The organism is Corynebacterium sp. MSK012 (assembly GCF_030232435.1).
In the GTDB taxonomy this organism is placed as follows: Bacteria; Actinomycetota; Actinomycetes; order Mycobacteriales; family Mycobacteriaceae; genus Corynebacterium; species Corynebacterium jeikeium_D.
This window is the reverse complement of the sequence record NZ_JASPJU010000008.1, coordinates 114,403-166,912: the sequence shown is the minus strand read 5'-3', so window position 1 is coordinate 166,912 and position 52,510 is coordinate 114,403. Positions and strand designations below refer to the sequence as shown.

Genomic DNA, 52,510 nt, shown 5'->3' with positions numbered 1-52,510 from the left:
AACCTCGGCATCCAAAAAGGCTGGATCAAATAACCGCAACACGCCCGGAAAAGACACACTTTTCTTTACTTAACCCCCGACTAGCGCCTAATCGCAGCAATAAAAAATAAAAATAACGCGACCTGCTCGCTGTCCATTCCACGGGGACGGCGCACAGGTCGCGTCATTTTTTCGAGTGCAATTGGAGGTTGCTATGACTGCAGTGGAAGAAGCTCGGATAATCAAGGGAACCGGTCTCCACCTGATGCTCATACTAACTACCACCAGCACTAATGGGAATAAGAAAACGAGAATGTTTCGTTAATCACCCCCATGATGACCATCCAAAACGCCTACCCTATCCACCCCAAAGCCCCAGGGTCCCGTCTGTCAGATATGACAAAAATAGCCATTCACCTGGCTTTGTAGGTTAGCATTACCTAACATTGCCGACTGTCGAGGATAGTCTGGATTCAATAGCAACCTCCAACCGCAACGGGGGTAGTTTTCCGGGAAGGTTGGGCACAATATCCGTCGTCAAGCGATTTCACGTCATCAATCGGGAAAAAACTTTTAAAAAAACAAGTGTCTCTCATCACACTCATGCATAATGGGGTACAACAGTCATAGTCACTATGACGATGAACCGAGGCCATCGCGTTTATCTGCAGCGTTTATCTGCGACGTACGAAAAGGCCTTAAGACAAAAATTCCACGACAATATTTCTAGGAGCATGTCATGAAGGACTTTCTGCCCCGTACTCACTTCGAAGAAGAGCACAACATGTTCCGCGACATGGTTCGCGGCTTCGTCGAGAAGGAAATCACCCCGAACGTAGAGCGCTGGCACAAGGAAGGTCAGCCGGACCGCGAGATTTTCAAGAAGGCCGGCGAGCTGGGCCTGATTGGTATGTCCACCCCGGAGGCATACGGCGGCGGCGGAGAGATGGACTTCCGCTACAACCAGGTCCTGAACGAGGAGCTCTCCAACGCTGACTGTGGCTCCATCGTCGTTTCCTTCGGCGTTCTCAACGACCTGGTCGCTCCGTACCTGGCCAAGTTCGGTAACGAAGAGCAGAAGCAGAAGTACCTGGCTTCCATGAACGCCGGCGACACCATCGGCTGCCTCGCTATGACCGAGCCGGGCGCCGGTTCTGACCTGGCAGGTATGCGCACCTTCGCCAAGAAGGACGGCGACCACTACGTCCTCAACGGCACCAAGATCTTCATCTCCAACGGCATGATGGCCGACTTCGCTCTCGTCGCAGCTATCACCGACCCATCCAAGGGCCGCGCTGGCGTCTCCATGTTCATCGTCGACGCTGATCTCGAGGGCTTCACCAAGGCTGGCCCGCTGCAGAAGGTCGGCCTGAAGGCTCAGGACACCGCTGAGCTCAACTTCGACAACGTCCGCGTTCCGGCCGAGAACCTGCTCGGCGAAGAGGGCGCTGCCTTCGGCTACCTGCGCACCAACCTCGCTCACGAGCGCCTGACCCTGGCTTGCGGCTCTGTCGCAACTTCCCGCCGCGCCTGGACCCTGGCTTACAAGTACGCTCAGGAGCGCGAGGCATTCGGTCGCCCGATTATCCAGCACCAGGTCCACGGCCACTACCTGGCTGACATCGCCACCCGCGTCACCGCCCTGCAGGCTTTCGTTGACCAGGCCGTTATGGCCCACAACGCTGGCCAGCTGGACGAGACCGGTGCTTCCATGGCCAAGTACTGGACCACCGAGGAGCAGCAGGACATCGTTACCCGCTGCCTGCAGATGTTCGGCGGCTACGGCTTCATGCTCGAGTACCCAATCTCCACTCACTACCTCGACTCCAAGGTCCAGACCATTTACGGTGGCACCAACGAGATCATGAAGGAGATCATCTTCCGTCGTATCGCCAAGGGCGGCGCAGAGTAAACAGCGCACGTCGGTCTAGCCGATTCGCCCCAAACCTCGTCAGGTCTTCCTGGCGGGGTTTTTGCATACCTCAAAGTAGGTGGCTGGCGATTATTTACGAGGCTGGATTAGAGCTCCCTTCCCCTGTGCCATACCCCTCACCAAAAACATTACCCCCTACAAAACCGAAACTATACAATGAGATGCCCATCTCATATACTAAGATTCTGTTAGGTAATGGTGATGCACTTCACCAAATTCCCTCCTAGGCCGCGCGAGCGCGTGACCGGAGATGAAGGATTGGAGTTCCAGAGGTATGAGCACAACCAACTCGACCGCTACCCCTCAGCGAAGGGAGGTGTTTTCCACCCGAGCAGCCTTCATTTTCGCCGCTATCGGCTCGGCAGTCGGGCTTGGAAACATCTGGCGTTTCCCCTATGTCGCGTATGACTCCGGCGGTGGCGCTTTCCTTATCCCCTACCTGGTCGCACTTCTGACCGCGGGTATCCCACTGCTCTTCCTCGACTTCGCCATCGGCCACCGCTTCCGAGGGTCCGCACCGAAGTCGATGCGTCGCATCAAGCCCTGGGCTGAGCCAATCGGCTGGATCCAGGTCGGTATCGCCTTCTTCATTACCGTCTACTACGCCGTTATTATCGCGTGGTCCTTCATCTACGCCTGGAAGTCCATCCGCAAGAGCTGGGGCCCAGATGCCGAGACCCACTTCATGAAGGACTTCCTCCAAGTAGACACCGAGAGCGTCTTCTCTCTGGACTTCGTCCCCTCGATTTCCATCGTCCTGCTCATTGTCTGGGTACTCGTCATCGGCATTCTGGCCGCTGGTGTGGACAAGGGCATCGGTAAGGTCTCGATTGTCTTCATCCCACTGTTGACCATCCTCTTCGTCGCAGTGGTCATCTACTCCCTGACGCTCGACGGCGCCGCAAAGGGCCTGGACGCATTCTTCACCCCAGACTGGTCCGCACTCACTGACTCCAGCGTATGGATTGCCGCCTACGGCCAAATCTTCTTCTCCCTGTCCGTGGCCTTCGGCATTATGCTGACCTACGCCTCCTACCTGAAGCCACGCACGAACCTCACCGGTTCCGGCCTGGTCACCGCGTTCGCAAACTCCTCCTTCGAGGTTCTCGCCGGTATCGGCGTCTTCGCCACCCTGGGCTTCATGGCAGCGCAGTCGGGTCAGGCCGTTGACGAGGTCGCAACCTCCGGTATTGGTCTTGCCTTCATCGCATTCCCGACGGTCATCTCTGAGATGCCAAAGGTCATCGGTTCGGTCTTCGGGCTACTGTTCTTCCTCTCCCTGGCAATCGCCGGTGTGACCTCCCTGATGTCGCTGCTCGAGGTCGTCGTCTCCGCAGTAAAGGACAAGCTGAACCTCGGCCGCGTCCAGGCCACCCTCACCGTCGGTGGCGCCATGGCCGTCATCTCGCTGCTGGCCTTCCCGACCACCTCAGGTCTGGTAACCCTCGACATCGTAGATAAGTTCACCAACAACGTCGGTATCGTCCTGGTTGCACTGCTGACCATCATCGCAATCGACTGGATCCTGCGCCGCACCAACGAGTTCGCCATGCACCTCAACGCCGTGTCCTCGTTCAAGGTCGGCACCATGTGGCAGATCTTCGTCGGAAACATCACGCCGGTCATTCTCGCCGTCATCCTGTTCCAGGAGCTCATTGGACTTTTCCAGGAAAACTACGAAGGCTACTCCGACACCCAAATCGACATCTTTGGCTGGGGTGTCATCGGCGTGATTCTCATCGGCGCTCTGATTATGGCCATCCTGCCTTGGCGCGGCCAACACCGTCTCGATGGCCCTCCGGGCTCGGACTTCGGTGTGACGCCAGATTTCAAGCGGTCCTCACACCTGCCACGCAAGCACACTCCGGAAACCGAGGAGGTTTAAGCCAAATGTCCGGTATCGCAATTGTCATGATGGCACTGTTCATCATCGTCATCTGGGGCGGTCTGGCGGTCTCGCTGGTCAGCCTATCCAAGCACCCTGACGAGGTTTCCGGTGAGCTGGGAGATCACCCAGAACTCACCAGTGAAGTACTAGGAGCACAGGAAGAGCAGTAGTTCTTCACTACTACCTCTCCCCTGCCACTCCAGGTATCTGCCTTACTCACCTACGAAATGCGGTGGTCGCTTCTCCAAGAACGCGGCCACCGCTTCCTTATGGTCGGCCGAGACCGCCAAACGAGCCTGCGCGTCCGCCTCCGCCGCAGCGGCAGACAAGGTATCCCGGCGCAGCAGAGCCTTAATCTCCTTCAGCGCGGCCGTCGGCCCCGCCGCAAACTGGACAGCCAACTCACGTGCCCGAGTCGCTGGATTATCCACCACTTCAGTGACCAGGCCGAGGCTCAGGGCTTCGTCGGCAAGCACCTTCTTATCGAAGAACAACAGCTCACGCGCCTTCGCGTCGCTGACCATGCGCGGCAGCAGCGCCGACATGCCACAGTCCGTGGCCAGGCCAATCGACGGGAACGCCGCCTTGAACGACGCCTTCGGGCCCGCGATACGGAAATCACAGTGCAGCGCCAACGACCAGCCGGCACCCGCCGCAGCACCTTCGATAGCGGCAATAACCGGAACGTTAATCGCGGTCAGCTCCGCGACCATCGGGTTGTACTCCTCGACAACCTTGCCCATGCCGGCGCCGGACTGCAGGTCAGAAATGTGCTCCTTCAAATCCTGGCCCGTACAAAACGCCTTCGGCCCGCCGAGCAGGATAACAGCGCGCACATCCGGCTCCTGTGCACGCTCAAAAGCGGCCTTTAGCTCCAAGCGGAGATTCTTATCCAGGGAGTTATAGGCATCCGGGCGGTCGATGGTGATGGCTAGAATGCCGTCGGAAAAGTCTTGAGTAACGTTGCTCATAACCTCGCAGGTTATCGCAATCTCCCCCGCCTCGGACGCACTTTTGCACCAAATCACTCGCCGCGAGTAACAAGGGACACATGACACTTCCACGCCCCGCCACGCCTGACGACGTCCACGAGATCGTCGACCTCATCAAAGACCTGGCGGCCTACGAAAAAGAACCCGATGCCGTCCGACTGACCCCCGAGCGCCTGCGCGAACAGCTCTTCGGGGACAACCCTGCAATCTTCTGCCACGTCGTCGACTCCACATCCGGAAATTTGGACGACGGCGCCGGTGGCGGTGATGGCGGTGTTGGTGGTGTTGCTGGCGGTGTTGGCGGTGTTGGAGGCAGCCCGCGCCTCGACGGCATTGCACTGTGGTTCCTCAACTACTCCACCTGGGAAGGCACCCACGGCATCTACCTCGAAGACCTCTACGTCCGCCCCGAGGCACGCGGCACCGGCAAGGGCAAAGCACTGCTGCAGAACCTCGCGCGAATTGCCGTGGAGCGAGGCTACTCACGTGTCGAGTGGTGCGTCCTGAAGTGGAATCAACCCTCCATCGATTTCTACCGCTCCCTCGGCGCCTTCCCCATGGACGAATGGGACACCTTCCGCCTCACCGGCAGCGCCCTGCGCGACTTCGGGGCGTAACAGACGGCAGCGCGTGGTGCGGCGGTACGGCGGTGCAGCTGCGCTGCGTTTTGCGCCGTGAAAAGTCCGGATGTGGATAACTGCTAAACCGGCTGACTTATCCACAGCCTGCCCCCATAGGCGTTGTCCCCCTACATCCGGACTTTTACCTTCAAAGGCATGACAGTTCTTGGGACGCTCGCCGCACTGGCCTCGCGTGGAATGGACACGCTAGCGGAACTCCACGCCGCGCGTCCCGACGGCCACGACGCCACCTCCCACCTGGCGGCAACCCTCGGCCTTGACCCGGCGCGCCTCCGGCTTTTGCTACGCGTCGCCGCCCACTATCTCCAACCCGCTGACACCGAGGAAAACACCAAAGCCCGCGAAGACGCCACCGCCCTTGCGCGCCAGCTCGGCCTCAGCCTGGACACCTGCGTGCTTATCGACAAGCGCAGCCGCCAAGTCAACAACGCCGAACTCCACGACAACCTGCGGCTCACATTCGTCGCTGCCGCCGAACGCCTCGGCTTCGAAGAACTCGATCTCTACATGCGGGAAACTCTCACCGAGCTCAACACCGAAGACGAGCCACCCCAGCATCTGCGCGCCCGATTTTCCCGGAAGGTAGACATCCGGGGAATGAAGCACTTCCACATCTCCGGCCCCTCGGATATGCTCGACAATCTCCTGTCGCCACTTACCATCCGTGCCGCAGAAATCCGGAAGTCCCATCCGGAGTTTTCCCACGACCGCTGCGTCGGCCAAGCGCTTGCCGAGCGCCTCGAGCATGCCGATGCCGCAACGCCCGTCGACAAGCTCGATGAAATGCGCTACCAACCCGCCATCATCATCACCGCACAAGACCTCATCGACTACAGCCCGCGATTCGCCGCCACCACCAACGGCTCCGCGCTCGCCCCCGACGTCTTCCTTAACGCCCTACTCGCCGACACCGGGTGGGCCGTGCTTTACGACGAGCACAGCGCCATTACGGACTTATTTCCCATCGGCAACCCACGTCTGGCGACTGAAGAGCAGCGCATCGCGATGCTCATCGACAACCCCATCTGCGCCTGGCCCGGCTGTGAACGCCCCGCCTATAGCGGACAAGCGCACCACCTAGTCGCCCACAAAAACGGCGGCACAACCACGCTGGACAACCTCACCATGGTCTGCCGAGAACACAACGGGCTTAACGACGACGACCGGGAAGGACGCAACGGCCACCTCGAACGCATCCCCACATCCGGACATATTCGATGGCGCCCGCCGGATAAAACTCGGCCGCCGCTGTTTAGCAACTCATTCGTGACATCAATGTCCGGGAGGTCCTACGCCGGATACCGGGCAGGCACGACGAAACAGCTCGGGCCGGAGCCACCACCTCCGGACCAAAACCCGGATGTACGGGAAAACCCGTCCTAGCGCACTGCTAGAACGGGTACTTGCGCTGCAAAAACGCAGAATTAGATGAGGTTCCAGTCCTCGATGCCGTCGTAAAGCGGGAATTCCTGAGCAATCTTCGAAACACGAGCACGCAGGGAGTCAACATCCGCATTCTTGCCGGCGGCGAGAGCAGTACCGATGACATCGGCGACCTCGGTGAAGGCCTTCTCGTCGAGACCACGGGTGGCCAGCGCCGGAGTACCGATACGAAGTCCGGATGTAACCATCGGAGGACGCGGGTCAAACGGAACAGCATTGCGGTTGACGGTAATGCCAACAGCGTGGAGCAGATCCTCGGCCTCCTGGCCGTTCATCTCAGAATTGCGCAGATCCGCCAGAACCAGGTGGACATCGGTGCCGCCAGTGAGAACATCGACGCCAGCCTCGGCGCAGTCGGAAGCGGTGAGACGCTCAGCCAGAATGCGGGCACCAGCGAGAGTGCGCTCCTGGCGCTCCTTGAACTCCTCGGTACCAGCAATCTTCAGCGCCACGGCCTTGCCGGCGATGGCGTGCATCAGCGGGCCACCCTGCTGCCCCGGGAAAACAGCGGAGTTCAGCTTCTTGGCGTACTCCTGCTTAGCCAAAATCATGCCCGAACGTGGACCACCGAGGGTTTTGTGAACGGTGGTCGACACAACGTCAGAATGCGGAACCGGCGACGGGTGCAGACCGGCGGCAACCAGGCCTGCGAAGTGCGCCATGTCCGTCCACAGCTTCGCACCGACCTCATCGGCGATGGAACGGAAAGCTTCGAAGTCGAGGTGGCGCGGGTACGCCGACCAACCTGCGATGAGAACATCCGGCTTTTCTGCGAGCGCCTGCTCACGCACCTTGTCCATATCGATCCGCATAGTGTCCTTGTCCACACCGTATGCGGCGACGTGGTAGAGCTTGCCGGAGAAGTTCAGCTTCATGCCGTGGGTCAGGTGACCGCCGTGTGCCAGGTCGAGGCCCATAATCTTGTCACCGGCGTTGATTAGCGCATGCAGAACGGCAGCGTTGGCCTGCGCACCTGCGTGTGGCTGAACGTTGGCGAACTCAGCGCCGAAGAGCTCCTTGGCGCGGTTGCGTGCCATGTCCTCGACGACGTCGACGTATTCGCAGCCACCGTAGTAACGACGGCCCGGGTAGCCTTCGGCGTACTTGTTGGTCAGAACCGAGCCCTGAGCTTGCAGCACTGCACGTGGAACAAAGTTCTCACTGGCAATCATTTCGAGCATGTCACGCTGACGAGAGAGCTCCCCTGCCATTGCCTCTGCGAGGTCGGGATCGAGTTCACGCAGCGATTGGTAGCGGACATCGTTATTGTTAGACCCGGTCATGAGTAGGTTTTCGACCTTTCAATGAAACTTCAATGCCACAGGCCATGCTAGCCCTTTATGGGGCAAACCACGAAAGCAGCACCATTCAGGTATGCCCCCTTTATTGACTCGTTTTCCGGTTTTCGGCACCCCCTTGGCACAATTGGAAGTATGACGCGCGCAACATCCCCCAGCCCGTACGTCGAGTTCAAACGCGAGCAGTGGCGCGAAATGCGCAAGAATATGCCTCTGGTGCTGACGGAAGAGGAAGCTGAACGACTTTCCGGTATCGGTGAAAACATCGACCTGGACGAAGTCGCCGAGGTCTATCTTCCGCTTTCTCGTCTGATTCACATGCGTGTGGCGGCGCATCGGGAGCTGAACGCCGTAACGTCGAACTTTCTTGGGGAAAATCCTTCGAAGGGGGCGTCGGTGCCGTTTATTATCGGCGTCGCGGGTTCGGTGGCGGTCGGCAAGTCAACGACGGCGCGTTTGCTGCAGGTCCTGCTCGAGCGCTGGGAGACTAATCCGCGGGTGGACTTGGTTACTACTGATGGCTTCCTCTATCCTTCTGAGGAATTGAATCGCCGTGGGATTATGCAGCGCAAGGGGTATCCGGAGTCGTATGATCAGCGTGCGTTGATGCGGTTTGTCACGGCGGTGAAGTCGGGGGCGCGGCATGTGAAGGCGCCGGTGTATTCGCACACGCTCTATGACCGGGTGCCGGATGAGTTCGTCGATGTCGATCGTCCGGACATTCTCATTCTCGAGGGGCTCAACGTTTTGCAGACGGGCCCGACGCTGATGATTTCCGATCTTTTCGATTTCAGTGTCTACGTCGATGCCCCGCGCGCGGACATCGAACGCTGGTACATTAATCGTTTCCTCAGTCTCCGCCAGACGGCGTTTCGCGCTCCGGGCGCGCACTTCGCGGATTACGCCACGCTTGACGACGAAGCTGCGGCCGAGGTGGCCCGACGCATTTGGCAGCAGGTGAACTTGCCGAACCTGACGGAAAATATTTTGCCCACTCGAGTGCGGGCGTCATTAGTTCTTACGAAGTCTCGGGACCACAAGGTTTCGAGGGTCCGGATGCGCAAACTCTAACATCCGGAAATTTTTCCGGATGTAGGGAGGTTATTTGCCGAAGCGGCGTGAGCGCTGCGAAAAGTCTCGAAGTGCGCGGAGGAAGTCGATGCGGCGGAATTCGGGCCAGTAGGTATCGGTGAACCAAATCTCGGAGTAGGCGGTTTGCCAGAGGAGGAAGCCGCTGAGCCGCTGTTCTCCGGAAGTGCGGATGACCAGATCGGGGTCCGGTTGTCCGGATGTGTAGAGGCGGCGAGAAATGGCATCGGTGGTGATGCGCTCCTCAAGCTCGGAAGCATCGATTCCCTCGGCGACTGATTCCCGGATGATTCTGCGTACTGCGTCGACGATTTCCTGCCGGCCGCCGTAGCCAACGGCGATGTTGACCTGGATGCCGGTGTTGTTCGCGGTGACTTCTTCGTCGTGACGCAGCCGGGCGGTCATTCTTTCCGGAAGGAGCTCGAGGTGGCCGACCATGCGCAGGCGCACGTCGTTAGGCGATTGCGCCAATTCGTCGACGACGTCGGCGATGATGTCGAACAGTAATTCCAGCTCTTCGGGGTCTCGCCCGAGGTTTTCGGTGGAGAGCAGGTAGATGGTGACCAGCTCGATTTCCTGCTCGGCGCACCAGCCGACGAATTCTGCGATTTTGCGGGAGCCGACGCGGTGGCCGTGGCTGACGTCGGTGAATCCAGCCTCCCTCGCCCAGCGGCGGTTGCCATCGGCCATGATGGCAACGTGCTTGGGGCGAGGTTTTCCTTCTAGCTCTTGGGCTAGTTTGCGCTCGTAGAGCGGATAGGCGATCCGCCGGAGTGAGGACGGCTGGTTTTCTTTCACATATGTAACCCTACCCAATGGGCACGGCCACTTTGTGCTTAGTCGCGTGCCTGCCGACGCTTCCGAACTTCTGCCGCAAGCGTACGCAGCAGCCGGTCGGTGGTTTCCCAATCCATGCACGCATCGGTGACGGACTTGCCGTATACGAGGCCCTTACGACCATCGGTAATTTTTTGCGCGCCGGCTTCGAGGAAGGACTCCATCATGATGCCGGTGATGCGCTCGTCGCCGCCCCCGATGAGCTTGCCGAGCTCCTCAACGACCTCGGCCTGGCGCACCTCGGATTTTCCGGAATTGGCGTGGGAGGCATCCACCATGATGCTGACGGTTTGCTCGGCCTTGTTCAGGCGCGCTTCGGCGTCGTTAAGCGATTCTTCGTCCCAGTTCGGGCCGGAGGTGCCACCGCGGAGGATGATGTGGCAGTTGTGGTTGCCGGCGGTTTCGACAACGGCGGCGCGGCCTTGGTCGTTCATGCCGAAGAAGAAGTGCGGGTTTGCTGCGGAGACCAGCGAGTCCACGGCGACCTGGACGTTGCCGTCGGTGCCGTTCTTGAAGCCGATGGGCACGGAAAGTCCGGAAGCGAGCTGACGATGGACCTGCGACTCCGTGGTGCGCGCACCAATTGCACCCCAGGAGACGGCGTCGGAAATGTACTGCGGGCTGTTGGGCTCGAGGAATTCGGCGCCGGCGGGCAGGCCGGTGCGCAGGACCTCGATGAGTACCTCGCGGGCCATGTGCAGGCCCTTGTTGATTTTGAAGGAGCTATCCAGGTCGGGGTCGTTGATGAGTCCCTTCCAGCCGACGGTGGTGCGCGGCTTTTCGAAGTAGACGCGCATGACGACCAGCAGGTCCTCGTCGAGCTCATCGGCGGTGGCCTTCAGGCGGCGGGCGTAGTCGATGGCGGCCTCAGGGTCGTGAATGGAGCACGGGCCGACAACGACCAGCAGACGATCGTCTTCACGGGCGATGACGCGGGCGACGTCGAGTCGCGACTGCTCTACCTCGTTAACCAGGTTTGGGGTCAGTGGCTGTTTGGCCATGACCTCTTCTGGGGAGGGCAGGTCGTGGAAGGCTACGACGCGGCGGTTCGCGGTCGAGGCGGGGGCTTCGAGGGAAGTTGGAGGGGTCATCTGAGGTCTCTTTTCTCTGGGTGATTAGTTGCGCATTTTGGCTGTAGATACGACAAAAGGCAGCGCCCCGATTGGTTGGGGCTGCTGCCTTTGGCTCCGGTTGGTGGCGACGTGACGATTAGCCGCCGGCTGTGACTATGTCGTCACTGCCTCCGGAGCCTTCGAAAAATAAAATCGCCACATACGCATGTGCTTGACTGTAGCGCACTGCCTAGAATCCCGCAATTCGAACTCCAAATCCCGCCACATGGGAAACAATCAGGGGTGCACACATTGCCCGTCGTCAAGCGGCGCGCACATGCCTTGACGCTAACTACTCCGCTTCACGACGCTGCTCTGCTGCAGCCATCGCTTTATCCACGGCCTCGGAATCAAAGGGATCCATACCGTGCGCCTCGGCAAACTTCCGGCGGGCGGCCATGCGCTTCGCGCGCCGCGAGAGATCCCAGCCGAGAGCCAGGATGACGATGAGCAAAACGACAATGATGAGCAGGCCAATAGGAGAGGCCTTACCGAAGTCAGCACCCCGCGGACCAGTGGGGTTCTGCGCCAGGAAAACTGTCGTGCGAGCCGCCAAGGCATCGAAGCTTTCAATCATGAGTTCCAGCTTAGCGTTAATTCCGGACTATTCCGCGTCGGGGTCGATACCGGCGAAGAGATCGGTCTCTGGCAGCTCAGTCTGCACGCGAGTGCGGGCGAGCTCAAACTCTTCGGTCGGCCAAACGCGCTGCTGAATGTCTACTGGCACGGCGAAGAATGGCCCGTTCGGATCGATCTGCGTGGCGTGCGCCAGCAGCGCCTGATCCCGCTGCTGGAAGTAATCGCCGCACTCGACCTGTGTGGTCACGCGGGTCATGATGTCGCCGGGAGTCTTAGTCCAACGGCGGAAGGACTCGGCCAGCGGACTTTCCAAGCCGTTGTCACGGTAGTAGTTATCCAGCGCGATGAGGCGCGCCTTGATGAAACCGTGGGTGTAGTAGAGCTTGAAAATCTCCCATGGTTCACCGAGCTCGGGGTACTTATCCGTTCCAGACTCCAGCCAAGCGCGCATGGACACGATGTGGGTCATGATGTGGTCCGGGTGCGGGTAACCACCGTTTTCGTCGTAGGTAATGACAACGTGCGGGCGGAATTCCCGGATGGCCCGAATGAGAGGCTTGGTCGCATCCTCGACCGATTGGCGAGCAAACACACCATGCGACAGCACCGGCACCGGGTTGCCCGCAGGCAGACCGGAGTCGGTAAAGCCGAGCCACTCATGTTCAACACCGAGAATCTCAGCGGCTGCAGCCATTTCGTGAACGCGCACCGCGGCGATATTCTCCCGCACCTCCGGCCGATCCATCGCCGGGTTGAGAATGCTACCGGCCTCACCGCCGGTGCAGGTCACCACTTTGACGCGATGCCCTTCCGCCGCATATCGGGCCATTGTTGCGGCGCCCTTGCTCGATTCGTCATCAGGATGAGCGTGAATTGCCATCAGACGAAGTGCCAATTGAAGTCACTCCCGCTACTATCTCAGTCCATGTTTTCTGGCCGAGGCCGGGGCCCTTCGACCGCAACGATGCTACTACAGCACCGTTTCAATACCGCCCCACTATAGCGCTGCACCATCATATGACCACGCAGCATCGCTACTCGGTGGAACAACATAGCAGCAGGACACTGCGCCACACCAGAAAGATTGTTTAACTGTCAACATTTTACCACGTCGACCAAGAACTCCGATAGGCTAAAAAGCATGGCTGAAAGTTCGGAGCGAAACACCCGAAATACCGCAGCGCCTAACGGGCAGCGCGAGCGCTATGGGGACAACAGTCGCACTCTCCCCGCAAAATTGGTTGTCATCGCTATTGTTGGCATGCTCGTCATCGCCGGCGCATACATCTTCGTTCAGATGAACCGCGTCTCCGCCCCGGATGTCTCTGCAACGCAAGCGGGCTGGAGCCGCACTCCAGGTAAGGAAGATGAGCAGTTCATCTTCACCCTGGACGTCACCCGCGAAAAGCCGGAGCTGGATAGCTACTGCATTATCTACGCGCTGAACTATGACGTGGCAGAGGTCGGCCGTCGCGACGTATTCATTCCGGGCGGCGGCCCCGCTACGGTGCGTATGGACGTCCCCATTGCCACCCGCGAGTTGGCCGTCGCAGGCGATGTCTACGGCTGCTCCACCGACATTCCGGAGTTCCTCGCACCTGCTAAGTAACCGCCTTTCGCAACTGAGGATTATGCGCTTTCACGGCACGTCGTAAAGCGTGCGCAACAACACTCCGACGCGCCTGTTATTGCCATGTGGCGTGACAGTGCTATCCTGTGACGCAGCCGACGGCCCCAAGCGGGGCCGCTTTTGTATTAAATAGCCAAAACACAGGAGGAACCATGACTGAGGCAAAGAACAATAGCCCATGGCTCACCCAGGAGTCCTACGACAAGCTCAAGGGCGAGCTTGAGGCGCTATATGAAAACCGCCCGGTCATCGCCGCCGAGATTAACGAGCGCCGCGAAGAGGGCGACTTGAAGGAAAACGCCGGCTACGATGCCGCCCGCGAGCAGCAGGGACAGGAAGAGGCACGCATCCGCTACCTCGAAGACCTGCTCCAGCGCGCCACCGTCGGCGAGATTCCGCAGGAGTCCGGTGTGGCTCTGGTCGGCACCGTGGTCCACGTCTACTACGACGGCGACGAAGACGACACCGAGACCTTCCTCATCGGTACCCGTGGCGCTGACTCCTCCAACCCGAACCTGGAGACCTACTCCACCGATTCCCCGCTGGGCAAGGCTCTGGTCGGCGCTAAGGAGGGCGAGACCCGCACTTACGCTTCCCCGAGCGGCGACGAAGTGTCTGTCACTGTGGTCAAGGCTGAGCCGTACGACCCGGAGATGGACGCCTAAGCGCTCCCGGCGTTAGACCGCCTCAACCCAGGCGGCAACTTCGGACCACAGTGCCCGATTCTTGGACCGATAGAAGCCCATATGGCCTATCGGTCCATTTTTTGTGCCCTCTCCCGCTTCGATATCGCGCTTTACGACGTCACACTGCACAACCCTATCGGTCAATACGTCGACTGCCAACAACAAAGCGCCGGCCAACCCGTAATAACGGGCTAACCGGCGCTTGTGCGTTAGTTAGTTTTCTAGCGTTTAGTCCCTGAAGTAGGACAGCAGACGCAGAATCTCGGTGTAGAGCCAGACCAGGGTCACAGCCAGGCCGAGGGCGACACCCCAGGCGTACTGAGCCGGAGCGCCAGCGCGGACCAGGCGGTCAGCCTGATCGAAGTCAATCAGGAAGCTGAAGGCTGCCAGGCCGATGCAGACCAGCGAGAAGATGATCGACAGCATGCCGCCGTCACGCAGCGGGAAGCCCAGGCCGAACAGGGAGAGCACCAGGTTGCCCAGCATGAGGACCAGCACACCGATCAGAGCCGCGCTCATAAAACGGGTGAACTTCGGGGTCACGCGGATAGCGCCCGACTTGTAGACGAAGAGCATACCGATGAAGACACCCAGGGTGGCCAGCACTGCCTGCATAATCAGCGCACCTGCGGCAACGCCCTGAATTGGAGCGGTGAACATGAAGCTGATGCCACCGACGAAGAGGCCCTCGAAGGCCGCGTAGGTGAGGGTAACCGGCGCGGAGCCGTACTTCTTGCCGAAGGTGGAAACCAAAACAGTAATCAGACCACCGATGGCGCCGACAATGGTCAGAATCATGGCCAGGCTGGTGGAGACACTGACGGCAATGAAGAAATTGACCGCAGCCAAAACGATGATGGTTGCCAGCGTGATGCCGGTCTTGGAAACGACATCGTCGACCGTCATCGGACGGTAGTCGGCGGCAACCTGCGACTGGTACGGGTTATCCCCGTAGCCAGCGCCCATCTGGCCTTGGCCGTAGTGATGTGCGCCCGCCTGTCCGCGGGCGACGGTCTTAGTAAGTGAACTGAATGCAGGATTGCTGCTTTCGCGCACGTCGTCCTTCTTTCTTTTCTCAGTTTTTCTTACGTTTTGTATTCAGGCACACGCGCTTACGTTTGCCTACACTTTCTACAACGGGCGATGTAAAGGTATTGTTCCCAACCCTGAAAAACAGTTAGTATCAAGGTAATTCCTCGCCTGCTGGCGGTGATTTTGTAATCGCGGAAAAACTCACAGTCGCCAGGCGTGGGCACCACATGAGTGATTATGAAACAGGAGGTTGGTCAAGATGTCTGATGGCCTTGACTACGATCCGGATACCACTGGTGATTTCGACGAGACCACGCTCGATGGCTCAGAGGGACTCGATGGCGACTTCCTCACCGGTGATGGCGAGAATTATGTAATGGATCCGCCGGACCGCTGGCGGGGCGCTTCTCCGCATGACACCCTCGGCAAGCGGTTGGCCGAGGAAAAGCCGGACATCGACGTCGACGACGATCTGGATGATGACCCGGAGATGCGTTACGGCGATGTCGACGGCCACGAACCGTTCGAGTTCGGCAACGATGGCCCGCGCGACCCGGACCGCAACCGTCGGATGGGCTGGACTACTTACTAAAGTTTTCTAAGTTTTTGTAGTTTTGCCAAATTTACTATCTCGGGGCGCCGCGCAACAGTAGTATCTGTGCCATGACAGCATCTACTGCTACGACAAACCGAACTACCATCCGCAATCCGCTTAACGACGAGCTCGTTGCCCGCCTTCTTCAGCGCGTCACGGTAGCTGATAAGTCGAAGACCGCCACTATCTCGGCACCATTTACCGGCCAGGAGCTGGCGCAGATTCCTGTCGGTACCCAGGCCGATGTCGACGAGGCATTCAAGCGTGCCCGTGCCGCGCAGAAGAAGTGGGCCCGCATGGCGCCGGAAAAGCGCGGCGAAGTGCTGCACCACTTCCACGACCTGCTCTTTACCCACTGCGACCAGGTGCTGGACCTGCTGCAGGCCGAGACCGGTAAAAACCGCGCCAGTGCCCACGAGGAGCTCGTACACACCGCTATCACCGCCCGCTACTACGGCAATCAGGGCCCGAAACTGCTTGAGCCGAAGCGAGCGCACGGCGCGGTCCCGGTACTTTCCAAGACCACCGTCTACCACCACCCAAAGGGCGTCGTCGGTGTTATTGCTCCGTGGAACTACCCGCTGACCCTCGCGGTTTCCGATGCGCTGGCTGCACTGATGGCCGGTAACGCCATCGTGCTCAAGCCGGACAGCACCACTCCGTTTACCGCTCTCTTCGCTGTCGATTTGCTCTACCGCGCTGGCCTTCCGGAGGATCTCTTCCAGGTCATTCCAGGACCCGGTCGCGTTGTCGGCCAGGGCATTGTCGGCCAGTGTGACTTCCTGATGTTCACCGGCTCCTCCGAGACCGGCCGCTCGCTGGCACAGCAGTGCGGCGAACGCCTGATCAGTTTCTCCGCGGAGCTCGGCGGCAAGAACCCGCTGATTGTCGCTGAAGATGCCAACATCAACCGCGCGGTCGAGGGCGCACGCATCGGCTGTTTCACCAACTCCGGTCACCTGTGCGTGTCCATTGAGCGAATCTATGTCGTGGACTCCGTCTGGGACGAATTCGTCCCGGCATTCACCGACCGCGTGAAGGCAATGTCCATCGGCGCTGGCTACGAATGGGAAACCGAGATGGGCTGTCTGCAGTCGCAGGGCCAGTTCGACATCGTCAAGTCCATGGTCGACGAGGCCATCGAGGCCGGCGCCACCGTGCTGGCCGGCGGTCGTCCTCGCCCGGATCTGGGACCGCTGTTCTACGAACCGACCGTGCTTACCGACGTCCCGGAGGGCGTCGCCCTGCTGACCGAAGAGGTATTCGGCCCGGTGGTAGTCCTCCAGCGTGTCTCGGACGTCCATGAGGCTATCGCCAAGTCCAACGATTCCCGTTATGGCCTCAACGCTTCGCTGTGGACCTCCCCGCGTCGCGCAAAGGAGCTGGCTCCACAGCTTGAGGCCGGTACCGTCAATGTCAACGATGGTTTTGCTGCGGCCTTCGCGTCTGTCGATGCCCCGATGGGTGGTTTCAAGGATTCGGGTGTGGGCCGTCGTCAAGCAGCGGGCGGCCTGCTGAAGTACACCGATGAGCAGACAGTGACCGTGCAGCGCCTTTCCCCTGTGTCGATGCCACAGATGCCGCGTGAGCTGTACTCGAAGGTGTTCAACACGGCACTTGTCCTCGGCAAGAAGTTCAACGTCCTGCCGTAATCCGCATGTAGCGCACACAGATAGCAAAAGGCCAGGTCAGAAAACTCTCCGACCTGGCCTTTTGGTGCCCCCAGTGGGACTCGAACCCACACTGAAAGGATTTTAAGTCCTCTGCCTCTGCCAATTGGGCTATAGGGGCCCCTAAGAAAGATTAATGGGCGATATGGGTGTCTACCAAACTCGCCACAATTCCGTCGAGGATATCCTTCTCGCTGATGTAGAAAAAGCGCTGCTCTTCCTTCGCTGCCTCGGAAAGCGGCAGCGCCTCAAACATGTCCATCAGACCGTCCACAATGATGGAACCGCCGGCGAAGACATCCGCGCGCTTCGGATGCATCACGGGATTGGCAGCGAGGGACTCCGCGTCGGTCTCAATCACGGACGCGGTCAGCGCACGCAACGCCGCAAAGCGCAGCTGCGACAGGTGGATTGCCTCCGGGTCGTAGGTTTCTAGCCCCTGTGCCAGCGCCGACAGCGTGGTGAAGGTCCCGGCGCAGCCGACGATGGTGCGAGCCTTGTCGACAGGCACCTTCGCAACAATCTCGTCGGCCAGCTCCGCAACATACGAACGCGCCTCCTGGACCTGTTCCGCCGTCGGTGGCGAGGCCTGCAGGAACCGTTCGGTCAAGCGCACACTGCCCATAGCCACGGAATCAGAACCGGCTACCGTACCATCGTGGTCACCGACAATAACCTCGGTGGAGCCACCGCCGACGTCAATGACGCAATACGGACCGAGCTCGGGCTCCAAGTCATCTACCGCCCCGCGGAAGGACAGCGCGGCTTCCTCGTCGCCGGAAATAACCTCGGCCTCTGCACCCCACGGAGCGAGAATCTCGCGGGTCATGGCGAAGAAATCGTCGCGGTTGCTTGCGTCGCGTGTCGCCGATGTCGCCACCATTCGGACTGCTTGCACTTTTTCGACCTGCATAAGCTCCGCATACTTCGTCAGAGCCTCCCGCACGCGCTCCAGCGCCTCTGGAGCCAGCATGCCAGTGGCATCCACGCCCTGGCCAAGGCGGACGATTTCCATCAGTCGGTGCAGTTCTGTGATTTCGAGAACTCCATCGACAACCTCGACCCGGCTGATAAGCAGGCGAAGCGAATTAGTGCCGCAGTCGACGGCAGCGAGGGTCGTCATTTATCCCTCCACCCCCGGATACGCAATACCGAGCTCGGCAATCGTGGGCCAATCTGCGGGAATCGCGGTGCCGCGCAGCTTCTCGTTCTCCGCCGCCAGCGCCACCGACTCAGTACCCAGTCGGAAGTGATTCGGCCCCTTGGCCAGCGCGTAGGCAATAAGAACGTGGAGGCACTTCACGCGCGTCGGCATGCCGCCACCGGAGAAGTCCGTGCCCAGGTCTTCCATCTCATTGCGCTCTGCCAGAAACGCCTCGTGCGCGCGCTGGTAATCGGCGGCGAGCTCTTCGTCGCTTTCCAGACGCGCGGTCATTTCCTTCATCACGCCAGTCGTCTCCAACCGGGAGGCCTCCGCGGTGAGTCGCGGATCAGTTAGGTAAAAGAGCGTGGGAAACGGAGTGCCATCGTCCAAGCGCGGCTTCGTCTTGACCACACCAGGAGTGCCGTCGGGGCTGCGGTAAGAGATGTCCACTACACCGCGCGGTTCACGTCCGAGCTGCTCCGCTATCACTTCCAAATCTGCGGTATCCACAGACATCGGTCACACTCCTTTTGCTTCCGTTTTACTGACACATAATCTCACAGTCGCCTTACAAGCGCGTTGCTTCGCTTTACGACGGCACACTCCGCCGCGCATGCAACCTCACCGAGAGGCCCCAGGTAGCCCTACGGAGGTTTAGGACTCCGGTACCGTCGGCAAGCTCTCTGGCCTCGTTGCCTGATCGCGCCCCGGATTAGGGCGAGTCTCTTCGGGTTCGGGCGGGATGGAAATGGAATCCCACAGCGTCTCGTACCACTTCTTGGCCTGGTGCTGCGGAATTTCCTCCGGCTGCGTCACAGGCTGTTCGCCCACGGCCGGATCGAGGATACGGAATGGGGTCTCCCCCGGCTCTACCAGCCCCAGGCGCAGACGTGCCTGCTCCTTAACATAGGCGGGGTTGGAGTACAGCTCCTTTTCATCCTCTAACTGCTTAATTCGCTGTTCCATGCGAGCAATATTGTCCTGCGTTGCGGCTACATCCGCCTGCTGTTGTGCAAAAGTCCGCAGCGGAATTGCGAGAACAGATACTAAGAAAAGCACCAGCAGACCAATACCGATCTTCTGTGCCGTGCTCAGCGAGCGCATTCCCGATGCGATTGCCGCTGCCGAACGCTGCCCCGCCCCTGCAGGGCGCGACTGTGTTCCGCGGCGAGATCGGTCCGATGCACTCATGCCCCACACTCTACCCGACCGCCAGCCGATGAAATAACAAAAACCCGCCCACAACCACGTGCGTGGTGCGGACGGGCAGTGCTAGACGCAGCTTTCGCAGCGCCTCAGCTCTTTACTTGAAACGCGGGAATGCGCTGCGACCAGCGTAGACAGCAGCGTCACCCAGGTACTCCTCGATGCGCAGCAGCTGGTTGTACTTAGCAACGCGCTCGGAGCGAGCCGGAGCACCGGTCTTGATCTGGCCACAGTTCAGGCCGACAGCCAGGTCAGCGATGGTGGTGTCCTCAGTCTCACCGGAGCGGTGGGACATCATGGACTTGTAGCCGGCGTTGTGAGCCATTGCGACGGCCTCGAAGGTCTCGGACAGGGTACCAATCTGGTTGACCTTGACCAGCAGAGCGTTAGCGGCCTTCTTCTCAATGCCCTCTGCCAGACGCTTCGGGTTGGTGACGAAGAAGTCGTCGCCGACGATCTGGACCTTGTCACCAAGCTGAGCAGTCAGGGTGGTGTAGCCCTCCCAGTCATCCTCCTGCAGCGGATCCTCGATGGAGACGATGGCGTAGTTCTCAACCAGGTCAGCGTAGACAGCTGCCATCTCCTCAGCGGTGTGCTCGCCGCCCTCGAAGTGGTACTTGCCGTCCTTGAAGAACTCGGAAGAAGCGACGTCGAGAGCCAGAGCGACATCGTCGCCCAACTTGTAGCCTGCGGCCTCAATTGCCTCAACAATCAGGTCCAGTGCAGCCTTGGTGGAGTCAACCGACGGAGCGAAGCCGCCCTCATCACCGAGGCCAGTGGACAGGCCCTTGTCCTTAATGACCTTCTTGAGTGCGTGGTAGACCTCAGCACCGACGCGCAGTGCTTCCTTGAAGGTCGGGGCGCCAATCGGAGCAATCATGAACTCCTGGACGTCAACGCCGGAGTCAGCGTGTGCGCCACCGTTGAGGATGTTCATCATCGGAACCGGCAGAACGTGACCGTTCGGGCCGCCGACGTAGCGGAACAGATCCAGGCCAGCGGACTCAGCAGCAGCCTTGGCAACAGCCATGGAAACACCCAGGATTGCGTTAGCACCCAGGCGGGACTTGTTGTCGGTGCCGTCCAGCTCAATCATGGTCTTGTCAACCAGACGCTGGTCCTCAGCCTCGAGGCCAATAATTGCGTCCTCAATCTCCTCGAGCACAGCGCGGACAGCCTTCTCGACACCCTTGCCCAGGTAACGGTCTCCGCCATCGCGGAGCTCGTGTGCCTCATGAACGCCGGTGGAGGCACCGGACGGAACCGCAGCGCGGCCCACAGCGCCGTCTTCCAACAGCACCTCAACCTCAACGGTCGGGTTACCACGGGAGTCCAGAATTTCGCGTGCGTTCAACTCGATGATTGCAGCCATAGGTCACCTTTCCGCCGGAACCGTTCCGGCACATGACTCCAATTGTGGCACGGTTTGCCAACCTTCGCCTTAAATCCTTTTCACCCTATGCGGGCTGATTCAGCGCATAGTTCGCCGCAGCGTCCCGAACATCGCGAAGATACTGCTCAGACTGGTTATATGAGCGAATTGCAGATGCCCACCCTTCCGGGGTGGCGAGGTCGCGTTCCCCACTGCAGAGCATCCGTGCGGTGGTCGCAGTTGCGTCGTCGATGTTGTTGGGGTCGGCGACACCATCACCAGACGCATCCATCGCAAAACGATGCCAGGTCTCGGGAATAAACTGCATCGGCCCCACAGCGCGGTCATACTCTGTGTCACCGTCGAGTTCGCCGTTGTCAGTATCGAGAACCTCAGCAAACCCACTCGTGCCGTCCAGCGGCGGACCGATAATCGTCGGACTGACTACCCCATCGGCGCCGATATGAGCCGGCTTGAGCCAATTGCCCGAGTACGTGCCGTGATTAGTCTCCACTTTGCCCAGTCCTGCAAGCGTGTTCCACTCCAGGTGGCAGTTCGGGAACTGTTCTGCCGCAATCACATATGCGTTGCCGTAGGCGCGGAGAGCGTCCTCAGAAATACCCGTCTTCGGGGAAATCTGCTGCGCCCACTGTCGGAGCTGTTCCGAGGTGCGCCCGGGCGCGTTGACATCAATCATCGGCGGTGGCTCAGCCGCAGCAGGCGGCACATTATCCGGAATCGGCTTCTTGGTCAACGACGGGATTACGGGTCCAGTGAACATAGCCAACGCCCCAACCGTGCCAATGATGATCAGCACCGCCAGGGAGGTTAGACCGAGGCAGCCACAGCCTCTCGAGGACTTCTTTTTCCCCTTACTGCGGCCACGCGGCTTCGCCCCGCGGGGTGCGGGGTGCGCGTATTCATCAAAGGGAGAATTAGAAGGCATGGGGAATTACTCTACGGGGTAGACCGTAAAAATCACTCAAACTCGAGGACAGAAATCACTTTTGCTGGAAACTAGCTGTCGCTTTCCGACGGGCCGAAGTCCTCAGCCTCTTCGTTATCTTCGCTGCCCGCTGCCCACTGCTCAGCACTGCCGGCCTGCTGATTCTCCATCTGGGCCAGCTCAGTCAGGAATGTGCGTGAAGCCTGTCGGGTCCGTTCTTCCGCACCGGACTCAGTCTCCAGCCCCGGGGTCGGGACCAGAATCTCCACTGGAATGTCTGCATCGGACAGTCCCAGTGCACGTGCGCGGCGGATGGCTTCCTCAGCCAAAGTCAGAGCTGGCAGCTGTGTGGCCGGGTTCGAGCGCGGACGTCCGCGGCCGTAAGCCCACAGTCGCTCCTGTTCTTCCTCCGACACCATCTCTCCCTCGGCCACAGTGCCGTCGAAGAGGTACGGCTGACGAGCGCGCATCTTCAAAATAAAGTCGGTCGCCACATCGTCGAAGTCGAAGTCCTCCGCGATTTCAGCGTGGAAGAGGATCTGCAGCAGCAGATCCGACAGCTCGCTACGAATGTCACCGCCCTCGTTGACTGCGTCGACAAACTCGTAGGCCTCTTCAATGAGATACGGCAGCAGGCTCTTGTGCGTCTGGCGAGCTTCCCACTGCCCCGTGCGCCGTGCTGCCGCCATGATGTCCACGGCCTCGACGACGTGGGGCAGACGAGCTGCGGCAAGCTGTTCCTGCGGAGTCAGCGGTTCTGCAACAGGCTCTGCCCCTGGCTCTGCAACCGGTTCTGGCTCAGGTTCTTTCACCGAGTCCTGCTGGGGAGCCGCCGCAACCTGAGCTGCCGGAGCTGCTGGGTCCGGCGCATCATCCAGCTCGACCGAGTAGACCTTCTCGCCCGCATCGAGGCGATCGAGTACCTCGTCGTTTTCCATATCGGTGGTGACCAGAATCTCCGCCTGGGACACCGAGTGCCCACCGGCGTCGGCGATTGCCCAGCGCACACGGATCGGGACTTCTTCGGTGTAGCTGACTTCACCGGTCAGCAGGCTAGCGGCTTCCAGCGGAATCGCTGTTGGAAAGCGGCTATCGAGCTTGATGATAGTCATACGGTTTCTAGTCCTTTCCCATGTGCGAGATATCCATACGTGGAATTCCCGCCATCGATGTCAAGAAGTCTGCTACCCACTGCACCAATGCAATGTCGCGGACAGGTTTTGCCCGCAACCCTCGCCCTTCCTTCGGCATTCCGACGGAAACCGTGCGCGTTGCCGCACGATAGGTCGCCTGTGGATACAGGCGCTTGAGACGCACCTGCTTGGAGTCAGCAAGCTCCATAGGGGTTATTCTAATGTGCGCACCCATGGCTTGAACTTCATGCACGCCGAATTCCCGGCAAATAATTCGAAGTCGTGAAATAACCGCCAATCTCTCCACCTCAATGGGTGGGGTTCCGTAACGGTCAACGAGCTCTTCGAGCACTACGTCGATATCGTCCAGCGCACTGGCAGCAGCAAATTTGCGGTACGCCTCTAGACGTAGGCGTTCCGACGACACATATTCGGCCGGAATATTCGCATCGACCGGCAAATCGATCCGAACTTCCTTCGGTTCGTTATCGGAAGCATCCGGAGTTTCACCATCAGCCACTGCCTTCAGCGCGGCCACGGCCTCGCCAACCAGTCGGACGTACATATCGAAGCCGACACCGGCAATGTGACCGGACTGCTCCGCACCGAGGATATTTCCGGCACCGCGCATTTCCAGGTCCTTCATGGCCACAGCCATACCGGCACCCAAGTCATTGTTCTGCGCAATCGTGGACAGACGGTCGTAGGAAGTCTCCGTCAGCGTCTGATTTTCCGGGTAGAGGAAGTAGGCATAGGCGCGCTCACGGGAACGGCCCACGCGACCACGCAGCTGGTGCAGCTGGGAAAGACCCATATGGTGGGCGTTTTCCACAATCAACGTATTGGCGTTGGCAATATCCAGGCCGGTCTCCACGATGGTGGTACACACCAGCACGTCGTACTCGCGCTGCCAGAAGCCATCGACCGTGCGCTCCAGCTGCTCCTCCCCCATCTGACCGTGGGCCACTACCACGCGGGCCTCGGGCACCAAATTGCGGATATTCTGGGCGACTTTGTCAATGGTTTCCACCTTATTATGCAGGTAGAACACCTGTCCGTCGCGAAGCAGCTCTCGCCTGATAGCAGCGGCGACCTGCTTGTCGGACTGCGCGCCGACGTATGTCAGCACCGGGTGACGATCCTGCGGCGGGGTGAGAATCTGGCTCATCTCGCGGATGCCGGCAATCGACATTTCGAGCGTGCGCGGAATTGGCGTTGCGGACATGGTGAGCACGTCGACGTGGTGCCGTAGCGCCTTGATGTGTTCCTTGTGTTCGACGCCGAAACGCTGCTCCTCGTCAACGATGACCAGGCCGAGTTCTTTCCACTGCACGCCGGTCTGCAGGAGACGATGCGTGCCGATAACAATGTCGACCGTCCCGTTCTTCAGCCCTTCGAGGACCTCCTTGGAGTCCTTCGGCGAGGTAAAGCGGGACAGTCCACGGATGGTGACCGGGAAGCCCTCCATACGCTGAGTGAAAGTGGTCAAATGCTGCTGTGCCAACAGCGTAGTTGGCACCAACACTGCTACCTGACGGCCATCTTGAACAGCCTTGAAGGCAGCACGCAGTGCCACCTCGGTCTTGCCGTAGCCGACATCGCCGATGAGCACGCGATCCATCGGCACCGGCTTTTCCATGTCGGACTTGATTTCGTCGATGGCCTGAAGCTGGTCCTCAGTCTCGGTGAAGGGGAAGTTATCCTCCATCTCCTGCTGCCATGGCGTATCCGGCGCGAACGCGTGGCCCGGCGCGGCTTGGCGCTCGGCGTAGAGCTTGACCAGCTCTTCCGCAATCTCGCGGACAGCGCCACGGGCCTTGCGCTTGGTGGACTTCCAGTCCGAGCCGCCCATCTTCGACAGCGCGGGCTTTTCACCGCCGACATAGCGCGACAGCAAATCCAGGCTCTCCATCGGCACGTAGAGCTGGTCCGAGGGGCCTCCGCGCTTGCTCGGTGCGTACTCGAGCACCACGTACTCGCGGCGAGCCTGATCCTCGCCCGTGCCGATGGTGCGCTCAGTGAGCTTCACAAACCGACCAATGCCATGCGTGTCGTGCACGACATAGTCACCGGCCTTCAGCGCCAGCGGATCCACCTGACCACGGCGCTTCGCTGGCTTGCGGCGCCCACCAAGCGCGCCTTCCGCGATGCGGTTACCTGTGATGTCCTGCTCGGTAATCAGAGTCAGCGCGCCACCGGGGATTCGCGGGAACACCAGGCCACCGTGCAAAACACCCTGGTAGACCGTAATTCTTCCGGACTCGGGATACTCCGGGCCCGCCGCCATGCGCGTCGCAATTCCGGCTTCCCTAAACTTTTCCGCTTGCCGACGCGCCCCCGCGGGCGTCGCCGCCACGTACGCCACTCGCTCCCCCGCGACCGTGGCATCGCGCAGCTGCTTCATCAGGTGACCAATTTCCTTTAAGTCGCCGCGTGGCGCGGGCCCAGGCTCGAAGGTCAGTGGCAGCACATCATCTTCGGTGACTCCCGCCTCCAGCATGCCGGGCGGGGAAATATGCCACGAAGTGGGCATCGGGATAGAGGCCAAGCTGCGGTACGCGCTGGGCTCCAGCCCATCCGTGGCGATTGGCGCCGAGCCACCCATCGCAGCAGTTTCCCACGCTGCGGCCATAAACTCCTCGCCTGCACTGATAAGGTCCTGTGCGCGGGAGCGAATGCGCTCCGGCCCGCACATGAGCACATGAGTTTTCTCCGGCATGACCTCGGTGAGCATCTTCATCGGATGCTGACTAATCAGTGGGATCAGCGATTCCATGCCCTCCACCCACTGGCCATCGCCGATGCGGGTGAGCATTTCTTGGACCTGGCCAGAACGCGTGGTGGCGAGTTTCTCCGCGGCGGCCTTCACATCGTCGTCGATAAGCAGTGCACGACACGGGAAGATATCCAGCTGGTCGACCTCTACCTCAGAGATCGTGCGCTGGTCAGCGACGGAAAAAGCGCGCAGGTCGGTGACCTCGTCACCCCAGAGCTCGATACGTACCGGCAGCTCTTCGGTCGCAGGGAAAACATCGACGATGCCGCCACGCACGGCAAACTGGCCACGCCTGCCGACCATGTCCACATGCGAATAGCCGTGATGCACCAGCCGCTCAACCAGGCTCTCGCAGTCCCGGTCCAGTTGGACGTGAATGGGGGCGCTGGCTTCAGCCTCAAGGTCGTCCACAATCGGCTGCACCAACGAGCGCACCGCCGCAATCAGAACGTCGACCTTGCCCCGGCGAACGTCGTAAAGCGCCTTACGACGCTGCGCCACGGTATCCACCGCTGGCGAAAGCTTCTCATGCGGGAGCGTCTCCCACGAGGGGAACATAGCTACACGGTCGCCGATCATCGACTTGACCTCGGCGGTCAGGTCCTCCGCCTCGCGGCCGGTAGCCGTGACGACCAGCACCGGCACCTTCGTAGACATGGCGTAAATAAGGTGCGAACGCACCGCGTCCGCACCCGTGAGCGCCAGCTCGTCTTCGCCGATGCGCCCGAGCACGCCGACAAATTGAGGATCCGTGACAACGAGGCTTTCCAGCCCCGACAGCGGGTTCGGCAGAATGCTGGGTGTGGCTTTCGCCGAGGAGGACGCAGAAGTTGGCATAGCCCCAATATAACCATGCACCCCGGATCCACCCTGCGTGCTGGTTAGCCGTTCTCCGCCACCTGCATCGGGTCTGCTGCAGCACCTGCCCCGAACTTCGCGCCCTCAGCGGCCGCTGGCACATCAGCGGAACCATGGAGAGTCGGAGAACCCTCCATGCCGGCCAGCCCGTTCCAACACAGGTTCACGATGTGCGCCGCCACTGTCTCCTTATCCGGACTGCGCTTCTCCATCCACCAGCGAGCGGTCTGCGAAACCATACCGACCATGCAGTTTCCGTAGAGCACCGACATGGCCGGGTCGAAGCCGGCGCGTTTGAAAGCCTCGGCGAGGATAGGCGTAACCGACTCAGTGGCATTATTCAGCAGCGTCTCATAGCCACCCGCCACGCCGGGGTCGCGAGAAATAATGGAGAATCCCTCCGGGTTTTCCTCCACATAAGTCAGCAGTGCCAACACCGCCTGTTCGATGCGGTAACGCGAGCGCCCCAGGGACAACGCTTCCCTAATCGTGGCCTCCAGGGTCTTCATCTCCTGGTCGACAACTGCCTGGTAGAGCCGCTCTTTGGTGCCGAAATGCTCGTAGACAACCGGCTTTGAGACCCCGGCTGCGGCAGCGATCTCCTCCATTGAGGCGGCATCAAGCCCCTTGGCGGCAAAGATTCCACGGCTGACTTCTGTCAGCTGAGCTTTGCGCTGTGGACCGGTCATACGTCGTCTCGGAGAATTGGAGGCCATGCTTTTAGATTAGTGGCTAAAGTCTTGCTATCGTATATCGCAGGCGCAAGCGAGTTGGCTGAGTCGAATCAGCCATGCAATTTTTCGCGTTTGCCCCATTCTCCCATGGTGTAATGGCAACACTCCGGTTTTTGGTACCGGCATTCTAGGTTCGAGTCCTGGTGGGAGAGCAAGCGGGGGGCCGGCCCCTTAATTAAGAAGTGACTTTTCGCCCCGCCGTGACCGTGATGCACCCTGACCGAGGAGTAGCAAGTTTCATGTCGAACGGTTCGGCCACCGCTGTGGTCATTCTCGCCGCGGGTCAAGGCACCCGAATGAAATCCGATACGCCGAAAATGCTGCACGCTATCGGCGGTCGTACCATGTTGGAGCACGCGCTCTATGCCGCCAAGGGCATTAATCCGGATGAGATTGCTGTTGTCGTTGGCCACCAGCGCGAAAAGGTAATCGACGCCATCGGGACTTGGGCTTCGGATACCGAGCACTCCAACGGTGTCGTCATTGCCCACCAGGACGAGCAAAACGGTACCGGCCACGCTGTTCAGTGCGCGCTGGAGCACCCCGAGCTGCAGAACTTCGATGGCACCATTCTGGTGACCACTTCCGATGTTCCGCTGCTGGATTCCGAAGCGCTCCAGGCGCTGCTCGAAGAGCACAACCGCAAGCCACGCGCAGCTGTGACTGTGCTGACCTCCACTGCTGACAACCCGCACGGCTACGGCCGCATCGTTCGCAACGCCGACGGCGAAGTTCTGCGCATCGTGGAGGAAAAGGACGCCTCCGACGAGGAACGCGAGATCACCGAGGTCAACTCCGGTGTCTACGCATTTGATGCCGAGACCCTGGCAAACGCTCTCAAGCAGCTGGACACCAACAATGCCCAGGGCGAGCTCTACCTCACCGATGTCATCGGCATCGCCCGTGAGGCCGACCGCTCAGTGCGCGGTCACCGCCTCGCCGACGCCACCGTCGTCGCCGGTGTCAATGACCGCGTCCAGCTGGCTACCCTTGGCCGTGAGCTCAACCGTCGCACCTGCGAGGCAGCTATGCGCGGGGGCGCCACTATCGTCGATCCGGACACCACGTGGATTGACGTTGAGGTGGAAATCGGCCGCGACGTCACGATTCTGCCGGGCACGCAGCTGCACGGCAAGACCGTGATTGGCGACGGGGCCACCGTGGGACCGGACACGACGCTGACCAACATGGTCGTCGGCAAGCGCGCCAGCGTCGTACGTACACACGGTTCCGATTCGGAGATCGGCGAGGATGCGACGGTCGGACCGTTCACCTACATTCGCCCGAACACCAAACTCGGTGTCGGCGCGAAGCTCGGCGGCTTCGTAGAAGCGAAGAACGCGCAGATTGGAAACGGTTCGAAGGTTCCGCACCTGACCTACGTCGGCGATGCGGAGATTGGCGAGCACTCCAACATTGGTGCCTCCAGCGTGTTCGTGAACTACGACGGTGTCAACAAGCACCGCACTGTTATCGGCTCGCATGTTCGCACCGGCTCCGACACCATGTTCATCGCTCCGGTGACCGTGGGTGATGGTGCGTACTCAGGTGCAGGTACTGTTATTAAGGACGACGTTCCTCCGGGAGCATTGGCGGTCAGTGGTGGCCGTCAGCGCAACATCGAGGGATGGGTCGAGCGGAAGCGTCCAGGTACCGCTGCTGCTGAGGCAGCGCAGGCGGCGCAGGTAGCTGACAACGCTGACAACAACAAGGAAGACCAGGAAGGCTAGACGGCAGATGACCGGCCAGTGGATCGATAACCAAAAGAACCTCATGCTCTTTTCCGGAAGGGCACACCCGGAATTGGGCGAGGCAGTTGCCAAGGAGCTCGGCACAGAGCTGACTCCGATGACCGCTCGTGATTTTGCCAACGGTGAAATCTTCGTGCGCTACGAGGAATCCGTCCGCGGTTCCGATGCCTTCGTGCTGCAGGCGCACCCGGCACCGCTGAACAAGTGGCTCATCGAGCAGCTGATTATGATTGACGCGCTCAAGCGCGGTTCGGCCAAGCGCATCACCGCTATCCTGCCGTTCTTCCCATACGCCCGCCAGGACAAGAAGCACCGTGGCCGTGAGCCGATTTCCGCTCGCCTGGTCGCTGATCTGCTCAAGACCGCAGGCGCTGACCGCATCGTCTCCGTGGATCTCCACACCGACCAGATTCAGGGCTTCTTCGACGGCCCGGTCGATCACATGCACGCCATGCCGATTCTGTCGGAGTACATCAAGAAGAACTACTCCCTGGACAACCTGGTCGTGGTCTCCCCTGACGCCGGCCGTGTGAAGGTTTCCGAGAAGTGGGCCAACACCCTGGGCGACGCCCCGCTGGCCTTCATTCACAAGACCCGTTCCGTCGATGTCGCAAACCAGGTTGTCGCCAACCGCGTGGTCGGCGAGGTCTCCGGTAAGACCTGTCTGCTCATCGACGACATGATTGACACCGGCGGCACCATCGCCGGCGCTGTCAAGGTGCTGCGTGAGGCTGGCGCTGAGGATGTCATCATCGCTACCACGCACGGCGTCTTCTCCGACCCAGCTCGCGAGCGCCTGTCGAAGTGCGGTGCCCGCGAGGTCATCACCACCGATACCTTGCCGCAGTCCACCGAGGGCTGGGACAACCTGACCGTCCTGCCAATCGCACCACTGCTGGCTAAGACGATCCACGAGATCTTCGAAAACGGTTCCGTCACCACTCTCTTCGAGGGCCAGGCATAAGCTCTTTCCGCTTGCCGACGGGCACCCCGCCGCGACCAGCAACCTAGTTTTGCTGGTGGTGGCGGGGTTTGCTGTTTGACCTGTTAGTCCACTACAATTTTTCCGGTAAGTCTCGGCGAGGGCGGCCACAGTAGGTGGTTGCCGTTATCGACGCGACGCTCGCAGCCCAACTTTTGCGCCCACGGTGGCATGGATGCGGCACGTGCTCGACTCGACGACTCAGTATCGAATCGTTTAGGAGTCCATTTTCATGGCAAAGCCCAACATCATCAAGATTGATGCTCGTAACCGCACCGAGTTCGGCAAGGGTGCCGCTCGCCGTGCCCGCGTTGCTGGCGACATCCCGGTTGTCATCTACGGCGCTGACCTGGATGCTCCGAAGCACATCCTCGTTGACACTCTGGATTTCCACGCTGTCATCCGTAACCACGGTGTCAACGCTGTTCTGGACGTCAACATCGAGGGCGAGTCCCAGCTGTCCATGGTTAAGGCTGTTGACCAGAACCCGCTGACTCTCGACATCGACCACGCTGACCTGCTCGCCATTCACCGTGACGAGAAGGTTGAGGTTGAGGTTCCGGTCGTTCCGACTGGCGAGCTCGCTCCGGGTGCCCTGCTCATGCAGGATGCCGAGACCATTCTGGTCAACGCACCGGTTCTGGCTATTCCGGAAGAGATCGAGGTCTCCGTCGAGGGTGCAGAGGTCGGCACCATGGTTCACGCCGGCGACGTTACCCTGCCAGAGGGCCTGGTCCTCACCGACGACGCTGACCTGCTCATCTTCAACATCGTCGAGCCGGAGGAGGAGCCGGCTGGTGACGTCGATGCCGACATCGAGGGCATGGGCGAGGCTGAGACCCCGGATGAGCCAGCTGAGGAATCCGCTGAGTAATGTAAGCGCTGAATAGCTCTAGCTGACTGAGCCAATACAGGCTTTCACGCTTAGCTAACAAAAAAGGGACGGACGCTCTTGTCCGTCCCTTTTTTGCACTCCCCAAAATCAAAAGATTGCTTACCGTGTGCCAAGATTGAACTCATGAACGCCTCCACCACGCCTCTACTTGTCGTGGGCCTCGGCAACCCTGGGCCCAAATATGAACTCACCCGCCATAACGTCGGACATCTGGTGCTAGATGAACTAGCTAGCCGGACTTCTCCGATGCCGTCGTCGTTTAGCGTGCACAAGAAGTCCAACGCTGAGATTGTGCAGACTCGGTTTAAAACCTCCGATGGTGGCGAGCGACAGGTGATTCTGGCTAAACCCCGGACGTACATGAATCTGTCGGGTGGGCCGGTCGCGGCGCTGGCGAAGTTCTTCAACATCGCACCTACCGACGTCGTGGTGGTCCACGATGAGCTGGATCTGGACCCGGGCGTGGTCCGCCTCAAACGTGGCGGTGGCGAGAATGGCCACAATGGGCTGCGTTCGACCTCGAAGTCATTGGGCACGAAGGACTACATGCGCGTGCGCATTGGCATTGGTCGTCCTCCGGGCCGCCAGGATCCAGCTGATTATGTGCTGCGCAACTTCAATGCCAAGGAGCGCGAGGAACTCGCTTTCACCCTGCCCACCGCGGCGGAGGCAGTGGAGCTAATCGCCAGCCACGGGCTGGAAATTGCTCAGAACCAGGTGCACGGGCGGTAGCAGATAGAGGCAAATGGCAGCAACGAGCCCCCTTCCCTCCCAACTTTCACTGGGATGAGAAAAGGGGGGCTATTTTCGCGTTCCCGGGAGCTTCATTCTTTACAGCTCGTCGGTGTTCGTGCTGCTCGGCGTTTTCGTCGGCGGTTTCGCTCTGTCCACCGAGCGCCTGGCGGTGGGATTCGGGAAGCTGCGGCAGGGCGCCCGTGAGGGCATCAACCAGGTGATGAGGATCAGGCGCCCGGGGAGCTCCCCGTCCGGCACGCCCACGACTCGGCGTAGCGACCGCCCTTCGCCAGCAATTCATCGTGCGTACCCCGTTCTGCGACCGTCCCGTCCTCTGACAGCACGACGATGAGGTCGGCATCGCGGACGGTGTGCAGGCGATGGGCGACGACGATCACGGTGTGATCGCCGCGCAACGCCTCCATCGTGCCGACGATCGCCCGCTCAGTGGCCGCATCCAGCGAGGATGTCGGCTCGTCGAGAAGCACCACCGGGGAATCCTTCAAAAGCGCCCGGGCGATGGCGAGGCGCTGCCGCTCGCCTCCCGACAGCAGCGTCCCCTCCTCCCCCACCGGGGTATCCCACCCGGAAGGCAGCAGCTCCACGATGCGGTCCACCCCGGAACGCCGGGCGGCCTCGCGCAAGCGGTCCCCGTCACCGGGCCCGGAACCGAATTCGGGGTCGGCGAAGACCACGTTGTCCCGCACGGACGCGTCGAAAAGGAACGTCTCCTGGAACACCGGGGTCACCAGCGAGTTCACGCCGTCGGTGCCGATCCGAGGCAAGGGCACCCCGCCGATGAGGATCTCCCCCGAGTCCGGATCATGAAAACGCGACAGCAGCCGCATGACCGTCGTCTTGCCCGCCCCCGACGGTCCTACTACGGCAACCAGCGCTCCCTGAGGTGCACGGAAGCTGACGCCGTCGAGAACCTTCTTATCCCCGTACCCGAAGCTCACGCCGCGGAACTCCACGTCATGCCCGTCGGGCGGCTCCGGTGCGGCAGGTTCGGGAAGGGCGGGGATTGCCCGCAGGTCACGCAACGCAGCCAACGTGTTGCGGCCCGCACCGAAACCGCCGGACAACGCTCCCGCCGTGGTGATCGGTCCGGTGAACTGGACGACCACGATGAGCATTGGCGCCAAATGCGCCGGCGCCATCCCGCCCGTCGCGGCGACTGCCACGGCGACGATTACCGCCGCCGTGAACACCGCATGGACGACCGAACTCAACCGTCCGATGGCCGCCCCCTGCGTCGACGTCGCCTTCGCGAACGCATCGTGTTGGGCCCGGATTGCCTCATCCACCATCGCGTCCGCCGCCGAACCGTCGCTCGCGGCGCGAATCGCCTGCTGGCAGCGGGTGAACTCGATCAGCCTGCCGGAGACGGCAGCGACGGCGTCAGCATGCGCTTCGTCCGACTCCCCGCCGACCCGGCCAATGGCCCGGTAGGCGAAGAAGAGCACCGGCGCCGACGCGACGAGAACCAAACCGACGCGCCAATCCACCGCCAGAATTCCGAAGGCGATGACGGTCGGCGCAACCACCGCGGCGATGACGGGCCGCAGGATCACGTGCGGCACGGACGCCGCGAACGCGATACCCGACGACGCCATCTCCGAAAAGCGGCCGGCCGTGGACTTGGTGACGTACCCGAGTGGCAACGTCAGCACCCGTTCGCCCAGGGAACGCAGCAGGGACGACAGCACCGCTGCGGAATTCGCCCTGCCGACCGTCCCCGCGGCGAGGGACAGCACCGCATGGGCGGCCGCGAGGCCGGCGATGACGCCGGTTAAACGCCACGCCGTCGCATCATCTCCCTCGGCCAGAGCCGACAGCAGCGGCAGCAGCGCGACGAACGCCGCTCCCTGGGCCAGCGCGGCAAGCGCGGCCAACGCAATGAGCCACGCCAGCGTCATTCTCGAGCGCCGATCTGTCATCGACCACAAGTCCCGAATCATCGGTTCCCCGCCTTTTCATCGTCTGATTCAGTGCCCCGCGGGGCGGATGGTTCGTCGTCGAGCGCGAACGCGCGCCACAAATCCCGGTAGCGGCCACCGCGCGCAAGCAACTCGTCGTGGGTACCCGCCTCCGCGACCGCTCCCCCATCGAGAACGAGGATGCGGTCGGCGTTGCGGATCGTGCTCAACCTGTGCGCGATCACAATCACCGTCCGCGAACGGGCCAAACGCTCGATTGCGGACTGGATGAGGGCCTCGGAAGCCGGATCCGCGTAAGCGGTTGCCTCGTCGAAGATGAGCACCGGCGCGTCCGTGACGATCGACCTCGCGATGGCCACGCGCTGCGCCTCACCACCGGAAAAGGTCACGTCGACGTTGACCACCGAATCCAGACGCTTCGGCAGCGCCGCGATGACCGCATCGAGGTTCGCGAGCTTCGCGGCCGCCATGATTTCGCCGTCGGTGGCGTCTCTCCTGGCCAGCCGGATGTTCTCCCGCAACGGCAGCGTGAGCAACTGCGGATCTTGGAACACCACCGACACCGAGCGGTGCACGTCGCGCACGGCAATGTCGCGAAGATCGGCGCCGCCCAGCAGCACCGAGCCTTCAACGGGGTCGTGGAAACGCGCCAACAGCCGGGCGACGGTGGACTTTCCGGAACCGGAGGACCCCACCAGCGCAGTGAGGGTCCCCGGTTCGAACGTCGCGGACATCCCGTCGAGGACCCGCGGCCCATCGCCGTAGGAGAAGACCAGGTTCCGGACCTCGAGCGCGCCTCCGCGCACGGGCACCGGATCGGCGGGCTCGGCGATCGGCGGCGTGCCCAGCACCTCCGCGATGGATTTCAGGGCGGCAATCCCCGCGATGATGGGTTCGGAGTTCATGGCTACCCGCACGATCGCCGCGGAGAGTCCAAGGCCGAGAACCAGCCCGGCGACGAGACCTTCCGGTGTGCCGCCCGCGGCGTCCCTCAGAGCGAGGCCGGCGCCGCACACCACTGCGAGGACCGTGATCGGAGACGTCACCACGTCGATGAGCCCAAGATAGATGTTCGACTGCCGGGACCAGGCGGACCACGCGCGGACGAACGACGACGCCGCGGCATCGTAGCGGCCCGAGCCCTGGTTGGCGCGTCCGAAGGACTTCATCACCGGGATGCCGCGCACCAACTCGATGACCGCGGCCGTCACTCCTTCGGAGGCTCGCTCGTAGTCGCGCTGAAGGCCGGCGCCACGCGACATCATTACGCCCATCAGGGCGAAGGTGACCAGCACCGGGACGACCGCCACCGCCGCGATTCGCCAATCCACCGCGACGAGCGCGATGAGGGAAAGCAGGGGAACCAGCACCGCCACCACGGTCTCACCGACGGTGTGGCCCATGAGCTGGTGGACAGCCGCGACGTCCTTCTCAACCGACCCGATGATTCCCGACGAGCGCCGGGCGTCTAGCCAGCCCAGCGGCAACTTCCGGATTTGGGCGACCAGCCGGCGCCGGAGGTGGAGCTGCAGGTCGTTATCCGCCCGGTGCGAGAGCATGCCGGCGGCGCCGTCCGCGGCCATGCGCACCGTTGCGGCGACGACGATGACAGCCACGGCCAACCACGTCCGATGCTCCGGGGCCTCCGGGTACGTCATCGCGATGTCGATGATGCCGACCAGCGAAGCGACGGTAGCCACCGACGACAGGACGGATAACGCGACCACCGCACGCATCCGGGTCCGGATCGGGGCGAGCAGCGACCACGGGCCTACGGTCCCGTCCACGGCGCTCACTTGCCCGCCTCCCCGATCGCGCTTTTCTTCGTGAGAGTGCAGAAGTACACCATGCCGGCGTGTGAGGCTCCGCCCAGCTTCAGCCCGTTGGCTTCGGCGAGGTCCTCGAGCTCGCTGCCCCGGAACACCCGGTGGCCCATCTTCGCCATGACGGCCATGTCGACCCGCTCGTTCACGTCGGGATCCTCGGCGAACGTCTGCACGTAAGCGATGCCGCCGTCGGCGAGCAGCCTGGCGACCCTGCCGAGCGCGGCACCTGCATCCTTCATTTGGTGGAGCGCGCCGCACACCCAGATTTCATCGGTCCTGCCGGGCTCTCCCGCGAGCGGCGCGAGGACGTCGGCGACGTGGAATTCCGTCCGGGCCCCGAGCCCGTCGACGGCGGCGGCGTCCATCGGTTCACGCGCATAGCGGCTGAGGAACCTCGGCTGGACCTTGTCCTGGTAGGCCGCGAGGAGTCTGCGGTTGTTCTGGACGATCTGGGCAATCGACTTCATCTGGTTCTGTCTCCGGGGTGTGTGGGCCGCGTCCGCGCGGCCGTTTCGGGTTAGGTGCTCGGGTTCGCGGGCCGTCGTCGGCGGCGATGCCCCCGTGGACGTGCCCGTCATGCAGACTCCCCCGGCCTCGTTTTCACGGCGATGCCCCACGCCGCGAGCACGGCGATGCCTAAGAACCAGGCCGCGCAGACCACCAGACCCGCAGCCCCGGTGCCGTTGACGGCCTCGCCGGCCGCGGATACGGGGGTGTGCCCGGCGATTCCGCGCAGGAGAGGACGGAAGTGGTCGGCGGGCATGAGCACCGTGTTGACGAACATCGCAACGATGATTAACGGGATGAGGGCCACGGAGCCCTGGGGGCTGGTGATGGAGAACGCGATGTACGTGCCGGTGCATGCGGCCGCCGCGGCAACCATCGCGCCGGTCATCGCGATCCTCCACCACCAGGACGCCTCAGGGGGGCTGTCGGAAAGCAAGGCGGCCACCGCCGCGACGACGGCCGTCATCGCCATGATCCGGATGAACTCGGCGATGATCCGTGCGGCCGGCACGGCCGCGTACGGCGCCGGCATGGTGATTAACCGCTCGTGGAGGCCATTGCTGCGTTCAACGAACACGGTGGACGATCCCGTGATGGCCAGGATGAACGCCCACGCCGTCACGACCAGGATGACCGCGTTCGGGAGTTCGAACTCTCCGGTGAGCTGCCTGACCAGGCCACCGAACATGCGGTTGACGATGAACAGGTACACGAGCGGAGCAATGAACGTCATGAACCAGAAGTCGGGGCGCCGCAGCCAAATGTGGGCGATGCGCCGCAGATGCACGAAGATGGGGCCGATCATGATTCGCTCCTCGAGGTGAACCGGCGGATGAACAGGACGATTCCGGCGACCGCCGCGACACCGAGCCACAGGGCGGCCTCTTCCCCGGCGCGATCCGGGAAGGCGTCCGGGGACGCCGCCCTAATCACCTCGATCACCGGCGAAAAAGGCATGTGGCGCACGACGTCGCGAAGGGAGCCGTCCAAAGCGGTCGCCGGAATGAACGCGGTGGAGAACATGAGCAGCAGCATTTCCAGCGCCTGGATCGATGAGGCCGTCGACACCGGGGCGGGCACCATCAGGATCACCCCGTCCGTGACCAGGGACAGGACCGCCGCGGCGAGCAGCGACCACAGGACAGTCCACGCGACGTCACCGATAGCCATGTCGAGGCCGCAGGACCACGCGACGACCAGCAGCGCCGCGATCGACGCGGACATCCGCAGCACATCGGTGGCGAGCCTGCCGGCGACATAGCCGCCTGTGGCCCCGGGCAACACGCGCACGCGGTCAACGAGCCCGGACTCGACGTCCTGTCCCACTGCCATCGCCGACGCCGCGGCGGTGAACATCGCCGCCTGGAACAGGCAGCCGCCGAGCACGAAACGCAGGTACCCGAAGCCGGATTGCCCCGCCGAGTACCCAAACACCGCGTACAGGCACAGCAGGAAGAGCGGCGGAACTACGAACATGGAGATCAGCGACGCGGTGTTGCGTCGCAACAGCAGCAGATCCCGGCGGAGAAACGCCGCGACCGACGTCGCACTCATCGCGCCGCACCCCCTGCGTTCATCGATATGAACACCTCGTTGAGGGTGGGCGGCGACACGCTCAGCGAATCCGGCGACGCTTCCGAGGCCTCCATCGCCTGCGCCACCGCCTCGAGGACCCGCGGTCCGGGGTCGACGTCGAGGGACACCGACTTCCCCGCGACGCGGGCGCCGTCCAGGCACGTTCCCCCGAGGCAGCGGGCGAACGCCTCCGCCTCGGCGGCGGTGGCAAAGGACACGCGGAGCACGTGCGACCCGAAGTCGCGGCGCAATTCCTCCGGCGTTCCGCTGGCGACGATGCGGCGATCCTTGAGCAGATGGACGTGGTCTGCCAGCGCCTCCGCCTCTTCCAGGTACTGGGTGGTCAGCACCAGGGTCATTCCGTCGTCCCGCAGTTGCCGGATGAAGCCCCACAGCTCTTCGCGGCTGACCGGGTCCAGCCCCGTCGTGGGTTCGTCGAGGAACAGCAGCCTGGGCACGACGCACAGCGACGCGGCGATGTCGAGGCGGCGCCGCATGCCACCCGAATAGGCCGACGCCAGCGTCGAGGCACTGTCCGCGAGCGAGAATTGCGCGAGCAGTTCCGTCGCGCGGGCGGCCGCGGCGGCGCGGTCGAGTCCGCGCAGCCGCCCGAAGAACTCCAGGTTCTCCCGGCCGGTGAGGTTCTCGTCGATCGCCGCGAATTGGCCGGTGGTGGCAATGTCAGCGCGCACGCCCGCCGGGTCCTCTTTCACATCGCGCGAGAAGATGCTCACCTCGCCGGAGTCGGCGGTGATGAGCGTCGACAGGATTCGGATGAGGGTGGTCTTGCCTGCACCGTTGTGGCCGAGGAACGACACGATCGCCCCGGTGGGCACGGTGAAACTCACGCCGTCGAGCACATGCTTGCGCATCCGGGCACCGCGCTTTCCCTTGCGGCCGCCGTCCGGCGGGGCACCTGCCCCGCCTTCGGGCGGGGTGCCCGCTTTGCCCGCAATCGGGTAGCTCTTCGTGAGGTCGCGGACGACAATCGCCGCACCTCGTTCAGCTTGATCCGTCATCGTTTCCCCTTTCCTTTGGTATCGCAGTGGGCCGCTGTCGGCAGCGGCCCCGTGGTCGGGTTGTCATGCGGCACCTCGATATGGATGCCCGCATCGCGGGCGAAGGCGAGGACCGGTTCGAGGAGCCGGGGGTGGCCGACGAGATCCCGGCACCCCGGCGCGACCGGCTTCCCCGCGACCGCCACAACGGTGGCGGCAGCAATCGCCGCGGTCATTTTGTAGGAACCCGGGCCGGTCGCCCGGACGACGGTCGTTTCGGCCGGTGCCTGGTCACGGCCTCGAACCACCTCGGGGGATCGGCGACCACCTCGGAAACCGGCAGCAACACCTGGTCGTAACCACGAAAAAGGGCGTAGACGTGGAAGCCGATCAGCGAAAGGTTGTGGGTCAAAGGTAGCCACGTGAGCATCTTGTTCTCGTACCGGTGTGCGTGGCGTGGGATCGTCGCGTGCAGACCGTTCAGCACGGACTCGTTGGTTACGATGACGCCCTTTGGCGATCCCGTGGAGCCGGACGAAAACTGGATAAGGGCTTCGCCGGCCGTCCCACCTCGCACCGGGAACGCGGGGACCGCCCCGGAGCCATCCCCGGAATCCACGTCCCCCGCCTGAGAGAAGTCCGATTCAGCATCACCCGGCATCGCCGCACCCGGTTCCGCGGCAGCGTCATTGACGATGGACACGTCGAGCAGCCGGTCCTCGCCCACGACCACGGCACCGTTTGCGCCGGTGAGCAGCGTGTGACTGCGTTCGTCGACCAGGATCGGGGCCCCGGGCATCATGTCCGAGAGCGTCCGCACCCTGTCGACGTCAACCGGGCCCGCCACCGCCTCCGCATGGACCCGGCCATACGGGACGAAGACGTCCCGCCGATTCTCGACGAAGGTGATCCCCTTTTTCGTCTCATCGGCCTTGTCCCGAAGCACGTCGCTGATGGTCCGGATCGTGTTCATTGGTACCTCTTTCGGTTGTCGGCGCCATGCCGGTGCCGGGCGGACCGGGCCGCATGGCGTGACCCGGCGGATGTGTCTGAAGGGTGGAAAGGGTGAAGAAACTGGGTGGGGCGCGTCTCCGCACAAGCTCGGAACCGCTCGTGGGCCCGGGACCCGCCGGTTCCGGGTGCCCGTCAAGTCACTGCGGACACCAGGGCGGCGACGAAGGCCGCGGCGGACGCTGCGGCCGCGAACCCGTCACGCACTCGCCAGGGGTGATTGGTGCGGAAGGTGCGCCACGGATGGCGGCCGAAGTTGCGCATCGCCAGGGTCAGGGACAGCTTTTCGGCGCAGCGCACGGCGCTGACGAACAGGGGAAAGGCGATGCGCGCGGGCGTCGTCGCGCGGATGAAGCCGGAGCGGAAAGACTGCTCCGGTCGCATCGAGCGCAATCTAATCGCCCATGTCAGCTGGGGGATTTCGCTGCGCAGGAACGCCGCGATGCTCACCCCGGCAATCGCTATGGTGCACCATGTGTAGGGCACCCGGAGGCGTTGCACCATGGCGTCGAAAAGCTCCTCGACGCGCATGCACGCGGAGACCAGGACCGTCCCCGCGAACACGGCCGTCAGCAGCAGTCCGTGATGGATGCCGTGGCGGACGGCCTCCGCCGGATCCCCACCTCCGTAGAACTCGGAGCGCCACCCGAGCAGGCCGAAGAACACCCCGATTAACAGGACGAGAAGGACCTTCCCCGCCGTCGCCCGAACGTCGCGTTCCGCGATCGCAGCGAGTGCGAGGAACGCCACCCCAGTCAGCGCGAGAACGGCGTCTCCGCCGGAGAGCAGCCCGGCGACGAGGACGAGCATCACCGCCGCGACGATCGTGATGGCGTTCAACCCCGCGCGCCTCCGAGCGGCGGATCCACCGGTCCAGGGGCTTTCGTCCCCGGACGTCCGTGCGCCGGCGGCGGGCAGTGCGCGATCCCGCCGGGACGACTCCGGGGCAGCCGGCACGGCGGCCGCGGGACCGGACCAGGCGACCTTCCCTTCGGCGACGATGCTCGCCCGATCCGCCCACGTTCGCGCGACACGGCGGTCGTGGCACGTGAACACAACGGTTCCGCCGGCCCCGGCGTATTCCGCTAGGGCATCCAGTACGATGCGCGAGCTCGGCGAATCCAGGTGCGCCAACGGCTCGTCGAGAAGCAGCAAACGGCGATTGGCTGCCACCGCCAGGAAGATGCCCAACCGTCTTTTCTGTCCGCCCGACAGGACGAACGGCGAGACGGGGTCAAGTGCCCGGGGGCACAGGGCTTCCCGCAGTTTCCGCAGCTCATCGGTGCCGAGTGGCCCGTGCGGGTCCGTGCCGGCCAGCGCGGAGTCGATTTCCGCGGCGACGGTCGCGCGGGTGAACTGGTGCTCGGGGTTCTGGAACGCCAACGACGCGAAGGCGTCGGGAGCGCGCCGGGCTGGCTCGCCGTCGATCCGGATGTCCGCTCCCGCCTTCATCTGGCCCGACAGCACCGCCAGCAAGGTGGACTTACCAGCTCCGTTGGTGCCGACCAGGGCATGGATCTCGCCCCGTTCCAGTGTCAGCTCGGCCCCGTTCAGGATCCGCTCCCTGCCCCGGGTCACATGGGCTCCGGTCAAGGCCAGCAGTGGAACGGCATCCGCCTCCGATTCCAAATCGGGACGGTCCGGTGCCCCCGTGCCCGGCGTACTGGCGTCCGGCGCTCCGGCGGTCGCGGCCGACGTCGCAATGCCCTTCACCGCGATGCCCTCCGGCGCTCCGTGCGCGGCGACGCTCCCGTCCGCATCGAGGATTGTCACCGTGTCAACCCACCCGTCGAACGGACGGAGGTCGTGCTCGATGAGCAGGATGACGCGCCCCGGGGCCCGCAAATCACGGATGGCGGCGAACAGCGCCCGCCGACCGTCCTCGTCGACGTGGGCCGCGGGCTCGTCGAAGATCATGACCTCCGGCGCCCTGGCCACCGCACCGGCGATGGCCATCCGCTGGCGTTGCCCACCCGACAAAGCCCACGGATCCTTCTCCGCGAGCTCTGACAGCCCGAGCTCCGATAGGGCCTCGGCTGATCGCTTGGCGACGATGTCGGCTTCCACGAGGGAAAACTCGAGGGCCATGGACGCGTCATCGACGACTCGGAGCGTGAGCACCTGCGTCGCCGGATCTTGCCCGACGAAGGTGACCCGGTCCCCGTCCACGGGGCGTTCGGTGCCGTCGGCATCGACGATGTGCACAAATCCGGCATGGTCGATGGGGATGTGCGAGGGGATCAGTCCAGCGATAAGGTGGGCCAGGCTCGTCTTTCCGCATCCCACGGGTCCCGTGATGGCGTTAATCGTGCCGAAATCGAAGGAGAGATCCACCATGTCGGGTGCCCATCGCCCATCGGCGTGCCGCACGCCCGCACCACTAACCCGTAACCGGGCCGGGGCCGTCCCGCGTGTCGCACCGGCGCACGCGGGTGCTCCGCCGGTCACCGGGTGACCCCGCGGCTGCGAAGCCCCTTTGCGACGGCAAAGCCCAGGACCAAAAACACCAGGCTCGATGCCAAGGCTACGGCGAAGCTGATCAGGGTCATGGGCGTGGTCGGCGAGTCGACGCCGACTGCGCGCGGGGCCATCGTTCCCATCAGCGCGGAGAACAATATCGCCGATGCTACGAACTGGGGACGCGTCCACCGCCGGTACAGGGTGATCATGAACGGAAGCTCGATGAGTAATCCTTCCATAATCAGCGCCCCGATTGCGGCGACGCCGAACGGGGTGGTCGCTGCGGACACGACGCCCATGGCAAGGCACGCGATAAGGCTCGCGCCAGGCTTGCGGACGACGATGAGGGGAACAACGCACGGCAGGAACCACAACCCGAGCGTCGCCGCGACGAGATAAACGTGGGCGATGCCAGCGAACACCTGCAGGTAAGTCAGGGGCACGACGATGAGAGACCCCGCGACGCCGATTGCGGCGGCGACGAGCATGTCGCGGGTGGATGGTCGGCCACCCGCTGCGACCGGTGCGACGTGCACCAACCGCCCGTCACCCGTCCCGTCTGGGCCCGCGTCCCCGGCTTCCCCTCCGGAGAGGGGTTCTCCGGTCGATCCACGTTTTCCGTTCATCGTCGCCGCCTCGCTTCCGTTGCCGATTCCCAATCGGGAACACCACCTGAAACAGTATTAGGTTAGGCAATGCTTATTGACTTACGCCAGGCTCAATTTGCTGACCTTACCCCCGCCCCCCCGTTACCGTGATGGTGCCCCCTCACGGGGCGCGGTCACCGGGCCCGGCATGGCTTATCTGCGTGAACATTTCCATAATCCGGAGTGTTGCCGCCGGACACCGGGGACAACCGCTGACAGCTAATAGGGACACGGACCAAACAGAGGTCTCGTCGTAGCGTGGGTGCCTGCAACGGATGTCCAAGACACCGGCGACCAGCCGCAACAGAAGGACACCACCATGGAACCGTCCAGAACACCCGACATCATCATCGGCCTCGACGTCGGCAAAACCGGCCACCATGCCTGCGCGCTGACCAACACCGGCGAGAGAATTTACGACAAACCACTGCCCCAAGACGAAGCCGCACGGCGCGAAATCTTCGCGTCCATGCAAGCCCACGGCAGCGTTCTCATGGTCGTCGATCAACCCAACACGATCGGCGCCCTGCCCATCGCAGTGGCCCGCGACTGCGGTTGCACGGTCGGAGACCTCCCCGACCTAGCCATGCGAAAAGCAGCCGACCTCTACCCTGGACGATCAAAAACTGACCGCCGGGATGCATTCATCATCGCCGACACCGCCCGCACCATGCCGCACACACTGCGGGCAGTCGACCGCGACGACGAGACACTAGTAGCGCTGAAGATGCTCGCCGGATTCCACGACGACATCGTCAAAGACGCCACCCGAACGAAAAACAGCCTTCGCAGCGTGCTCACACAGATTCACCCCGCACTCGAGCGCGTCTTTGCAGGCGAGATTCTCTCGCGCACGCTGGTGCTGGACTCGCTCATCCACTACGAAGGTCCGACAAAACTGGCCGCCGCAGGTCGAGGCCGGGTCCTGAAGTGGATGCGCAACCGCGCCAAGAAGGACCCTGTTGCCCTCGCAATTTTCGCCGCCCTTGCCGAGCAAACTGTCACGGTACCCGGCATGGCGGCAGCAGAATTGGTCATTCCCCAGCTGGCGGCGAACATCAAAGCGCTTCAAGCACAGCGCGACACGATCGCCGGACATGGCTCGGAGATGCTCGAATCGTTCCCTCTTGCCCAGGTCTTGATGTCGATGCCCGGCGTAGGCATCAAGACTGCCTCTAACATCTTGTTGTCCATCGGCGATTGCCAGGACTTCGCCGACGCCGCGCACTTGGCCGCTTACGCCGGCATCGCGCCGACCACCCGGCAGTCGGGTACGTCGATCCGCGGCGAGTTTCCCACCAGGGCCGGCAATAAACAGTTGAAAACGCGATGTTTCGATCGGCGTGGATCGCGTCGAACTGCCATCCCGCATCGCGCGACTACTACCTGCGTAAACGGGCTGAAGGACAGAAGCACAATGCCACGGTGATGTGCCTTGCCCGGCGGCGCTACAACGTCATTTATGCCCTGTTGACTCGGCGTAAGCTCTCCCGAGAAATCCCTGCTAGAAACATCGCCACGGCTGCGTAGGCCGCTGGGCTAATCACCGCCGACCCGCATGATACGGCCCGGCGATCAGTCACGGCTACACCACCATACGATGTACGTGAAAGTCCCGCCTGACTATTGACAATCCACATAGGGACACCCCCCTGGGGTTAACGCCATGACTAGATCTGACGTGACCTTCCCCTCTGGAGATGGATCCTGCGCCGCGTGGCTGTACGTCCCCGACGACGCCCCTGCCCCGGGGCCGATCATCGTGATGGCCCACGGTCTCGGCGGGGTACGCCAGATGCGCCTCGATGCCTTCGCCGAGCGTTTCAGCGCCGCCGGCTACCGCTGCCTGGTGTTCGACTACAGGCACTTCGGTGCGAGCGCCGGGGAGCCCCGTCAGCTCCTGTCGGTGCGGCGTCAGCTCGAGGACTGGAACTCCGCGATCACCCATGCGCGGGGCCTCGACGGGGTCGACCGCCCTGATGACGGCGCCCGACTGCGTGGCGGGCATCGAAGCAATTGTGCCCGCCGGAGATGACATCCGCTCGGACATCACGGCACGATTCGGGTTGGATATTCTGCGCTATTTCCCGGGACGACACGCCCGCAAGATCCAGTCCCCGGCGCACTTCGCGGTCTACGAGAACGACACGCTGGCCCCGCCGGGCCCCACCCTGCGGCATGTGCGGAAGGCCCCGAAGGGCGAAGTGCGAATGCAGCCCGGCGGGCACTTCGACATCTACGTCGGCGATGCCTTCGAGCACAACGTCGCCGAACAGCTGGCCTTTCTCGCACGGCACGTCCCGACTGCCGTCAACGAGCGGTGAGCCGCACCGCAGGCTGGCTTTCCCCAAGGATCAGACGCCCCTGATCTACGAATATGTGTACTCCGCACTCCCGGGTCATGCGCGGAGAACGAACTCCTCGACGTCGCCGTCGGAGATGCGGACGACGTCGGCCATGGTCTTGTCCATGTCGATCATAAAGCCCTGCCACCCGGCGCGCCGAGCCTCCGGGCCGAGAGGCTTCCGGGGGGACGAACACTTCCGCGGTTTGCAGGTCGCGGGGCAGGAAGTAGATGCTGGCCTGCCCGACCTCATTGACCAGGACGACGTAGAGGCTGAAGTAGATGCCCGCTTCCATGCGTTCACGCTGCGAGCCCCATGCGGCACCGAGGATCGTGCCGGTGATGGTGTCCGGCAGTTCCCCCTTGATCCGCTTCGACTTCACCTGAGCCAGGTAGCCGCAGAAGTCGCAGACGAGATCGGCACATTTGAAGTTCGGGGGCAGGAGTTTGAACGACTTGTCGGTGCGCTTGCACCCCGGGCAACGGGCATGCTTGGCGACGAGTTCTTCTCCCGCCGTGCCGAGTTTCTGCTTCGTCGTGGCCATGTCATGTTCCTCCTCAACGGTGCGCGCTCTTCTGCGCGCGTGCGTCGGCCCGTGGCCCAGCCTCCGATGCCGGGACATCCTGCCCCCATCTTGCTAGATTCTGGGTCAAGACCACTTGAACGAAGGAACGGTGCCATGACCACCTCGGCGGAATTGCGCGAGGTCTCGGCCGCACATGGGCTCACATGGCCCGAGGAGTACTTGACGATCGCCGACGACGGCATGGTGGGCATGTCCCCCACCGGCGACGAAGTCCCGCTGCTGCACTTCAGCACGAACTTCGAGCTGCTCGGGGCCAAGGACATCGCCCGCCGATTGGAGATGTTTGCGGAGCCGGACGATTTCCGGAACATCGATCCCGCCGAGGGCCTGTTGCCCTTCGGGATGGAGCCCGGCGGCAACCTCTATTGCTTCCGCACCGGGGCCGCCGGCGCGGGTCCGGTCCCCGTGGTTCTGCTGCAGAACGATGAGCAGGAGGATGAGCGTCTCGCGCCGGATCTCGCCGGGTTCATTTTCGCGGAGATGGTCGTCGCTTCCGCCGAGTTCTACGACGACGATTACCTGGGTGAGGGCGAGCCCCGTCGTAACGCGGAAGCCTGGCTCCAGTCGCACGAGCCCTACCTGGGGCAGGAGCAGGCCGCGGCGCTCCGCGAACTCTTCGCGCGTCCGCTGATCGTGCGTGACGACGACTCGATGGGGTTCCTCGAATTCTCGGAGGTGGATGAGCTGGTGGACCCGGTTCTGCGGTATCCGGAGCGCCACGAGCCGATTCAGCTCTGGGAGCGCGGGTAGCTCCACCTCCACCGGCCGGTGCGTGCGACTCCCCGACGGTGGCGTTACGCCTCGAGCACGTAGCGCAGGATCTCCACGACCTGGTCGGTGGTCGTGCACCACGCCTGGGCGGCGGCGTCGACTTCCTTGAGCGGGTGGACGATGTCCTCGCCGTGAAGCGTGACGTACGGCTTGTCCAGGGCCGCGCAGTAGCCGGCGTCGAAGGCGGCGTTCCACTGCTTGTACTGGTCGCCGAAGCGCACGACGACCATGTCGGCCTTCTCGATCAGCGTGCGGGTCCGGATGGAGTTGACCTTCGACGACTGGTGGTCGCGCCAGAACCCGGCGGGCGCCTCTCCCAAGTGGTCGCCGGCGGCATCGCTGGCGTCGTGATCGGTGACCGGCGCCGTGAAGACCACGTCCAGTCCGGCGGCCTCGGCGCCGCGCTGGATTTCCTCACGTCAATCGGTGTGGATCTCGCCGGAAAGGTACACGTTGAAGCTCATGGCCGATTACTCCTTCACTGAAACTTGGATGTGCCCCCGCACCTCCCCCGTTCATCGGCGCACCATACCCGAGTGGCCCTCATTGATCGCGTTCAGCGGCGGTTGCGCAGTCGGGACGTGAGAGCGCCGAGGAGACTCGCGCCGTGGCCCGAGGAGTATCTGGTCCTCTCCGAGGCTGCCGACCGTTTCGCCGAGTTCGGGATCTTCGTCCGACGGCGATTCCGAAGACCTGCGCCTGGCCCCGGATCTGGCGGGCTTCGTTTTCGCCGAGATGATCGAGTCGGCCGCCGAGTTCGACGACGTCGACGAAGTCGTCGACCCGGCGCTCCGGTACCCGGCGCGCAACGAGCCCATCCAGCTTTGGGATCGAAGCAACTGGCATCAGGGCCGATCGCGGCTTCGCCGTTTGCCGCGCAACTGAGGGCGGAGGTGTTTCTCGGCGCGGCGAACCCGAATCCGATCAACTTGTCGACGTACGAGCTGATCATGTTGCCCGCGTGCGCCCGCCGGTTCCCGCGCACGATGCCCAAGTACGCCGAAGCTGACGGTGGCAATCGTCGACGCGCACAGGCCATGCGGGGGCGTGCCATCCCCGACGCTTTACGACGTCCCGTCGCCACGCAAACGGCCGACACCCGGGTCGGCCACCGGCCCCGGGGCCCGGCCCACCACCCGCCGGCTCATGCCGGCGCCCTGGACCGCCACCGGCGGGGCCCGGGACCGCTATCCGCTGACGCTCTGCGCCTCGCCAATCCCCCACGTCGCCGCTTCCCGCCACTGCTCCGCGATGCGGGCGAAGGGCCCATCGGCCTTCTCCAACTCATCGATGGGGCCAGCTTCCACCACCCGCCCCAATTCCATGACGATGACGCGATCGGCGATCTCCACCATCGCGGGGCGGTGGGCGACGACCACGGTCGTGTACGAGCCGCGCAGCCCAGACAGGGCATCGGTCACCGTCCGCTCATTGCGCCCGTCCAGGGCCGAGGTGCCTTCGTCGACAAGCAGGATCGATGCCGGCTTGGCGAGGGCGCGGGCCAGGCCCAGCCGCTGCCGCTCGCCCCCGGACAGCCGATTGCCCAGCTCGCCGACGGGAGTGTCCCAGCCATCGGGCAAGCGCTCGATCGCCTCGGCCAGGCCGCAATTGACGGCGATCGCATCCAATTCCGGCTGCGTCAGATCCGGGTTCACGGCGAGCAGGTTGTTGCGAATCGACCCCGTGTGCAGGACGGTGCGCTGGAACACCATCGCGGCGCGGCCGCGCAGGTCACCGGGGGAAGCCGGTTTCCCGTCAACGTCGACCGTGCCCACGCCGGGAACCGTCAGCCCGGCCAGCAGCGACACCAGCGTCGACTTGCCGCTGCCGGACGGGCCGACGACGGCCGTGATCGTGCCCGGCGCGAAGTCCACGTCGATGCCGTCGAGCCCCGTCGTGCCGTCGGGGAACGTGACATCGACGCCCCGGACCTCCACCGTGGCGGGGCCCTCGCCCGGGCCGCCGGCGCGGACCCGCTCGACTTCCATCAGCTCGCGCACTTCGGACAGGGAGCGCCGCAGCTCGACGACGGCCCCCACCGATCCCGCCTGAACGTTGGCCTGCTCGACGACCCGGAGCAACACCACAATCGACGCGGCAGCCGCGGCTCCGGTCAACGCCGAACGGTCGTAGGACCACCACACCGTGAACCCAAACGCCAACAGCACCAGCTGAACCACGACCGTGAACACCTGCTGCCCGGGGATCTGCCAAAGCAGGACCCTGCGGGTCTTCCGCCGCGCCTCGGCGATGGCCCGGTCAACCAATCGGGTGCTCGCGTCCACCCGGCGCGCGGTGCGCAAGGTCGGCTGCACGAGCGCGAACTCGAAAAGCCTGTCATCGAGACCGGCATTGGCCGCCGCAAACTCCGCCGTGGACCTGTCCTCCAGCTTCGCCGACGCCCACAGCGACCCCAGGCAAGCGATGCCGCCGAGGAACGTCACCGCGCCAAGCGCGGGAGAGACGAGCAGCAGCCCGATGCCCAACCCGAAGATGAACACAATCGAGGTGATCACGGGCCCGATCAGCAGGATCACCGCCGAGGTGACCGTGCTGGCCTTGGTGACCAAATCGCGGATGGCACCTTCCTTTTCGGAAGTCAGCCGAGCATCCGGCCACGAAAGCACGGCACCCGGGGCGTTGCTGTGGATCTCGCGCATGACGGCGATGCCCAGATCGAGCCCCCTGTGGGCGGCGAAGATGTCGACACCCCAACTGCAGGCCACGAACAGCAGCAACAGCGCCAGCCACGGCAACGCCGCCCCGGGGTCCGCCGAGAACAGCGCGCCCAACAGCGGGTAGAGGGTAACGACGGCCGCCACCTGGAGCAGTGCCGACACGGCAACCGCGCCGAAGAAGGACCACAGGGGACGACCTCCCCCGACGACGAAGTGCAGATCCCGCAACATCAGTTCTCCTCCGATTCAACGGCGACGGACACGGGTGCGCCGCAATGCGCATCCCACATCCGCCGATAAGCCCCACCCGCCGCGACGAGCCGGGAATGCGTGCCCTCTTCCACCACTTTCCCCTCGTCCAGGACGAGGATCCGCGAGGCATTCTTGATCGTGTGCAGCCGGTGCGCGATCATCAGCACCGTCTTGCCCGCCAGCAGGCGTTCGAGCCCACGGTGGATCGCGGCCTCGGAGTCCGGGTCGGCCGCGGCAGTGGCCTCGTCCAACACGACGATCGGGGTGTTCGCCAGCAGCGCGCGGGCGATGGCCACCCTCTGGCGTTCGCCGCCGGAAAGACGGTTCGGTTCGACCACGGTGTCGTAGCCGTCGGGAAGCGCTTCGATGACCCGGTGCACGTCCGCGGCCTCCGCAGCCTCGCGGATCTGGGCGTCGGTCGCCTCGGGACGGTTCAGCGCGATGTTGTCGCGGATGCTCGCATGCACCAGCTGGGCATCCTGCAACAGCACCGACACCGAGGAATACAGCTGCTCCTGGGTGAGATCGCGCACGTCGACCCCGTCGATGCTCACGGAACCGCCGGTGACGTCCCACAGCCGGGCCAGCAACGCCGCCACCGTCGACTTGCCCGCCCCCGAGGGGCCCACCAGCGCGGTGACGCTGCCGGGCTCCAGCGTGAGGGAAAGATCGTCGATGACCTTCCGGCCGCCGCCGTAGGTGAAATCGACGTGGTCGAAACGCACGTGGCCCGGGGGCGCGGGACAATCCACCGGGGGCGCGAGCTCCGGCGTCGCCAGTAAAAGCTCGACGCTGGCTTTGGCGTCAAGTCCGCCCGACAAACTGGCCACGCCCAACCCGAGGTTCAGCAGCCGGCCGCCGAAGGACGTGCCCAGGATGAGGAAGGGGATCAGATCCGTCGCCGGCATCCAGCCCGCCACGACCATCGCGAATCCCGCCACTAGAAGCACGCCCAGCACCGTGGTGGGGCGGTTCGTCATCACCGCGATGATCTTGCGGGGGCCGGTGTCGCGCTGCCAATCGGCCATGAAATCACCGGATTCCCGCAGCGTGCCCTCGAGGTCGACGACCGCTTTCGGCCCGAAGACCGCGGAGGTCCCGCGCGAGCCGATGAAGGCCTGGGTCTGGCCCGCCGCCAGCACCTCGTACCGCTGGTTCTGCAGCACCTTGTCCTTGTCGCGGCGCTGGATTCCCTTGATGACGTAGATGTAGGCGACGATCGGCAGCAGCAGTACCAGGCCCAATCGCCATTGGACGGCGAACAGGTAGATCAGGCTGCCCAGCGCCGCGACGACGGCGCCGACGATGTCGGGCACCGCGTGGGTGACCAGGTAATGCAGTGCCCTGACGTCATCGCCGGCAATCTTTTTGACGTCGGCCGCCCGGCCGCGCATGAACCAGCCCAACGGCAGCCGGGAGAATTTCGCCAAGAGGCGATGCCGCAGCGCCGTGGCGAAGTTGGCGTCCAGGAAGTGAAGCCACAGCACCAGCAGCGTCGTCCCCGCCGCCGAGACGGCCATCGCGACCACCGCCCAGATCGCCGGTTTGGCGAAAGCCTCCGCAGGTGCCCCTTCGACGAACAGCCGGGCCAGTTCCGCGAACAGGATGAAGGGGCTCAGCTGCAGCAGGGACAGCGCTCCCTCGACGATGCCTGCGGCGATGAGCGGACGCTTGAGCGGCCGGAGCACACCCCCCTTGCCGGCGTCGGCGCCGGGGGTTTGCCGGGGTTCGGGAGCGTCGGTGGAGCCGACGGCGCCGGCACTTGCGGACGTGGAGGCGCTGGACGAAGCGCCGGTGGTGCCGGCGGTGGCCGAGGCGCCGGAGGCAGCGGAGGCAGCCGCCATGACGTTGACATCGGAGGCGGCGTCCGCGTCGGCGGCGGCAGGCGCAGCCGACGCGCCCTTCGCCTCGGTTGCCTCCGGACCCGCCGAATCGATGGTCTGCGTCTTGCCCATCTGGCGTCCGCGGACCCAGTAGGCATGCGCGTGCAAGGTCGCTCGGTTGAGTCCGAATTTCTTCTGCAGCAGTGTCTTCGCGTGCCGGGTCGACGCGGTTTCCGCTGTCACCCAGGCGTACCAGCCGGCCCAGTCCCCGTCGCTGATCGCCTGGACCAGCGCCTGCCCGTCGGGAAGCTCGTCGACCCAGGACGCGGTGATGTTCGGGCCCTCGGGCAGGGCGATGTGGTCGTCGTCGGGGCTGTGCCGCTCCAGGTAGACGACCACGGGGCTGTCCTCGGGGATGGCGGCGACCAGGGCGCGGATCGCCGGATAGCCGGCGAGGTCCCCGAGCAGCAGGTACCCCGCCGGGGGCGGCTCGGGCAGGGCGAAGGGTTGCTCGCCGTAGCGCATGGCGACGATCCGGTCGCCTTCCTCGCAGTTCACCGCCCAGTGCGAGGCGGGCCCGGCGGGCTCGTGTATGACGAAATCGATGGAGAACTCGCCGGTCGCCGGATCGGGATCGACGAGCGTGTAGCCGCGCTGGAACTCCTTCGGGCCGCCGTCGGGGTCGGGGAACCAGAGGCGCAGCCAGTTCGCCGGCGCTTCCCCCTTCGGATCGAGCAGCCCTTCCGAGCGGCACGTGACCCGGATGAAGTGCGGCGCGAGCCGGCGTTTCCCGATCACGGTCACCGCATGTTCCTTGGCGCCCAGGCCACGGAGTACGACGGCCTCAAACCCCTTCGCCATCGACCACTCACCTTTCGAGGATGGGTCCCGTCGCAAAGCGCACGGGGCCGACGCAGACATTTGAAGGACAGCCTAGCCTAACTATATGACAGGTTCCATGGCGTCCGACCATCGGCAAGGTAGCGCCACTGCCCAATGCGGCCATCCCCGATCGAAAGGGCGGCACGATGAAGCTCGGCGAGCTCGCGGCGGCCACGGACACGTCGACCGCGACCATCAAGTACTACATCCGCGAGGGCCTGCTTCCGCCCGGGGCGAAGAAGAACCAGACCACGTCCGTCTACGGTCCCGCGC

General features: G+C 63.0%; 45 protein-coding genes, 2 tRNA genes and 3 pseudogenes (1 of these 50 cut by a window edge). 20 read left to right on the top strand and 30 right to left on the bottom strand.

Translation table 11 applies throughout. The annotated features are described in order from the left end of the window. Positions 1-718: 718 nt before the first annotated feature. The 3 genes from QP977_RS07235 (at position 719) to metS (ending at position 3,970) form a co-directional block, all read left to right on the top strand. Complete coding sequence (locus QP977_RS07235) at positions 719-1,891, top strand: acyl-CoA dehydrogenase family protein (RefSeq protein WP_005510658.1); 1,173 nt, start codon at positions 719-721, stop codon at positions 1,889-1,891. 295 nt (positions 1,892-2,186) lie between these two features. Beyond that, positions 2,187-3,797: a sodium-dependent transporter gene (locus tag QP977_RS07230; protein WP_069359264.1), complete on the top strand. Its 1,611-nt coding sequence runs from the start codon at positions 2,187-2,189 to the stop codon at positions 3,795-3,797. Between the two features lie 5 nt (positions 3,798-3,802). Then, the gene (gene metS / locus QP977_RS07225; RefSeq protein WP_048733989.1) at positions 3,803-3,970 is read left to right on the top strand and encodes a methionine/alanine import NSS transporter subunit MetS; all 168 of its coding nucleotides are present in this window, start codon (positions 3,803-3,805) and stop codon (positions 3,968-3,970) included. 42 nt (positions 3,971-4,012) lie between these two features. On the opposite strand, the gene QP977_RS07220 is transcribed toward metS, so the two are convergent. Then, on the bottom strand, positions 4,013-4,771 hold the full coding sequence (locus QP977_RS07220; protein WP_070642105.1) for an enoyl-CoA hydratase-related protein: 759 nt from the start codon (positions 4,769-4,771) through the stop codon (positions 4,013-4,015). A gap of 80 nt (positions 4,772-4,851) precedes the next feature. On the opposite strand from QP977_RS07220, the gene QP977_RS07215 reads away from it, so the two are divergent. Then, on the top strand, positions 4,852-5,409 hold the full coding sequence (locus QP977_RS07215) for a GNAT family N-acetyltransferase (protein ID WP_284847222.1): 558 nt from the start codon (positions 4,852-4,854) through the stop codon (positions 5,407-5,409). A 159-nt stretch (positions 5,410-5,568) separates the two neighbouring features. Continuing rightward, on the top strand, positions 5,569-6,816 hold the full coding sequence (locus QP977_RS07210; protein WP_284847221.1) for an HNH endonuclease signature motif containing protein: 1,248 nt from the start codon (positions 5,569-5,571) through the stop codon (positions 6,814-6,816). 41 nt (positions 6,817-6,857) lie between these two features. On the opposite strand, the gene glyA is transcribed toward QP977_RS07210, so the two are convergent. Next, positions 6,858-8,159: a serine hydroxymethyltransferase gene (glyA, locus tag QP977_RS07205; RefSeq protein ID WP_005510713.1), complete on the bottom strand. Its 1,302-nt coding sequence runs from the start codon at positions 8,157-8,159 to the stop codon at positions 6,858-6,860. Positions 8,160-8,309: 150 nt separating this feature from the next. Between glyA and coaA the strand changes: the two genes are divergently transcribed. Next, positions 8,310-9,245, top strand: coding sequence for a type I pantothenate kinase (coaA, locus tag QP977_RS07200; RefSeq protein WP_038626177.1), 936 nt, complete (start codon positions 8,310-8,312; stop codon positions 9,243-9,245). Positions 9,246-9,275: 30 nt separating this feature from the next. Here coaA and QP977_RS07195 read toward each other — a convergent pair whose 3' ends face one another. The 4 genes from QP977_RS07195 to mca form a co-directional block, all read right to left on the bottom strand. Continuing rightward, positions 9,276-10,061: an isoprenyl transferase gene (locus QP977_RS07195; RefSeq protein ID WP_016423188.1), complete on the bottom strand. Its 786-nt coding sequence runs from the start codon at positions 10,059-10,061 to the stop codon at positions 9,276-9,278. Between the two features lie 38 nt (positions 10,062-10,099). After that, positions 10,100-11,191 carry a 3-deoxy-7-phosphoheptulonate synthase gene (locus QP977_RS07190; protein ID WP_049172260.1) on the bottom strand — a complete coding sequence of 364 codons (1,092 nt, stop codon included), beginning with the start codon at positions 11,189-11,191 and terminating at the stop codon, positions 10,100-10,102. Between the two features lie 313 nt (positions 11,192-11,504). After that, entirely contained in the window at positions 11,505-11,789 is a 285-nt protein-coding gene (locus tag QP977_RS07185) for a hypothetical protein (RefSeq protein ID WP_147766736.1), read from the bottom strand. Between the two features lie 27 nt (positions 11,790-11,816). After that, entirely contained in the window at positions 11,817-12,671 is an 855-nt protein-coding gene (gene mca, locus QP977_RS07180; RefSeq protein ID WP_069359268.1) for a mycothiol conjugate amidase Mca, read from the bottom strand. A gap of 261 nt (positions 12,672-12,932) precedes the next feature. On the opposite strand from mca, the gene QP977_RS07175 reads away from it, so the two are divergent. Next, positions 12,933-13,400, top strand: a complete 468-nt coding sequence (locus tag QP977_RS07175; protein ID WP_048733970.1) for a DUF4307 domain-containing protein — start codon at positions 12,933-12,935, stop codon at positions 13,398-13,400. 173 nt (positions 13,401-13,573) lie between these two features. After that, positions 13,574-14,086, top strand: a complete 513-nt coding sequence (greA, locus tag QP977_RS07170) for a transcription elongation factor GreA (RefSeq protein ID WP_049192847.1) — start codon at positions 13,574-13,576, stop codon at positions 14,084-14,086. A 249-nt stretch (positions 14,087-14,335) separates the two neighbouring features. Here greA and QP977_RS07165 read toward each other — a convergent pair whose 3' ends face one another. Next, a complete protein-coding gene (locus QP977_RS07165; RefSeq protein ID WP_048733966.1) occupies positions 14,336-15,163 on the bottom strand; it encodes a Bax inhibitor-1/YccA family protein in 828 nt (275 codons plus the stop codon). A gap of 235 nt (positions 15,164-15,398) precedes the next feature. Between QP977_RS07165 and QP977_RS07160 the strand changes: the two genes are divergently transcribed. Together QP977_RS07160 and QP977_RS07155 are read left to right on the top strand one after the other, a co-directional pair. Next, entirely contained in the window at positions 15,399-15,731 is a 333-nt protein-coding gene (locus QP977_RS07160; protein WP_048733964.1) for a hypothetical protein, read from the top strand. Between the two features lie 71 nt (positions 15,732-15,802). Then, complete coding sequence (locus QP977_RS07155) at positions 15,803-17,386, top strand: succinic semialdehyde dehydrogenase (RefSeq protein ID WP_049190697.1); 1,584 nt, start codon at positions 15,803-15,805, stop codon at positions 17,384-17,386. A 62-nt stretch (positions 17,387-17,448) separates the two neighbouring features. Here the strand turns inward: QP977_RS07155 and QP977_RS07150 are convergent. From QP977_RS07150 to QP977_RS07110, 9 genes are all read right to left on the bottom strand, one after another. Continuing rightward, positions 17,449-17,525, bottom strand: a tRNA-Leu gene (locus tag QP977_RS07150). 12 nt (positions 17,526-17,537) lie between these two features. Then, complete coding sequence (locus tag QP977_RS07145; protein ID WP_049172251.1) at positions 17,538-18,527, bottom strand: Ppx/GppA phosphatase family protein; 990 nt, start codon at positions 18,525-18,527, stop codon at positions 17,538-17,540. Next, positions 18,528-19,064, bottom strand: a complete 537-nt coding sequence (locus QP977_RS07140; protein ID WP_048733959.1) for a DUF501 domain-containing protein — start codon at positions 19,062-19,064, stop codon at positions 18,528-18,530. Positions 19,065-19,202: 138 nt separating this feature from the next. Continuing rightward, a complete protein-coding gene (locus QP977_RS07135) occupies positions 19,203-19,739 on the bottom strand; it encodes an FtsB family cell division protein (protein ID WP_048733957.1) in 537 nt (178 codons plus the stop codon). A gap of 112 nt (positions 19,740-19,851) precedes the next feature. Continuing rightward, complete coding sequence (gene eno / locus QP977_RS07130; protein ID WP_048733955.1) at positions 19,852-21,126, bottom strand: phosphopyruvate hydratase; 1,275 nt, start codon at positions 21,124-21,126, stop codon at positions 19,852-19,854. 85 nt (positions 21,127-21,211) lie between these two features. Continuing rightward, on the bottom strand, positions 21,212-22,072 hold the full coding sequence (locus QP977_RS07125) for a lytic transglycosylase domain-containing protein (RefSeq protein ID WP_049172246.1): 861 nt from the start codon (positions 22,070-22,072) through the stop codon (positions 21,212-21,214). A 71-nt stretch (positions 22,073-22,143) separates the two neighbouring features. Next, the gene (locus tag QP977_RS07120) at positions 22,144-23,184 is read right to left on the bottom strand and encodes a MazG nucleotide pyrophosphohydrolase domain-containing protein (RefSeq protein ID WP_049172244.1); all 1,041 of its coding nucleotides are present in this window, start codon (positions 23,182-23,184) and stop codon (positions 22,144-22,146) included. Positions 23,185-23,191: 7 nt separating this feature from the next. Continuing rightward, a complete protein-coding gene (mfd, locus tag QP977_RS07115; protein WP_147766734.1) occupies positions 23,192-26,818 on the bottom strand; it encodes a transcription-repair coupling factor in 3,627 nt (1,208 codons plus the stop codon). Between the two features lie 44 nt (positions 26,819-26,862). After that, positions 26,863-27,555 (bottom strand): TetR/AcrR family transcriptional regulator, encoded by a 693-nt coding sequence (locus tag QP977_RS07110; RefSeq protein ID WP_141744756.1) that lies wholly within the window; start codon positions 27,553-27,555, stop codon positions 26,863-26,865. Positions 27,556-27,654: 99 nt separating this feature from the next. Here QP977_RS07110 and QP977_RS07105 point away from each other — a divergent pair. The 5 genes from QP977_RS07105 to pth all read left to right on the top strand — a co-directional run bounded on the left by QP977_RS07105 (position 27,655) and on the right by pth (position 31,933). After that, positions 27,655-27,725 (top strand) — tRNA-Gln (locus tag QP977_RS07105). 87 nt (positions 27,726-27,812) lie between these two features. After that, entirely contained in the window at positions 27,813-29,303 is a 1,491-nt protein-coding gene (glmU, locus tag QP977_RS07100) for a bifunctional UDP-N-acetylglucosamine diphosphorylase/glucosamine-1-phosphate N-acetyltransferase GlmU (protein WP_049172238.1), read from the top strand. A gap of 7 nt (positions 29,304-29,310) precedes the next feature. Continuing rightward, a complete protein-coding gene (locus QP977_RS07095) occupies positions 29,311-30,288 on the top strand; it encodes a ribose-phosphate diphosphokinase (protein ID WP_016423206.1) in 978 nt (325 codons plus the stop codon). Positions 30,289-30,538: 250 nt separating this feature from the next. Further along, positions 30,539-31,180 (top strand): 50S ribosomal protein L25/general stress protein Ctc, encoded by a 642-nt coding sequence (locus QP977_RS07090; protein ID WP_038626221.1) that lies wholly within the window; start codon positions 30,539-30,541, stop codon positions 31,178-31,180. 144 nt (positions 31,181-31,324) lie between these two features. After that, positions 31,325-31,933 carry an aminoacyl-tRNA hydrolase gene (gene pth, locus QP977_RS07085; RefSeq protein ID WP_049189754.1) on the top strand — a complete coding sequence of 203 codons (609 nt, stop codon included), beginning with the start codon at positions 31,325-31,327 and terminating at the stop codon, positions 31,931-31,933. A gap of 230 nt (positions 31,934-32,163) precedes the next feature. Here the strand turns inward: pth and QP977_RS07080 are convergent, their stop codons facing one another. The 10 genes from QP977_RS07080 to QP977_RS07035 form a co-directional block, all read right to left on the bottom strand. Next, positions 32,164-33,897 carry an ABC transporter ATP-binding protein gene (locus tag QP977_RS07080; RefSeq protein ID WP_147766732.1) on the bottom strand — a complete coding sequence of 578 codons (1,734 nt, stop codon included), beginning with the start codon at positions 33,895-33,897 and terminating at the stop codon, positions 32,164-32,166. Next, positions 33,894-35,672, bottom strand: a complete 1,779-nt coding sequence (locus QP977_RS07075) for an ABC transporter ATP-binding protein (protein ID WP_049189756.1) — start codon at positions 35,670-35,672, stop codon at positions 33,894-33,896. Before QP977_RS07075 ends, QP977_RS07080 begins: the two co-directional genes overlap by 4 nt. Continuing rightward, positions 35,669-36,169 carry a methyltransferase domain-containing protein gene (locus QP977_RS07070; RefSeq protein ID WP_049189769.1) on the bottom strand — a complete coding sequence of 167 codons (501 nt, stop codon included), beginning with the start codon at positions 36,167-36,169 and terminating at the stop codon, positions 35,669-35,671. Before QP977_RS07070 ends, QP977_RS07075 begins: the two co-directional genes overlap by 4 nt. Before the next feature lie 107 nt (positions 36,170-36,276). Continuing rightward, complete coding sequence (locus tag QP977_RS07065) at positions 36,277-37,014, bottom strand: ABC transporter permease (protein WP_049189757.1); 738 nt, start codon at positions 37,012-37,014, stop codon at positions 36,277-36,279. Next, entirely contained in the window at positions 37,011-37,763 is a 753-nt protein-coding gene (locus tag QP977_RS07060; RefSeq protein WP_070438218.1) for an ABC transporter permease, read from the bottom strand. The genes QP977_RS07065 and QP977_RS07060 overlap by 4 nt, the downstream gene beginning before the upstream one ends. After that, positions 37,760-38,803 (bottom strand): ABC transporter ATP-binding protein, encoded by a 1,044-nt coding sequence (locus QP977_RS07055; RefSeq protein ID WP_049189759.1) that lies wholly within the window; start codon positions 38,801-38,803, stop codon positions 37,760-37,762. The genes QP977_RS07060 and QP977_RS07055 overlap by 4 nt, the downstream gene beginning before the upstream one ends. Next, positions 38,800-39,018 (bottom strand): hypothetical protein, encoded by a 219-nt coding sequence (locus tag QP977_RS07050; RefSeq protein ID WP_224783744.1) that lies wholly within the window; start codon positions 39,016-39,018, stop codon positions 38,800-38,802. Before QP977_RS07050 ends, QP977_RS07055 begins: the two co-directional genes overlap by 4 nt. Further along, positions 39,015-39,755, bottom strand: coding sequence for an AMP-binding protein (locus tag QP977_RS07045; protein WP_049189760.1), 741 nt, complete (start codon positions 39,753-39,755; stop codon positions 39,015-39,017). The genes QP977_RS07050 and QP977_RS07045 overlap by 4 nt, the downstream gene beginning before the upstream one ends. Positions 39,756-39,928: 173 nt before the next feature. Further along, the gene (locus QP977_RS07040; protein WP_241482400.1) at positions 39,929-42,130 is read right to left on the bottom strand and encodes an ATP-binding cassette domain-containing protein; all 2,202 of its coding nucleotides are present in this window, start codon (positions 42,128-42,130) and stop codon (positions 39,929-39,931) included. Between the two features lie 107 nt (positions 42,131-42,237). Next, positions 42,238-42,741 carry an ECF transporter S component gene (locus tag QP977_RS07035; protein ID WP_224370287.1) on the bottom strand — a complete coding sequence of 168 codons (504 nt, stop codon included), beginning with the start codon at positions 42,739-42,741 and terminating at the stop codon, positions 42,238-42,240. A 478-nt stretch (positions 42,742-43,219) separates the two neighbouring features. Between QP977_RS07035 and QP977_RS07030 the strand changes: the two are divergent. The 3 genes and pseudogenes from QP977_RS07030 to QP977_RS07020 all read left to right on the top strand — a co-directional run bounded on the left by QP977_RS07030 (position 43,220) and on the right by QP977_RS07020 (position 46,581). Next, positions 43,220-44,430, top strand: a pseudogene (locus QP977_RS07030) (IS110 family RNA-guided transposase). A 136-nt stretch (positions 44,431-44,566) separates the two neighbouring features. Beyond that, a pseudogene (locus QP977_RS07025) lies at positions 44,567-45,224 on the top strand (alpha/beta hydrolase). A 145-nt stretch (positions 45,225-45,369) separates the two neighbouring features. Further along, positions 45,370-46,581, top strand: coding sequence for an SMI1/KNR4 family protein (locus tag QP977_RS07020; protein WP_160310022.1), 1,212 nt, complete (start codon positions 45,370-45,372; stop codon positions 46,579-46,581). Between the two features lie 44 nt (positions 46,582-46,625). On the opposite strand, the gene QP977_RS07015 is transcribed toward QP977_RS07020, so the two are convergent. The 4 genes from QP977_RS07015 to QP977_RS07000 all read right to left on the bottom strand — a co-directional run bounded on the left by QP977_RS07015 (position 46,626) and on the right by QP977_RS07000 (position 52,216). After that, a complete protein-coding gene (locus QP977_RS07015; protein ID WP_224784025.1) occupies positions 46,626-47,012 on the bottom strand; it encodes a YtoQ family protein in 387 nt (128 codons plus the stop codon). A gap of 133 nt (positions 47,013-47,145) precedes the next feature. After that, the gene (locus QP977_RS07010; RefSeq protein ID WP_197914842.1) at positions 47,146-47,448 is read right to left on the bottom strand and encodes a hypothetical protein; all 303 of its coding nucleotides are present in this window, start codon (positions 47,446-47,448) and stop codon (positions 47,146-47,148) included. A 341-nt stretch (positions 47,449-47,789) separates the two neighbouring features. Next, complete coding sequence (locus QP977_RS07005) at positions 47,790-49,511, bottom strand: ABC transporter ATP-binding protein (RefSeq protein ID WP_147766730.1); 1,722 nt, start codon at positions 49,509-49,511, stop codon at positions 47,790-47,792. Then, complete coding sequence (locus tag QP977_RS07000) at positions 49,511-52,216, bottom strand: ABC transporter ATP-binding protein/permease (protein ID WP_070706057.1); 2,706 nt, start codon at positions 52,214-52,216, stop codon at positions 49,511-49,513. The genes QP977_RS07005 and QP977_RS07000 overlap by 1 nt, the downstream gene beginning before the upstream one ends. A gap of 167 nt (positions 52,217-52,383) precedes the next feature. Here QP977_RS07000 and QP977_RS11035 point away from each other — a divergent pair. Both QP977_RS11035 and QP977_RS10995 read left to right on the top strand, forming a co-directional pair. Continuing rightward, positions 52,384-52,437 (top strand): annotated as a pseudogene (locus tag QP977_RS11035) (hypothetical protein); the annotation flags it as partial. Beyond that, positions 52,432-52,510: the beginning of a MerR family transcriptional regulator gene (locus QP977_RS10995; RefSeq protein WP_502543266.1), read on the top strand. 146 nt of this gene lie beyond the right edge of the window; 79 of the gene's 225 nt are visible here — the first part of the coding sequence; its start codon is at positions 52,432-52,434; its stop codon lies beyond the right edge, outside the window. The pseudogene QP977_RS11035 and the gene QP977_RS10995, both read left to right, overlap by 6 nt.

Excerpts from the sequence above, each read along its gene's own strand:
- QP977_RS07235 (WP_005510658.1), top strand. The coding sequence starts at position 719 with ATGAAGGACTTTCTGCCCCGTACTCACTTCGAAGAAGAGCACAACATG.
- QP977_RS07230 (WP_069359264.1), top strand. The coding sequence starts at position 2,187 with ATGAGCACAACCAACTCGACCGCTACCCCTCAGCGAAGGGAGGTGTTT.
- metS (WP_048733989.1), top strand. The coding sequence starts at position 3,803 with ATGTCCGGTATCGCAATTGTCATGATGGCACTGTTCATCATCGTCATC.
- QP977_RS07220 (WP_070642105.1), bottom strand. The coding sequence starts at position 4,771 with ATGAGCAACGTTACTCAAGACTTTTCCGACGGCATTCTAGCCATCACC.
- QP977_RS07215 (WP_284847222.1), top strand. The coding sequence starts at position 4,852 with ATGACACTTCCACGCCCCGCCACGCCTGACGACGTCCACGAGATCGTC.
- QP977_RS07210 (WP_284847221.1), top strand. The coding sequence starts at position 5,569 with ATGACAGTTCTTGGGACGCTCGCCGCACTGGCCTCGCGTGGAATGGAC.
- glyA (WP_005510713.1), bottom strand. The coding sequence starts at position 8,159 with ATGACCGGGTCTAACAATAACGATGTCCGCTACCAATCGCTGCGTGAA.
- coaA (WP_038626177.1), top strand. The coding sequence starts at position 8,310 with ATGACGCGCGCAACATCCCCCAGCCCGTACGTCGAGTTCAAACGCGAG.
- QP977_RS07190 (WP_049172260.1), bottom strand. The coding sequence starts at position 11,191 with ATGACCCCTCCAACTTCCCTCGAAGCCCCCGCCTCGACCGCGAACCGC.
- QP977_RS07185 (WP_147766736.1), bottom strand. The coding sequence starts at position 11,789 with ATGATTGAAAGCTTCGATGCCTTGGCGGCTCGCACGACAGTTTTCCTG.
- mca (WP_069359268.1), bottom strand. The coding sequence starts at position 12,671 with ATGGCAATTCACGCTCATCCTGATGACGAATCGAGCAAGGGCGCCGCA.
- QP977_RS07175 (WP_048733970.1), top strand. The coding sequence starts at position 12,933 with ATGGCTGAAAGTTCGGAGCGAAACACCCGAAATACCGCAGCGCCTAAC.
- greA (WP_049192847.1), top strand. The coding sequence starts at position 13,574 with ATGACTGAGGCAAAGAACAATAGCCCATGGCTCACCCAGGAGTCCTAC.
- QP977_RS07160 (WP_048733964.1), top strand. The coding sequence starts at position 15,399 with ATGTCTGATGGCCTTGACTACGATCCGGATACCACTGGTGATTTCGAC.
- QP977_RS07155 (WP_049190697.1), top strand. The coding sequence starts at position 15,803 with ATGACAGCATCTACTGCTACGACAAACCGAACTACCATCCGCAATCCG.
- QP977_RS07145 (WP_049172251.1), bottom strand. The coding sequence starts at position 18,527 with ATGACGACCCTCGCTGCCGTCGACTGCGGCACTAATTCGCTTCGCCTG.
- QP977_RS07140 (WP_048733959.1), bottom strand. The coding sequence starts at position 19,064 with ATGTCTGTGGATACCGCAGATTTGGAAGTGATAGCGGAGCAGCTCGGA.
- QP977_RS07135 (WP_048733957.1), bottom strand. The coding sequence starts at position 19,739 with ATGAGTGCATCGGACCGATCTCGCCGCGGAACACAGTCGCGCCCTGCA.
- eno (WP_048733955.1), bottom strand. The coding sequence starts at position 21,126 with ATGGCTGCAATCATCGAGTTGAACGCACGCGAAATTCTGGACTCCCGT.
- QP977_RS07125 (WP_049172246.1), bottom strand. The coding sequence starts at position 22,072 with ATGCCTTCTAATTCTCCCTTTGATGAATACGCGCACCCCGCACCCCGC.
- QP977_RS07120 (WP_049172244.1), bottom strand. The coding sequence starts at position 23,184 with ATGACTATCATCAAGCTCGATAGCCGCTTTCCAACAGCGATTCCGCTG.
- mfd (WP_147766734.1), bottom strand. The coding sequence starts at position 26,818 with ATGCCAACTTCTGCGTCCTCCTCGGCGAAAGCCACACCCAGCATTCTG.
- QP977_RS07110 (WP_141744756.1), bottom strand. The coding sequence starts at position 27,555 with ATGGCCTCCAATTCTCCGAGACGACGTATGACCGGTCCACAGCGCAAA.
- glmU (WP_049172238.1), top strand. The coding sequence starts at position 27,813 with ATGTCGAACGGTTCGGCCACCGCTGTGGTCATTCTCGCCGCGGGTCAA.
- QP977_RS07095 (WP_016423206.1), top strand. The coding sequence starts at position 29,311 with ATGACCGGCCAGTGGATCGATAACCAAAAGAACCTCATGCTCTTTTCC.
- QP977_RS07090 (WP_038626221.1), top strand. The coding sequence starts at position 30,539 with ATGGCAAAGCCCAACATCATCAAGATTGATGCTCGTAACCGCACCGAG.
- pth (WP_049189754.1), top strand. The coding sequence starts at position 31,325 with ATGAACGCCTCCACCACGCCTCTACTTGTCGTGGGCCTCGGCAACCCT.
- QP977_RS07080 (WP_147766732.1), bottom strand. The coding sequence starts at position 33,897 with ATGATTCGGGACTTGTGGTCGATGACAGATCGGCGCTCGAGAATGACG.
- QP977_RS07070 (WP_049189769.1), bottom strand. The coding sequence starts at position 36,169 with ATGAAGTCGATTGCCCAGATCGTCCAGAACAACCGCAGACTCCTCGCG.
- QP977_RS07065 (WP_049189757.1), bottom strand. The coding sequence starts at position 37,014 with ATGATCGGCCCCATCTTCGTGCATCTGCGGCGCATCGCCCACATTTGG.
- QP977_RS07060 (WP_070438218.1), bottom strand. The coding sequence starts at position 37,763 with ATGAGTGCGACGTCGGTCGCGGCGTTTCTCCGCCGGGATCTGCTGCTG.
- QP977_RS07055 (WP_049189759.1), bottom strand. The coding sequence starts at position 38,803 with ATGACGGATCAAGCTGAACGAGGTGCGGCGATTGTCGTCCGCGACCTC.
- QP977_RS07050 (WP_224783744.1), bottom strand. The coding sequence starts at position 39,018 with ATGACCGCGGCGATTGCTGCCGCCACCGTTGTGGCGGTCGCGGGGAAG.
- QP977_RS07045 (WP_049189760.1), bottom strand. The coding sequence starts at position 39,755 with ATGAACACGATCCGGACCATCAGCGACGTGCTTCGGGACAAGGCCGAT.
- QP977_RS07040 (WP_241482400.1), bottom strand. The coding sequence starts at position 42,130 with ATGGTGGATCTCTCCTTCGATTTCGGCACGATTAACGCCATCACGGGA.
- QP977_RS07035 (WP_224370287.1), bottom strand. The coding sequence starts at position 42,741 with ATGCTCGTCGCCGCCGCAATCGGCGTCGCGGGGTCTCTCATCGTCGTG.
- QP977_RS07020 (WP_160310022.1), top strand. The coding sequence starts at position 45,370 with ATGTCGATCATAAAGCCCTGCCACCCGGCGCGCCGAGCCTCCGGGCCG.
- QP977_RS07010 (WP_197914842.1), bottom strand. The coding sequence starts at position 47,448 with ATGCCAGTTGCTTCGATCCCAAAGCTGGATGGGCTCGTTGCGCGCCGG.
- QP977_RS07005 (WP_147766730.1), bottom strand. The coding sequence starts at position 49,511 with ATGTTGCGGGATCTGCACTTCGTCGTCGGGGGAGGTCGTCCCCTGTGG.
- QP977_RS07000 (WP_070706057.1), bottom strand. The coding sequence starts at position 52,216 with ATGGCGAAGGGGTTTGAGGCCGTCGTACTCCGTGGCCTGGGCGCCAAG.